Source organism: Parabacteroides bouchesdurhonensis, assembly GCF_900186615.1.
GTDB classification, from domain to species: Bacteria; Bacteroidota; Bacteroidia; order Bacteroidales; family Tannerellaceae; genus Parabacteroides; species Parabacteroides bouchesdurhonensis.
Map to the genome: position 1 here is coordinate 3064471 of NZ_LT896588.1, position 57671 is coordinate 3122141.

At 39.6% G+C, this 57671-nt stretch carries 49 protein-coding genes and 1 riboswitch (1 of these 50 running past the window's edge); of the genes, 36 read left to right on the plus strand and 13 right to left on the minus strand.

Going from position 1 to position 57671, the window contains the following annotated elements:
* Together C1721_RS13245 and rlmD are read right to left on the minus strand one after the other, a co-directional pair.
* Window positions 1-815, minus strand: an 815-nt coding sequence (locus tag C1721_RS13245; RefSeq protein ID WP_159063590.1) for an MltF family protein, incomplete at its 3' end; no start/stop codon positions are given.
* A 26-nt stretch (window positions 816-841) separates the two neighbouring features.
* Window positions 842-2254 (minus strand): 23S rRNA (uracil(1939)-C(5))-methyltransferase RlmD, encoded by a 1413-nt coding sequence (rlmD, locus tag C1721_RS13250; RefSeq protein WP_102408709.1) that lies wholly within the window; start codon window positions 2252-2254, stop codon window positions 842-844.
* Between the two features lie 186 nt (window positions 2255-2440).
* On the opposite strand from rlmD, the gene ppdK reads away from it, so the two are divergent.
* Complete coding sequence (gene ppdK / locus C1721_RS13255) at window positions 2441-5161, plus strand: pyruvate, phosphate dikinase (RefSeq protein WP_102408710.1); 2721 nt, start codon at window positions 2441-2443, stop codon at window positions 5159-5161.
* A 193-nt stretch (window positions 5162-5354) separates the two neighbouring features.
* A complete protein-coding gene (locus C1721_RS13260) occupies window positions 5355-6836 on the plus strand; it encodes a tyrosine-type recombinase/integrase (protein WP_102408711.1) in 1482 nt (493 codons plus the stop codon).
* A gap of 94 nt (window positions 6837-6930) precedes the next feature.
* Here the strand turns inward: C1721_RS13260 and C1721_RS13265 are convergent, their stop codons facing one another.
* Window positions 6931-7212, minus strand: a complete 282-nt coding sequence (locus C1721_RS13265; RefSeq protein WP_102408712.1) for a hypothetical protein — start codon at window positions 7210-7212, stop codon at window positions 6931-6933.
* 99 nt (window positions 7213-7311) lie between these two features.
* On the opposite strand from C1721_RS13265, the gene C1721_RS13270 reads away from it, so the two are divergent.
* From C1721_RS13270 to C1721_RS13325, 11 genes are all read left to right on the plus strand, one after another.
* Window positions 7312-7905, plus strand: a complete 594-nt coding sequence (locus C1721_RS13270) for a virion core protein, T7 gp14 family (RefSeq protein WP_102408713.1) — start codon at window positions 7312-7314, stop codon at window positions 7903-7905.
* A gap of 1 nt (window position 7906) precedes the next feature.
* The gene (locus C1721_RS13275) at window positions 7907-9031 is read left to right on the plus strand and encodes a hypothetical protein (protein WP_102408714.1); all 1125 of its coding nucleotides are present in this window, start codon (window positions 7907-7909) and stop codon (window positions 9029-9031) included.
* Entirely contained in the window at window positions 9031-16311 is a 7281-nt protein-coding gene (locus tag C1721_RS13280) for a MuF-C-terminal domain-containing protein (RefSeq protein ID WP_102408715.1), read from the plus strand. The genes C1721_RS13275 and C1721_RS13280 overlap by 1 nt, the downstream gene beginning before the upstream one ends.
* A 131-nt stretch (window positions 16312-16442) precedes the next feature.
* Entirely contained in the window at window positions 16443-16865 is a 423-nt protein-coding gene (locus C1721_RS13285; protein ID WP_102408716.1) for a hypothetical protein, read from the plus strand.
* Between the two features lie 236 nt (window positions 16866-17101).
* Window positions 17102-17482, plus strand: coding sequence for a helix-turn-helix domain-containing protein (locus C1721_RS13295; RefSeq protein WP_102408718.1), 381 nt, complete (start codon window positions 17102-17104; stop codon window positions 17480-17482).
* A 108-nt stretch (window positions 17483-17590) separates the two neighbouring features.
* Complete coding sequence (locus tag C1721_RS13300; RefSeq protein WP_102408719.1) at window positions 17591-17890, plus strand: hypothetical protein; 300 nt, start codon at window positions 17591-17593, stop codon at window positions 17888-17890.
* A 46-nt stretch (window positions 17891-17936) separates the two neighbouring features.
* Window positions 17937-18224, plus strand: a complete 288-nt coding sequence (locus C1721_RS13305) for a hypothetical protein (protein WP_102408720.1) — start codon at window positions 17937-17939, stop codon at window positions 18222-18224.
* Window positions 18221-19183 (plus strand): hypothetical protein, encoded by a 963-nt coding sequence (locus C1721_RS13310; protein ID WP_102408721.1) that lies wholly within the window; start codon window positions 18221-18223, stop codon window positions 19181-19183. The genes C1721_RS13305 and C1721_RS13310 overlap by 4 nt, the downstream gene beginning before the upstream one ends.
* 7 nt (window positions 19184-19190) lie before the next feature.
* Window positions 19191-19604 carry a hypothetical protein gene (locus C1721_RS13315; protein ID WP_102408722.1) on the plus strand — a complete coding sequence of 138 codons (414 nt, stop codon included), beginning with the start codon at window positions 19191-19193 and terminating at the stop codon, window positions 19602-19604.
* A 38-nt stretch (window positions 19605-19642) separates the two neighbouring features.
* Window positions 19643-20176 (plus strand): DUF6978 family protein, encoded by a 534-nt coding sequence (locus C1721_RS13320; RefSeq protein ID WP_102408723.1) that lies wholly within the window; start codon window positions 19643-19645, stop codon window positions 20174-20176.
* Window positions 20173-20958: a DUF1828 domain-containing protein gene (locus C1721_RS13325; RefSeq protein ID WP_102408724.1), complete on the plus strand. Its 786-nt coding sequence runs from the start codon at window positions 20173-20175 to the stop codon at window positions 20956-20958. The genes C1721_RS13320 and C1721_RS13325 overlap by 4 nt, the downstream gene beginning before the upstream one ends.
* A gap of 188 nt (window positions 20959-21146) precedes the next feature.
* Here the strand turns inward: C1721_RS13325 and C1721_RS13330 are convergent, their stop codons facing one another.
* Window positions 21147-21953 carry an MBL fold metallo-hydrolase gene (locus C1721_RS13330; protein ID WP_102408725.1) on the minus strand — a complete coding sequence of 269 codons (807 nt, stop codon included), beginning with the start codon at window positions 21951-21953 and terminating at the stop codon, window positions 21147-21149.
* 132 nt (window positions 21954-22085) lie between these two features.
* On the opposite strand from C1721_RS13330, the gene C1721_RS13335 reads away from it, so the two are divergent.
* The 11 genes from C1721_RS13335 (at window position 22086) to C1721_RS13385 (ending at window position 32799) form a co-directional block, all read left to right on the plus strand.
* The gene (locus tag C1721_RS13335; RefSeq protein WP_102408726.1) at window positions 22086-23036 is read left to right on the plus strand and encodes a fimbrillin family protein; all 951 of its coding nucleotides are present in this window, start codon (window positions 22086-22088) and stop codon (window positions 23034-23036) included.
* Window positions 23037-23155: 119 nt separating this feature from the next.
* Window positions 23156-23539, plus strand: coding sequence for a LytTR family DNA-binding domain-containing protein (locus C1721_RS13340; RefSeq protein WP_102408727.1), 384 nt, complete (start codon window positions 23156-23158; stop codon window positions 23537-23539).
* A gap of 3 nt (window positions 23540-23542) precedes the next feature.
* Window positions 23543-24196 carry an FHA domain-containing protein gene (locus C1721_RS13345; protein WP_102408728.1) on the plus strand — a complete coding sequence of 218 codons (654 nt, stop codon included), beginning with the start codon at window positions 23543-23545 and terminating at the stop codon, window positions 24194-24196.
* A gap of 130 nt (window positions 24197-24326) precedes the next feature.
* Window positions 24327-24569: a hypothetical protein gene (locus tag C1721_RS13350; protein ID WP_102408729.1), complete on the plus strand. Its 243-nt coding sequence runs from the start codon at window positions 24327-24329 to the stop codon at window positions 24567-24569.
* A complete protein-coding gene (locus C1721_RS13355) occupies window positions 24566-25084 on the plus strand; it encodes an FHA domain-containing protein (protein WP_102408730.1) in 519 nt (172 codons plus the stop codon). The genes C1721_RS13350 and C1721_RS13355 overlap by 4 nt, the downstream gene beginning before the upstream one ends.
* Window positions 25085-25099: 15 nt before the next feature.
* On the plus strand, window positions 25100-25903 hold the full coding sequence (locus C1721_RS13360) for a PP2C family protein-serine/threonine phosphatase (RefSeq protein ID WP_102408731.1): 804 nt from the start codon (window positions 25100-25102) through the stop codon (window positions 25901-25903).
* A gap of 40 nt (window positions 25904-25943) precedes the next feature.
* Window positions 25944-27794, plus strand: a complete 1851-nt coding sequence (locus C1721_RS13365; RefSeq protein ID WP_102408732.1) for a protein kinase domain-containing protein — start codon at window positions 25944-25946, stop codon at window positions 27792-27794.
* 9 nt (window positions 27795-27803) lie between these two features.
* Entirely contained in the window at window positions 27804-28745 is a 942-nt protein-coding gene (locus C1721_RS13370) for a hypothetical protein (RefSeq protein WP_102408733.1), read from the plus strand.
* A 14-nt stretch (window positions 28746-28759) separates the two neighbouring features.
* A complete protein-coding gene (locus tag C1721_RS13375; protein WP_159063591.1) occupies window positions 28760-30907 on the plus strand; it encodes a Kelch repeat-containing protein in 2148 nt (715 codons plus the stop codon).
* A gap of 3 nt (window positions 30908-30910) precedes the next feature.
* Window positions 30911-31798, plus strand: a complete 888-nt coding sequence (locus C1721_RS13380; protein WP_102408735.1) for a serine O-acetyltransferase — start codon at window positions 30911-30913, stop codon at window positions 31796-31798.
* Between the two features lie 14 nt (window positions 31799-31812).
* The gene (locus C1721_RS13385; protein WP_159063592.1) at window positions 31813-32799 is read left to right on the plus strand and encodes a hypothetical protein; all 987 of its coding nucleotides are present in this window, start codon (window positions 31813-31815) and stop codon (window positions 32797-32799) included.
* Window positions 32800-32822: 23 nt separating this feature from the next.
* Here C1721_RS13385 and C1721_RS13390 read toward each other — a convergent pair whose 3' ends face one another.
* From C1721_RS13390 to C1721_RS13405, 4 genes are read right to left on the minus strand one after another with little or no spacing between them, the layout of a single operon-like run.
* The gene (locus tag C1721_RS13390) at window positions 32823-33908 is read right to left on the minus strand and encodes an LptF/LptG family permease (protein WP_102408737.1); all 1086 of its coding nucleotides are present in this window, start codon (window positions 33906-33908) and stop codon (window positions 32823-32825) included.
* Window positions 33909-33911: 3 nt separating this feature from the next.
* A complete protein-coding gene (tgt, locus tag C1721_RS13395) occupies window positions 33912-35042 on the minus strand; it encodes a tRNA guanosine(34) transglycosylase Tgt (protein ID WP_102408738.1) in 1131 nt (376 codons plus the stop codon).
* Window positions 35043-35078: 36 nt separating this feature from the next.
* On the minus strand, window positions 35079-36689 hold the full coding sequence (locus C1721_RS13400) for a 4Fe-4S binding protein (protein ID WP_102408739.1): 1611 nt from the start codon (window positions 36687-36689) through the stop codon (window positions 35079-35081).
* A gap of 3 nt (window positions 36690-36692) precedes the next feature.
* Window positions 36693-37625, minus strand: a complete 933-nt coding sequence (locus C1721_RS13405; RefSeq protein ID WP_102408740.1) for a DUF362 domain-containing protein — start codon at window positions 37623-37625, stop codon at window positions 36693-36695.
* A gap of 86 nt (window positions 37626-37711) precedes the next feature.
* Here C1721_RS13405 and C1721_RS13410 point away from each other — a divergent pair, with 86 nt between their 5' ends.
* The 12 genes from C1721_RS13410 to C1721_RS13465 all read left to right on the plus strand — a co-directional run bounded on the left by C1721_RS13410 (window position 37712) and on the right by C1721_RS13465 (window position 52469).
* A complete protein-coding gene (locus C1721_RS13410) occupies window positions 37712-38506 on the plus strand; it encodes a hypothetical protein (protein WP_102408741.1) in 795 nt (264 codons plus the stop codon).
* A 135-nt stretch (window positions 38507-38641) separates the two neighbouring features.
* The gene (locus C1721_RS13415) at window positions 38642-39514 is read left to right on the plus strand and encodes an aldose 1-epimerase family protein (RefSeq protein WP_102408742.1); all 873 of its coding nucleotides are present in this window, start codon (window positions 38642-38644) and stop codon (window positions 39512-39514) included.
* Between the two features lie 76 nt (window positions 39515-39590).
* Window positions 39591-40883, plus strand: a complete 1293-nt coding sequence (locus C1721_RS13420; protein WP_102408743.1) for an L-cysteine desulfidase family protein — start codon at window positions 39591-39593, stop codon at window positions 40881-40883.
* 142 nt (window positions 40884-41025) lie between these two features.
* Complete coding sequence (locus tag C1721_RS13425) at window positions 41026-42402, plus strand: cytochrome c peroxidase (protein ID WP_102408744.1); 1377 nt, start codon at window positions 41026-41028, stop codon at window positions 42400-42402.
* 15 nt (window positions 42403-42417) lie between these two features.
* Window positions 42418-42879: a septal ring lytic transglycosylase RlpA family protein gene (locus C1721_RS13430; RefSeq protein WP_102408745.1), complete on the plus strand. Its 462-nt coding sequence runs from the start codon at window positions 42418-42420 to the stop codon at window positions 42877-42879.
* A gap of 99 nt (window positions 42880-42978) precedes the next feature.
* Window positions 42979-44244 (plus strand): TolC family protein, encoded by a 1266-nt coding sequence (locus C1721_RS13435; protein WP_102408746.1) that lies wholly within the window; start codon window positions 42979-42981, stop codon window positions 44242-44244.
* 16 nt (window positions 44245-44260) lie between these two features.
* Complete coding sequence (locus C1721_RS13440) at window positions 44261-45346, plus strand: efflux RND transporter periplasmic adaptor subunit (RefSeq protein WP_102408747.1); 1086 nt, start codon at window positions 44261-44263, stop codon at window positions 45344-45346.
* Window positions 45347-45353: 7 nt separating this feature from the next.
* On the plus strand, window positions 45354-48479 hold the full coding sequence (locus C1721_RS13445) for an efflux RND transporter permease subunit (protein ID WP_102408748.1): 3126 nt from the start codon (window positions 45354-45356) through the stop codon (window positions 48477-48479).
* 36 nt (window positions 48480-48515) lie between these two features.
* Window positions 48516-49193, plus strand: a complete 678-nt coding sequence (locus tag C1721_RS13450; protein ID WP_102408749.1) for a response regulator transcription factor — start codon at window positions 48516-48518, stop codon at window positions 49191-49193.
* Window positions 49190-50377, plus strand: coding sequence for a sensor histidine kinase (locus C1721_RS13455; protein WP_102408750.1), 1188 nt, complete (start codon window positions 49190-49192; stop codon window positions 50375-50377). Before C1721_RS13450 ends, C1721_RS13455 begins: the two co-directional genes overlap by 4 nt.
* 134 nt (window positions 50378-50511) lie before the next feature.
* Window positions 50512-51510 (plus strand): 2-hydroxyacid dehydrogenase, encoded by a 999-nt coding sequence (locus C1721_RS13460; protein WP_102409471.1) that lies wholly within the window; start codon window positions 50512-50514, stop codon window positions 51508-51510.
* Window positions 51511-51605: 95 nt separating this feature from the next.
* Entirely contained in the window at window positions 51606-52469 is an 864-nt protein-coding gene (locus tag C1721_RS13465; protein ID WP_102408751.1) for a patatin-like phospholipase family protein, read from the plus strand.
* A 30-nt stretch (window positions 52470-52499) separates the two neighbouring features.
* Here C1721_RS13465 and thiC read toward each other — a convergent pair whose 3' ends face one another.
* From thiC to C1721_RS13490, 5 genes are all read right to left on the minus strand, one after another.
* The gene (gene thiC, locus C1721_RS13470) at window positions 52500-54197 is read right to left on the minus strand and encodes a phosphomethylpyrimidine synthase ThiC (protein WP_102408752.1); all 1698 of its coding nucleotides are present in this window, start codon (window positions 54195-54197) and stop codon (window positions 52500-52502) included.
* An 11-nt stretch (window positions 54198-54208) separates the two neighbouring features.
* A complete protein-coding gene (locus tag C1721_RS13475) occupies window positions 54209-54913 on the minus strand; it encodes a thiamine phosphate synthase (RefSeq protein ID WP_102408753.1) in 705 nt (234 codons plus the stop codon).
* Window positions 54904-55512 (minus strand): thiamine phosphate synthase, encoded by a 609-nt coding sequence (locus C1721_RS13480; protein ID WP_102408754.1) that lies wholly within the window; start codon window positions 55510-55512, stop codon window positions 54904-54906. Before C1721_RS13480 ends, C1721_RS13475 begins: the two co-directional genes overlap by 10 nt.
* Window positions 55509-56354: a bifunctional hydroxymethylpyrimidine kinase/phosphomethylpyrimidine kinase gene (gene thiD, locus C1721_RS13485; RefSeq protein WP_102409473.1), complete on the minus strand. Its 846-nt coding sequence runs from the start codon at window positions 56352-56354 to the stop codon at window positions 55509-55511. The genes C1721_RS13480 and thiD overlap by 4 nt, the downstream gene beginning before the upstream one ends.
* 19 nt (window positions 56355-56373) lie before the next feature.
* Window positions 56374-56468, minus strand: a riboswitch (TPP riboswitch).
* A gap of 66 nt (window positions 56469-56534) precedes the next feature.
* Window positions 56535-57671 carry the 3' portion of a BamA/TamA family outer membrane protein gene (locus tag C1721_RS13490; protein ID WP_234347469.1) on the minus strand. Its footprint extends 150 nt past the window's final position, so the window shows 1137 of its 1287 coding nt (coding positions 151-1287); its start codon lies beyond the right edge, outside the window; its stop codon occupies window positions 56535-56537.

A 57671-nucleotide genomic window follows, 5' to 3' on the forward strand; every position in this document is an offset into this window, starting at 1 on the left:
TTACCTAATTCGAAATAGCGTTTGGTAACTGCTTTAAATGTGTAACTGCCTGATTTGTCGGAAGCCCATTCGTCGATGGCTTTGGCTAGTTCAGGACTGCTTTTCCGTACAGCCCAGGCTGAACGTTGCAAAAAGCTTATTTCCAGACCAACATTGATATTCCAATAATATGTCTTGTTCAAACGGGCTGTTTTATCGTCACTTACTGTGTAAGGTATTTCTCCTTTAGATACCATTTCTATAAGGTCTTCTGTGGTAACGGTATCTTTTTCAATGTCTTTTATATGTAATCCGCCTCCCAATTCCAAGTCCAGGTTTTTAAGACGTTCAGAGTATTTTGTGTTTGGCTTAACGTATATGTCTTTTCCAATCAGCTCCGTAACATCAGTAAGAATCGTATCGCCTTTGTTGGCTCGCTGCACAAGAACTTGGCATGATTGTTCTTCACGTCCGCAAAAAAGGACTTCTTGTTTTAATTTATTAGTTATCTGGATAGGGTAAGCTACCACATCTGCTTCGCCGGCTTCAAGCATTTCTATCAGGCGGGTGGCATTTTTGGCAACTTTTATGTTTAGCCTCAAGCCTTGTGAAGTAGCGAAGTCTTTGATAAGGTCATATTCGTAGCCCATTGGCTGCATCTTATATTGGAAATAAGATGTGGAGCTGTATAAGGTAACGGCAGTGATTTCGCCTTGCTCTTTAATTTGGGGCAGGTCCGCAGAAGTTACCACGTTCTCTTCTTTCTCTCGTTTGTTACTGTAGCAGCTGCACAAGAGAAACATAAAGAGTAAGAAGGGAACGCATTTCTTATACATTATTATATATAGGATTATATATAGGTTTATTTCTTCTCCAGCAAAACCACATTCTCCACATGATGAGTGTGGGGGAACATATCTACGGGCTGAACCTTCTTGACGTTGTATTTTACACTGAGCAGGCTCAAGTCGCGTGCTTGTGTAGCCGGATTACAGCTTACGTAGACGATACGCTCCGGTTCGGCAAATAAGATGGTGTTGATTACATCATCATGCATACCGGCACGAGGCGGGTCTGTAATAATAACATCCGGACGTCCGTGTTGGTTTATAAAGTCTTGCGTAAGGATATTCTTCATATCTCCGGCATAAAACAACGTATTTTCTATCTTGTTCAGAGCCGAGTTTACTTTTGCATCTTCAATAGCTTCCGGTACATATTCTATGCCGATAACCTTTTTAGCCTGGCGGGATACGAAATTGGCAATAGTACCGGTTCCGGTGTAAAGGTCGTATACCATTTCATTACCGGTAAGTCCGGCAAACTCACGAGCTACTTTGTACAGGTTGTAGGCTTGCTCACTGTTGGTCTGATAAAATGATTTGGGGCCTACTTTAAACTGCAGACCTTCCATTTCTTCAATGATGTGGTCTTTACCACGGAATACCAATATTTCCTGGTCGGTAATTGTGTCGTTGCACTTTTCGTTGATTACATACATTAACGAGGTTATCTCCGGGAATTGTTCGGCAATGTGAGACAGTAAAGCTTCACGCCGCTCTACATCTTCGTGGAAAAAGCACAATACAACCATTAAATCTCCGGTAGAAGCTGTGCGGATCATCAGTGTGCGGACAAAACCTTCCTGGTTGCGAAGGTCGAAAAACGGATATCCTTCGTGAGAAAAGCAATAATCTTTAATGCAAAGACGGATACGATTGGAAATATCGTCCTGTAACCAGCATTTATGAATGTCCAGTACTTTGTCGAACATGCCCGGAATGTGGAAGCCTACGCCATTCATATTCTCGAATGTAGCTCCGGATTTTACTTCTTCTTCGGTAAGCCATTTTTTATAGGAAAAGGTAAATTCCAGTTTGTTGCGATAGAAAGTAGTATGCTCTGAACCAAGGATGGGTAGAATTTCTTCCATCTCTATTTTCCCGATGCGGGTTAGGTTGTCTATAACTTGTTTGTGTTTATATTTTAATTGTTCTTCGTAAGGAAGATGTTGCCATTTGCAACCTCCACATACACCGAAGTGTTCACAAAACGGTTCGGTACGATTGGGTGAGTATTCGTGGAAATAGATTGCTTTGCCTTCTGCATAACTGTGTTTTTTGCGGGTAAGCTGAATGTCAACAACGTCTCCCGGAGCAACAAAAGGAACAAATACTACCATTTCATTCACTTTTGCAATAGCCTTTCCTTCTGCGGCTACATCCGTAATTGTTACCTTTTCCAGCAAAGGTAACTGCTTCTTATTTCTTGCCAATCTAGTTGAGTTTAAAATTTTCGCCACGCAAATGTACGTATTTACCTGATACGAATAATAAATAATGGTTATAAAACATGTAAAAATATTTAATTCATAGTATAGCATCTACTTGTAAATAGCATATATTTGCAACATTGCAATGTTGAGATAGCAAAACTAGAATCTAAAATAATACTGTCTGATATGGAAAGAAAAAGAGTTTACACATTCGGAAATGGAAAAGCCGAAGGAAAAGCGGATATGAGAAATCTGCTGGGTGGCAAAGGTGCAAATCTTGCCGAAATGAATTTGATAGGCGTTCCTGTTCCTCCCGGGTTTACTATCACAACAGAAGTTTGTTCCGAGTACTATGAATTAGGAAAGGAAAAAGTTGTAGAGTTACTGAAGGGTGAAGTAGAAAAAGCGATCGCGAATATTGAAACATTGATGAACTCAAAGTTTGGCGATGTGGCAAACCCGTTATTGGTTTCCGTACGTTCCGGAGCTCGTGCTTCAATGCCCGGTATGATGGATACTATTCTAAATTTGGGTTTGAACGACGAAGTGGTGGAAGGATTAGCCCGCAAAACGAATAACCCTCGTTTTGCCTGGGATTCTTATCGTCGTTTTGTTCAGATGTACGGCGATGTTGTTTTAGGAATGAAACCAACGAACAAAGAAGATATTGACCCGTTTGAAGCTATTATAGAAGAGGTGAAGAAAGCGAAAGGGGTAAAGCTGGACAATGAACTGGAAGTAGAGGACTTAAAAACATTGGTGACGAAATTTAAGGCCGCTGTTAAAGCCCAGACAGGACGAGATTTCCCTGCTTCTTCTTATGAACAGCTTTGGGGTGCTATATGTGCCGTATTTGATAGCTGGATGAATGAGCGCGCTATCCTTTATCGTAAAATGGAAGGTATACCGGCAGAGTGGGGTACAGCTGTCAGTGTTCAAGCTATGGTATTTGGAAATATGGGTGAAACATCGGCTACAGGTGTATGCTTCTCTCGCGATGCGGGTAATGGTGAAGATTTATTCAATGGTGAATATCTGATCAACGCGCAAGGTGAAGATGTGGTTGCCGGTATTCGTACTCCGCAGCAGATTACTAAGATAGGTTCACAGCGTTGGGCGGAACGTGCCGGTATTTCTGAACAAGAGCGTGTAGCCAAATATCCTTCTATGGAAGAAGCTATGCCCGTAATCTATAAACAATTGGATGAAATCCAGACGAAACTGGAAGAGCATTATCGTGATATGCAAGATATGGAGTTTACTGTTCAAGAAGGTAAGCTTTGGTTCTTACAGACTCGTAACGGTAAACGTACCGGTGCTGCTATGGTTAAGATTGCTATGGATTTGTTGCATCAAGGTATGATTGATGAAAAGACTGCTCTTTTGCGTATAGAACCGAATAAACTGGATGAATTACTTCACCCTGTATTTGATAAGAAAGCAGAGAAACAGGCAAAAATCTGGGTAAAAGGTCTTCCTGCGTCTCCCGGAGCTGCTACCGGACAAATTGTATTCTTTGCCGATGATGCAGCCAAATGGCATGCTGATGGAAAGAAGATTGTGATGGTTCGTATTGAAACTTCACCGGAGGATTTGGCCGGTATGGCTGTTGCCGAAGGTATTCTTACTGCTCGTGGCGGTATGACTTCACATGCAGCTGTTGTTGCCCGTGGTATGGGTAAGTGCTGTGTGTCAGGTGCAGGTGCTTTAAATATCGATTATAAAAATAAAACGGTGGATGTAGATGGCGTTACTTTAAAAGAAGGTGACTATATTTCTATTAATGGTACTACCGGTGAAGTTTACCTGGGTGAAGTTGAAACAAAAGCCGCCGAATTATCCGGTGACTTTGCTGAATTGATGTCTCTTGCCGATAAATATACCCGTTTACAGGTTCGTACAAATGCGGATACTCCGCATGATGCAAGTATTGCCCGTGGCTTTGGAGCTGTAGGTATCGGTCTTTGCCGTACGGAACATATGTTCTTTGAAGGTGAAAAAATTAAAGCAATGCGTGAAATGATTCTTTCCGAAAATGCGGAAGGACGTAAAAAAGCGTTGGCTAAAATTCTTCCGTATCAGAAGGAGGACTTCAAAGGTATATTTAAAGCCACGGCAGGATGTCCGGTAACTGTCCGTTTACTTGATCCTCCTTTACACGAGTTTGTCCCTCATGATTTGAAAGGCCAGGAAGAGATGGCTCAAACAATGGGTGTATCTATTAAGTATATCCAGCAACGCGTGGAAGCCCTTTGCGAACATAATCCAATGTTGGGACATCGCGGTTGTCGTTTGGGCAATACATATCCTGAAATAACTGAAATGCAGACGCGGGCTATTTTGGGTGCGGCTTTAGAATTGAAGAAAGAAGGTATTGAGGCCAAACCTGAGATTATGGTACCTCTGACCGGTATCGTTTATGAATTCAAGGAACAGGAAAACGTTATTCGCCGGACTGCCGCAGAGCTGTTTAAAGAGATGGGCGACAGTATTGACTTTAAAGTTGGTACTATGATTGAGATTCCTCGGGCAGCATTAACTGCAGATCGTATAGCTTCATCCGCCGAGTTCTTCTCTTTTGGTACGAATGACTTAACGCAGATGACTTTCGGTTATTCTCGTGATGATATCGCTTCTTTCTTGCCGGTGTATCTTGAAAAGAAGATTTTGAAAGTGGACCCGTTCCAGGTTCTGGATCAAAAAGGTGTAGGTCAATTAGTTCGTATGGCCACGGAAAAAGGACGCGCCGTTCGTCCGGATCTGAAATGTGGTATCTGTGGTGAACATGGAGGCGAACCTTCTTCTGTTAAGTTCTGCCACAGAGTAGGATTGAATTATGTATCATGTTCTCCATTCAGAGTGCCAATAGCCCGGGTTGCAGCGGCGCAGGCAGCGTTGGAGGATTGAAAAAATGAAATTGTAGATTTCTAATAGTCAATATATTAGGCTGATAACTGGATTTTGTACTGGTTGTCAGCCTTTTATTTTGTATGTGCTTTGAGCAAAAAATGAGCCGAATAATAATAAATGTTTACACTATGTTGTGTATATTTGTGTCATAGTGTTTATACCATGTTTACACCTTGTAAAATATTGATCTATGGCTACTTTCAAAATTTGTGTAAGGAAACAGAGAAATGATGGATTTTACCCTGTCTATATTCGGATAATACATAGAAGGCAAACAGCATTTATGAAAACGGATAAGATGGTTGATAAAAAAGGATTGAACCGTTCTGGTGATATTAAGGATACTATCATACTATCATATTGTTCTGATCGAATTAATAATTATATAGAACGATTGAACAAAGAAGATATATCCGAATGGACAATTAAAGATGTTGTGAGCTTTCTTGAAAAGGGGGATACAGATGTTTGTTTTTCGGATTATGCAAGAAAGTATAAGTTAGAAATGGCCAAGAGAGGGCAAGAAAGGAATGCGAGAAATTATGAGTTGTCATATCAGCATTTAGAGAGGTTTGCCGGTACGAACAAATTAATGTTTTCCCGGTTTACGACTAAATTTATGAATGATTGGTTTGCATCTTTATCAAATACTGCCAGGGCAAAGGAGATGTATCCGGTATGTATTCGTCAGATATTTAAGGCCGCTATCAATGAATTTAATGACTATGACCGTGGTGTTATCCGAATAAAAACAAATCCTTGGCCTAAAGTAAAGATTCCAATTTCGGACAAACCGGATCACAAAGCTATATCGGCAGAGGAAATAAAGAGATTTTTTGAATTGCCTTTGCCTCCAACAAAGATGATAAGTTCTGTACCTGAAATCGCTCGCGATGTGGCGATGATGGTAATGTGTTTAGCCGGCATTAACACAGTTGATCTTTATCATCTAAAAAAGTCGAATTATAGCAATGGCATACTAAGCTATAATCGACGAAAAACCGCCAAATTTCGTGCAGATAAAGCCTATTTAGAAATTCGAGTTCCAGATATATTAAAGGAACTATTTGAAAAATACAAGGCAGACAACGAAGATGAATATTTGTTTAACTTTCATGAACGTTATTCTTCAGAAGATGCAATTAATTCGAATGTGAATGGAGGTTTGAGAAAAATATGCTCTTTCAATGAGCTGCCAGAATCTTATTGTGTTTATACTTTCCGTCATAGCTGGGGGACAATTGCAAGAAATGACATAAAGGCATCTATGTATGATGTGGCATTCTCCATGAACCATTCGAGTGCTCATAAAGTAACAGAGACCTACGTTAAACCTGATTATTCAATTGTTTCAGATCTTAATCAGAAAGTAATAGATTATATATTCTTTGGGAAACGTACCGAAAACAATAATGTGGATAATGACCAAGAGAATGCATCTCATTTCAAAATATCATTTAAGAATATGGTTATGGGAACTGTTTTCTTTAATGAGAAAAAGGTTTATTCATTCAAGGATCTTGGATACAACAATATTGATGATGTTATAACAGAATTAGCCAAACATCTCCCAGAAGATATGCCAGTAGGTTGTAAGGTTATATTTCGAGTAGATAACTTGGATAAGGGGGATTTTAGAATTTATGAAAGACAGAAAGGAAAAGGATTTTAGTATTGCCCAAAAATAAACATTGGTTATAGCATAAGGCGGTAAATTCAAAACTTACCGCCTTTTTATGTCCGGGCGGTTCTTGTTAAGGCAATTTTTAGCTTTTCCTGTTAAACAGTCTTTCCACCAAAGCAGATATTGCCTCTTTATTTTCTTTATCACTCTCTGTATCTCTGGCAGGAGGTATAACATATTTAAGCAAGGATGTAAAAGCCGAAACCTTATCTTTTGGTTCTAAGTTGTCAAAAGCATCCATAACATCACCTAATTTGTTTTCGACAAATCCCGTGATAATCTCTTTCATCTGTACGGTGGTTTTATTCTTTGTTCCTTTTGGTTTCCCCGATGGATTACCTGTTTTGCCTTTTGGTTGTCCCATGATTGATAATATCAATTAGTTTCAAAAATTATAATTTACAACATTATAAGCAAAAGTATATCTACTTTCTTCATAATCATAACTGTAAATTATAAAAGCATGATTGGAGCAGCAATAACAGGCGGTCTTGGTCTTCTGGGTGGATTATTTGGAGGAATAAAGGCTGCAAAACAAAGAAAAAAGGCTCAAAAAGCACTTAATGAGGAAAGAGAGTATAATGATAGTCTTTTTAATAAAGAGTATTATAGTGATCCACTTCAAAGATCGGATAATGCCGCTCTATTAAGGAATCTTAGAGAAGGGTTAAAAGATAGAACTAAAAGTTCTGCTTCTACTGCAGCTATTACTGGCGCAACCCCAGAAGCTATGGTTGCAGAAAAGGAGGTAGCAAATAAATCCATCACCGATACTGTGAGTAATATTTCAGCCATGAATACACAGTATAAGGATAATGTTATGAACCGTTATCTTAACCAACGTCAGAATTTGTATAATCAGCAACAACAGATAAATGGTCAAAATACCGAGAGTTGGACGAATTATATGCAAAATGGGCTTAGTACCGCATTAAACAGTGCGGGATCTATAGGACAATCGATGCTAAATACCCCTGGTTCTACGCCACTTCAAGCACCTGTTAATACCGGTGTAACTGTCCCAAAGATTAATTATCCTACAAAATTCGGTGAGTAATATGATGTTAACGGACTATCTAAAAGACGAGCTTCCGTCATCGTCAACTGTGCTTGACGAGGTAGACAAAAAGCAGGATACTATCAATAGCAACAAGGATGCTGTTGTTAAAGATGAAGCGCAATCCGCATCAACTGTCACCAATTCTTCTCCGGTTTCGGCTTCTACTCCTGTACAAACATATGCTTCGTCAAGGCCGGATTGGATGAGCGAAGATGATTGGAGGGCGGCAACTCAATACTATTCCCCAGAAAGGATCAATCAATTGTATAAAAATTTTGACCCAAATTCAGTAGAACCATTTTATCAGACATTGTACAAGTCAACTCGTCGCTTTCCGCAGTTACCGGAAGAAAAACGTGTTAGGGCTGCTAACAATATCGCATCCGCGGCTGATGGTTTAAAGCTGATTATTCAAGGTATAGCCGGGGCTAAAGGGGCATACATACCAAAAGACGATTCATCAGCACAGAAGGATAATGATGCTTATATTCAGCGTCTTCGTGATATTTATAAAGTAGACCGGGATAGATATGATACAGGCCTTTACAATAGTGTGTTGGCAGATATAGAGGCAGCAAGACAAGGGTATACTCGTGATCGTTCGGGATTGCTTGGTGTGATTGAAAATGCGAAAAGGATTAAAAATGCAAAAGACATATCCGCCGATCGCTTGAAATATCTGACAGAAAAAGATGATAAGGATCGTATAATGAAAGAGAAGGAGATGGCGGCTGATGATGCATACAAGGCAGAAAGACTGAATATAGACCGTCAAAATGCTGATGCTAATGTTCAGCGTGCAACTAAATCTTCTGTAGGAAAGGATAATCAAACAGAACCATACTATGACCCGAATACAGGGACAACATATCAGCTAAAAAAGAACGTGTTTAAAACGATTTACCCTCGCATTTTTAAAGAGATGGAAAATGATGTCTTTAAAGGTGATCCGAGTGAGAAGAGAAAGTATAAAGACCTTAGTCCTTCGGAAAGGATGAACTACGTCCTGGCGCATTGGCCGGATAGCCCTTCTGCCGTTCGCCTGATGAAAGAATTGGCTATTTCTGTGGATGAAGGAGATAAAAAGAATGAAAATCAGGTGTCTAAAAAAATAGGTTGGTAATGGAAGATAATGCTAAAAAATTATATGAAACTCTATCTTTAAACGGCTATGAAGATATTGGAAATTATAAAGATTTTGAAGGTAAGCTGAAAGATTCTGGTAAACGAGAAATTCTGTATGGTAAGCTAAAAGAAGATGGGTTTGAAGATATAGGATCTCTGTCTGATTTCAATGCCAAGCTTGGATATCCTGATATTGACATGGCCGATCAAGGAAGTGGAAAGGGATTCTGGGACACTTATCTTGGGGATGCAATTGAAAAACTGAATGCAGGTGGTGCTCAATTAGGGGCAGGATTATTTGGAGCATTGGATAAGGCAACAATCGGTCTTGAAAAGCTAGGGTTAGGTACGAGAGGTGGAGTTTTTAAAGAAGCTTCCGATTATTTTAAGGATGTAGGAGAAACATCAAGAATTAATTCTGTTAGGAATGATGGAAAGTCTTATTCTGAACTATGGAAAGAAGGAGATTATACCGGTGCGATTGGTGACATTGCTTTACAGGGTATAGAATCATTACCTGTGTCTATTTCTGCCGCAGCCGCTACAATTGCAGGGGCTCCTGTTGCAGGACTGGCTGGGATTGGTGCTATAACTGCGAGTGATAAATATGATCAGTTAGATGCAGAGAATCCTAATATGGGCGAGTTCGCAAAAGCTTCTAACGCCATTATTACTGGAACTGCAGAAGGTTTGTCTGAAATGTTAGGTGCAGGTGTCTCGAAGGCATGGATGAAAACACTCTATAAATCTTTAGGTAGAGATAAAGCTGAACAGGCTGTAAAGAAGGGGCTCATGGGCCAATTGCAAAGGCATTATAAAGAGTTTGGCATGTTCTATGAACCCGTCGAAGAAGGTATTGAAGAAGTTGCTTCACAGTTGGCCGAGAACATTACAGATAAGGTTACAGGTGCCGATCCGAATAGAGACATTACGGATGGATTGAAAGACTCATTCGTGTACGGAATGGGGGGAGGTGCGTATTTCTCTGCTGCAGGTGCTCCTGGTTTTGCTAAAAGACAGTATGATAAGATAAAGACACGTAGAGACTACAATAACGCCAAAGAAGTGTTTTATTCAGAGTTTAAAGGTGACAATAAGATGCTTGGTATTGGAAATGAACTTGAAGCGGCTACACCGGAAGAGAAGTCGGCATTTTTGGAAGCCTTAGAGTCGAGCAATCAATTCTCTCAAGAGCAAAAAGACGCATTGTTCAATCTCGTTCAGTCTGATATTGCATATAAATCCCTTCGTACGCCTGAGGCGATCAATGAAGAAAAGAATGAACGTCGAGAGCTTTCCATCCAAACAGAGATGATGAATTATGATAATGCGAATGCTCCTTATATTGCCGAGAATGGCATGATCCAGCAAGTTTTCATAAATGGAGACATGGAGCATCCTGTTTGCATAGTAAAAGGAGATGTGGTTACCGATTCAAATTCTGATGGAGAAATGATCATGGACTCCGGCAAAAGTTCGGAGTCCATGTATTATTTAGACCCTAATGGAGAAATGCAGATTATTTCCCCTAAGCAGATATCAGGTGTGGCGAATATCGTCAGTGCTGTTGACCAAAGAGCGCAGTATGAAGCAAATCTTCGCGCCCAGCTTGATTTGCAGGATCAAATCAGAGAACAGCAAAGGAAACAAGAAGAGGAACAGGAGATTGTTAACGGTGATGATGTAACTTATATGGATCCTGATACCGGTAAACAAGCCAAAGGGAAGGTTGTTGATATAATGCCGGAATCTGAATACATGTCTATAGATACAGGAGATGGCACTCTTTCAACGGTCCCAAAAAATGCCGTGGTTAAATCAGCTATCCAAACTATCCCTGTTGATAGGATTGAGAATGGTGAAAATATTGATAAAACGTCAGAAAATATAGGGCGAAATGAGGGTTTCTCAGCGGGCGGAGACAACAATATGTCACAATCCGCCCAAAACACAGATATCCAGCAACCGGTATTCCCGATGAAAGGGAATGAAATAGACTACAAGTCTATATCCGACCCTAATATGTATGCGGATGCCCTCGTTTCTGAGTTCGGTAAAGAAGCTGGTGCAACGATCGATGATATAATTACGTCCAAACAAAAAGAGCTGGCGAAGGCCTCCAAGAACGGCGATGCCATCAAGCGCAGGCGGCTTGAAAAGAGATTGAATGCGGAACTATCCATGCTTGTAGGAGTAAAAGATATAATAAGCCCTAAGCAGCAAATAGAACAAATCGAACCGAAGATGCAGCCTGACCTTTCAGAAACTCAACCTGCATCCGAACCAACTGCAATAGATCCAGCCGAACAAGGTTTAGTTATCCCTGTAAACGAAAACGGGGATCCGTTATACCATAAAGCAGATATCAATGACACTTTAGATGAACTGCTGGACGGCTCTATGACAATTGACGAGGTAGACCAGTTTGTCGATGCTAATTTGTCCGATGTTGAGAAACGGCTTGCAGCAACAGATAAGCATGCGCCAAAGGTTGGCAAGGATAGACGCAAGTTTATCGCCGACAAGCAAGCATGGGAGGTCAAACGCGTTGAACTACAGCAAGAATTTGGCTATTGGAGTGAAGTTAAAGAAAAGCTACAGGACGCAAGGATTAAGCCGGGAGAAGAAGCCGCCATCAATTTAATGCGCAATACCGCTCCCCAGAACGGAGAAGAGCTGGCAGCACAAATGCTGGCTAACGGTTCTCTTAAATTGTCGCAGGAGAGTTATAAGAAAGAACTTGGTGTTGGCATGGGTGAGGCTCGATCCATGTTCGGCTTGTTTGCCGGAAAAGACAAAGGCGGTGTGTCGATTGAGCGTGCCGGGGAGATGCTTATGTTGGCGGATCTTGAAAACGGGACGAATTTCTTTGACCAGAATGACCCTAATGCAGGACGCAATGCGATCATAGAAGTGCTTTCTTCCTCCCGTACGCGAGGAGACTTGATCGATTATATCAAAAACAACCGCAAGGCGAAAGCGGAACAGGAACAACAGACTGAATACAATGAGTATGCGGCATGGTGCGAAGAAAACTATCATCTGTCCCCAGAAGATTATGAAGCATATGAAGAAAGTATTGTCCGTGATTTTGCAGAAAAACAACTCACAGTAGAGGAAAGACAAGAGTTGGATTCGCAAATTGCCGACGAAATTCAGGCAATAAGAGAAGAACAAGATGAAATAGATGCTATCTTAGCACAAAATAAATCGAACAATAATGAAGACATTGAAGGAAATGACGAAAGCGGAGGCGATGGCTTACGCGAAGGAGGCAGCGAGATACTGCAAGGAGAACAACTTGATCCGTCCGGGCGAAGTGGAGAAATTGAAGCAGGAGAACCGGCTGGCTCCGGTATTGATCGCGCGGATGGAGTTGCACAAGAAAGCGCAGTTGAAAAATCCAAGTTAATAGAAGGAGAAGAATTTTCTGATGATGCTAATACTAGTTCTATTCAAGAGGCTATATTAGAGGCGGAGCAACAAGTTGATACTAACCCAACAAATGCTCAGAAAGAGGCTGGGAACTATAAAAAGGGGCATGTAAAGATTGATGGTTTTGATATAACCATAGAACAACCGGTCGGCTCTGTTCGTTCTGGTAAGGATGCAGATGGTAAGGAATGGAGTGTGATCATGAATAATACCTATGGCTATATTCGTGGCACCGAAGGTGTTGATGGTGATCATATTGATATATTTCTTTCTGATTCTCCTGCTTCTGGTAACATATATGTAGTAGATCAAGTAAATGCAGATGGGTCTTTTGATGAACACAAAGTCATGTATGGCTTTAACTCAACAGAAGACGCAAAAGCCGCTTATCTTTCAAATTATTCTCCTGGATGGAAAGGGCTTGGAATTATTAGCGAGGTTAGCAAAGAAGAGTTCAAGAAGTGGGTGGATTCATCGCGCAGAAAGACGAAGCCGTTCTCAGAGTATAAGAGCGTAGAGGTTGAGGGGGCACAGAATGAAGCAGTCACAGAGGAAAACGCACATTTGCTTCCCGGCAAATTGAAAGATGCTTATGCCTCCGGGAACGTCGAATCCATAGCGAATGCGGAGAAGGTATTGCGGGACTATGTCGCCAAGCAAGGCGACCTGAAACTGGTAGTCAGAACTTATTTCAGAAGCATGGACAATGCGCGTAGATTGTCCGACAAAGATTCGCCGGAAGACAAAATGAACCGTTTCGTTACCCAATGCTGTAAGGAATCTTTGAAGGACAAGGGCATTCCTGCCGCCGTGTTGTACAACCAAGGGGCAAGGAGAAAGTTGGCCGGAGAGACGACTGACCCGCATGTGCTGGATATCATGTCGGTAGACCCGTCGGTGGAAGTGCTCAGTGCTGTCATCCGAAATCCGAACACGGGAGAATCCACCTTAAGATACTTCACGAAGGCTTTCTCGAACAACGGGCTGGAGTATGAGGCGCAACAGGAACTTGACAGACGTCAATCTGATAATAAAGATAATTTGCGTTTCCGTGAGAAAAAGGACGAAACATCATCTTTTTCTGAAAAGCATGATCTTAATGAAAATGATGTTCGTTCATATGCTGACGCAATGCGTCGTGGTAATTTAGGTCATGCATCATACGCGTTTAAAAATATACAAAGAACTGTTAGGCTTGCCAATGATAATCTATCCTTGGGGCAGTTTGTAAAATTGTTTTCCCCTATAAAATCGGAGCTGTATGAACGGTTCGGAGATGTAGATGTTTTGCGTAAGGAACATATTCAACAAAGCCTTGATGCCCATAACGCAATGGAAGCTGCCCGCAAACGAGCAGAGGAAGAAATCGAAACAGAAAGAAAACGTCTGGAGGAATTCGAACTGATGTCCGATGAATTGTTAGATGCGGCCTATTTTGAAGCGGTTGATGCAAATAACGAAAGTCGTATGCAAGACATCGTTAATGAAGCTGCCAGAAGAAAGGGCTATTTATCAACCGATGAGTTTAGAATGGCTCATCGTGCGCCTTCTTATGATGAAGAAGGAATCGATAAAAGCATGGTGGATGTCGCAAATAACAAAGATTTGATACGTGACAGTCTCAATGAACAATTCCGGATGAACCGTGATACAAATAGGGATGAAAGCGCGGAAGCTATTAGTAATGCGTTGAATGCCATCAATAAGGGTGAAAAACCGATAGTCACAATTTATCGAGCAGTTCCGAAGTCATTAAAAGAAGGGAAAGTAAGAAATGGAGATTGGGTTTCCTTATCCGAGTCGTATGCTAAACAGCACGGCCATTATGCACTTGATGGAAATTACAAGATCATGAAAGAAGAAGTTCCTGCGGAGAATCTTTATTGGGACGGTAACGACATCAACGAATGGGGATATGATGATAAGAGCGATTACAGGTATAAGAATACGAAGAACAACCGAAAACTGAACGATCTGATAACCCGTGATGATAAAGGTGGTATTATCCCGCCTTCCAAGCGTTTTAATTCTAGAAGGACTGATCCTCGTTTTCATTTCATAGGAGAGAAAGGAGCGGCAGGTATAGATGAAGTAAACCAGAAGTTTAACGAGGAGTTACAACGTTATCAACATGGTGAGATGGGCAATAACGAAATGTTTCATTTGGGTACACCCCAAGGAGCTATGCTTTCGTTTATTCCTAAACTGCCTATTGTTATGAGACAAAAAGCAGTAAGAAAAGGCATTGAAAAAAAACATAACGTTGATATTAATACGTTGTTGGATATGCCTTCAAAGATATCATCTCCAATATTTGTTTTTCAGCGCAGTGACAATACGATAGGGGTATTAACAGAAATGAAAGACCGTGACGGTAAAAATGTATGTGTCGCTATTGAAATGAGCAAGTCTATTCAAGACGGGGGAAAAGTATTGGAAGTTAATGATGTACGCTCGTTCCATGGTCGTGAAATACAAAATATCATATCTCCTATTATAAATAACGGAACATTGCGATGGGTGGATAAAGAAAAAGCTCTTGATTGGTTCTCCTCAGCGTCACAACCGGTTCAGCAGGAAATAACCAATGAAGAGCTTTCATCTGCCACAAAGATAGTAGAATCTTTCGTAAATCCAACGGTTGAAGAGGGGAAAATTACTTCGGCCGTAGATGAATTGACAGACAACTTGAATACTCCTGTGCAAATCATTCGAAATGTAGATGAGATTACAGATAATGACTCTGTACAACAAAATAAAAAACGAGGCTCCAGGGGTTGGTATGATCCTGTAACTGGTAAAGTGTATTTAGTGTTGCCAAATGCAGAAAGTGTCGCGGATGCACAGGCTACAGTTTTGCATGAAGTTGTAGCGCATAAGGGGCTTCGTGGTTTACTTGGTGATTCCTTTAGCTCGACAATGGAGACGGTATTTGATTCTTTGCCACAGGAAACGCAAGAATCTTTAATGGATGAATACGGCGACAGGCAGATAGCTGCCGAAGAGTACTGTGCTCACATGGCTGAAACGATGTCTGATCCAGGTATTATACAAAAAATCTGTTCCATAATCAAAGATGCATTCCGTAGTATGGGCGTAGATCTTAAAATGTCCGATGGCGATATAATGTATATGCTTTGGAAAAGCAAGAATCGCCTGAAAGAAAGCGATACGGCGTTTGATGTGATGAAAAAAACAAAAACAGACAATGCCGTGCGTGATAACATCAAAGAATATGATACGTTATTTAGGAGCAAGAAGCCTTTTGATGAGTTGCGTATGTCTCCAGAAAAAAAAGCCGAGCTAAAGGGAAATATCCAATCTCGAATCGAACTGCTCCATGAGGCTTATGTTGACCGGATGATAGCTGTAAAAAAGCTACAAGATATATTTGAGAAAAAAACAGGGAAGCCGATTCCTGACTATATGAATGTGTATCTGTATGAAAACACATTGTCTCCCCGTAACACGTACGAACAGGAACAGTTCAAAGCAAAGTTGGCGGATCCAATGGTTGAAGCTGTTGAGCGATTAACTAAAAAAGGAATAACGCAACGGGATATTGAGAATTACGTTATGGCTAAACATGGGTTAGAACGTAATGAAAAGATGCGGTATGATGAATTAGCAGATGCTTCGGACTGTTTAAAAGAGTATCCTTTCGTGGCTAACTTGCGTATAGCACTCCGAATAGAGCAAGCTTTTATCTGCTTGTTCTTTATCGCGGTGGGAACGCCAATCTTTAAAGCAAGGAGCGTTCCCTGCACATCGGTCTTTGTTTTTAGTGCAACCGAACTAATTTTCTTTGTTGTTGTTGTTTCCATTTTTTTTAACTACTTTTGAAAATCTGTTCAATATGTGCCCCATGATTGGGGTTTGTGATTGATTACGGAGGCAAATGTACAGTGCGCAACTGTATATTCAAAATATATATACAGTAAAATACTGTAATATAACTTTAATTAACGATTCATATGATTGACGGTATACACAAGAAAGCAGAAGAAATTATCTTGAATGCCTATGAGACAGGAGGGATTGTGATTCTTAGAGATGAAGCAATGAATAATAATGCATTGCAAAATATATTACAGTTGTACATGATTAAAAATGACAACTTTAGCGAATTTAAACTTAATGCAAAAGGTTGGGGATTCGCGGCGTCAGGCTGTTGGACAGGAGAGGAGGAACGACAAAGACAAAAAGAAGTAGAGCTCAATCAACTCGCTTATTTAACTGAGCTCCAGAAGACGAATTTGGAGCTTCAAAAAACGAATTTTGAATTATCGAATAAAGATTATGCTTGGAAGCTACGAACAAACAGGATCTCATTTAGTATGTCACTTGTAGCCATTATAATCTCGTTTATAACCCTTTTATTATCAATATTACGCTGATTCCTGCAATTATCGTAAGATTAAATACAATGAATGAGAAGATTGAATATTTGAAGATTTTCTTTTTGTCGTTAGACGTGCAGCACTTCGATAACAGTTTTGCGATGAGGATTGCTGGAAGAATAACCAATAAGACAATGCCCCAAGCTAAAATGAGAGCTAATAGAATATTTACAGCCATGATGTTTTTGAATTTAATAAATTTAGATTACAAATATACAGTAAATAACTGAATCATGAATAGCGATATTGTTTTAAAAACGATTTACGAAGAGAATAACACTAATGCTCCGGAGTTGGCAAAAGCTATGGGAATTGGTCGGGCCCAACCTTTATATGACATAGAAAAAGGAAAGGTTAAACATCTTTCGTTTGATTATGCAGAAAAGATTGAAGCTGTCTATCCTCAGTACTTTTTGCCTTGGCTTGTTACGGGGATGGGAACTAAGTATAAACAATCCTCTGAAATAGTTTCAGAGGATAACTTAAATCTAAATATAAGTATGAATGAAAAAGACAAAATGATCAGTATCCTATTGGAGAAGATTGAAAAGCTAGAGAGTGAGAACGCGGAACTATGTCGCAAGTTAGGTGTCGAGGAAAGCGCGGGCGCGTAGCCTTTCTTTTCCCGGAATGTAAAGATAAAAAGAAAGAGCAATCCTGAATATGCTTTAGGGCATAGGGAGGGTGGGAATTTGATAATAAAAAATAAACATTAATATAATATGATTGGACTATATTTTGTAATTGCGGTAGTAGTTTTGTTCTTTATCTATAATTTTATAAAAAGTCTGTCAGATCCAGATGTTAAGGAAGCTTCTGATTTAAGGATGAGCATAAATCATTACCGAATATATAAAAAAATATTTGATGAACAGATGGAATGCCATAAAAATGGAATAACACCTCCTAATAGAACAAATGAGATACCCAATATGAATGAATGGAGAAGGTATGGAGAACACCAGCTACAAAAACAAAGAAAAGAAATGTATGATTCTATGAATAAATTGCAAGACAGATAAGAGAATTACTGAGATTGGGAATGAAATATAACTTAAATTTGATATTATGAATTTCATAACTGTTGACGCCAAAACTCGAAATGTTTGGCTATTGGTCTTATTTGTTTTTGTATTGCGGTTTGTATTTATTATAAATAGAGACAATTCTTCATTAGCTATAGGAGCATACGGGTTATATTTGGTTGAATCTTTGGGATATTTATTAGGAAGTTTGATTATTTCATTTATTGCCTCTTTGATTTTTAGACTTGTTACAGGGAAGTTTTTTAAGAGTAGAACTATAGCATACGCTGCATTGGCTATTTTTGTATTAGCATTTATCGGGGAATTATGATTAGATTTAATACGATAATTTTACTATTAGCGATTTCTTGCAATTATTGTTTCACTCAAAACGTATCACGCGAGATTGTAACAAACAAGCAAGTGGAACTCGCCTTTAATGCCTACTCGTTTCTTATAGGGCAACAGTATATAATCGATAAAGCCATAAAGCAATCTCCATCTTTAAAGAGCAGGATTAGTGTAGCTGAAAATAGGGTTAATTCGAAATTTGGAAATTGTAAAAAAAATATATACGATTTTGTTACAAATAGTGCGCCAAATTATAAGGATCTAATCAATTCATTACCGAATAAGGTATATGGCATTAACGTTGATCATGTCGATGTTTCGGCTCTAATAGATGATCTTGATAATAGGTCTAACTTCCAAATAAAAGAGCCTATTTTGTCAACGTTGTCTTATTTTCAGTTTAATGGTAACTATATGAGGGAATTTCGCAACGGCTATACATATAAATACAGCACTAAGGGAAATGAAAAAGCGAAACGCCTTGATTTTGTTCTTGATATTCCGTTTAGCTGGAAACAGAGAGAAAGTGATAGACATAATGTTGTTCAGAAATTTGTCCCTGAATTTGATGAGCATAGTTTGGTGGCGGTTTTGATGGTTCAAGAGGCTGGAGTTATAATGGATCTATCTGCATCGCTAATAAACGAGAGCTATATGAATAAGGTATTCGGTATGAACGGTGTGATATTGGATAAATATGATATAACTATTGATGGATGCAAAGGCTGTTGTTTAAAGATTAATACAGAGAACAAAAGGCTTCAATACAATATCAGAACGTCCTCTGTGATTTACATGTTTCAGTATGGTGGTAAAATTGGCTACTTTCAAGTGGGAGTATCAACGCTAAAAGATCAACATGTTAATATTGATAAGTATATTCCTATCTGTGATTTGATTGCAAATTCAATTGTTGTTAATAGAAAATGGGAGAATTAGTCTTAATATGAAATACATATATACAATATTATTTATCTTAATGTCATTAGTCGCTTCATCTCAAACCTTACTCTTATTTGGTGGAATGGATCATGATATTTTTCTTGGGTGTATTAATTGTAACGGATATTCAGATAATTCTGTTTGGAATGAATATTCAACGTATGGGAATAGTAATAACTCGGAATCTATCTGGAATGAATATGGAGATTATGGAAGTGAGTATAGCGATTATAGCCCCTGGAATCCATACGCAAATTATCCTCCAGTTGTTGTAGATAGAGGTGGTAATTTCTATGGATATTTGACTGTAAATAAATATAACCCTAAACGTGCAACAATCAAACTTGCATTGATAATGTGCAAATATCATGAAGATATTAAAGATAATGTTAGTGAGTGGGCAGATGAGTTATTTTAATCATTATAAACAAGAAACAAACAAAATAATTTAATATCATGGATTTATCGCAGATAGACGCAGACTTGTTATTAAATAAGGTCAAATATATCTATGAAGATAATGAATTTTTACAAACATACACGATTGACATCGAAAAGGATTTTGATATCAGGCTAAATTTGTCTTCAGAAGACAGGGAAAATACTTTTCTACTGAGGATTCAAAGAAGTCGAAAGAACTCACTGAAAATAACCTTGCATCATCAGGACGATGAAACTAGGTTTTGTTTGTTGCGCGTAGATTATAACGGAGCCAGTCACTCCAACCCGATAACGATAAAAGATACGGTACCGGTGAAATTTCGACCTTTCGCCGGCATGGTATTAAATTGCAATCATGTACACTATCATGTAGAAGGGTATCCTACGGCAGCTTGGGCAATCCCTCTAGAAAAGGATGATTTTGAGGCAAAAATAATTTCATCAAAAGATTTTAATATTACTTTTGCAGAAGTAGTAGCATGTTTTTCTAAAACAATAAATTTGCAATCAAAGATAAAACTGTCAGGCCACTACAAAATGATGTTATGAATTGGATAGACGAAAGAATAAAAGAATACTATGCTTGGATGAAGGACAATACATTCATCAAACAAGATTCAGATACTGGGTGGTATGCTATTTCTACTCCATTCGCCAGTCTATTCAATGATAATATTGAGATTTTTGCTAAAAAGGAAAAAGACTCTATAATCCTGTCTGATGATGGTGCGACCATATCTAATTTGAAAATGTTAGGTGTGGATATAGCAAGATCGCCTAAAAGAAAAGAAATTATTGATGCTATTCTTAGAAATTATGGTATCTCAATAAAAGATGAAGAATTATACGCAGAAACATCAGAAATCAAGTTTCCACAAACAAAACATGGATTAATTTCTGCAATATCAGAAATTTCTGATTTGGAATACATGGCAAAGCATACTATAGCTTCTGTATTCAAAGAAGATGTTGGGGCGTTTCTGGATGAACAGGATATAATCTATACTCCCCAATTTATTATTAAAGGAAGCACTGGACTTGATTTTTGTTTCGACTACCTCATTGCAGGGAAAAAGACCGAATTAGTTATAAAGCCTTTTAATTCCTTGACTCAAGGAATGGTTGAAAGATTCTTGTTTAGTTGGACAGACATAAAAGACGCAAGGCAGATTGCTTCAAAAAAGGAATTATTAGGATTGGCCGTAATCAATGATAGCATTAACGAGCCTAAACAGGAATTAATAGAGGCCTTAAAATCAAAAAATGCTAAAGTAATGCTTTGGAGTAAGAGAGGATTGCCTGAGTACAGGGATATGCTAAAAGCTTCATGATAAGAAAAATCTAATTCTTTAAGATGATGGATAATTGTTGTATGAAATTTTGTAATAAATTGAAGTATAGTATGTAATTGCAGCGGCGCAGGCAGCGTTGGAAGATTGATCATTAAACATATAGAAGTTTAATAGAATATATTGAGCTGGTAACCGGGCTGAGCGCTGGTTACTAGCTCTTTCTTTTTTTATATATTGATTGCAAAGCCTGTATAGTTATAAAAAACGCGGTCTTGAAACCGTTGGCAAAAGAGAGCATATTTGTTTATTCCCGTACAATGACAAATACCTATATGACTAGGGGGATTTTGTTCTAAAAAAGAAGCTATTCTGTGAAATTTAGAGTCTGGTGCATTATGTATATGGAATCCTCCGATAAGAATGTTAAAAGTATAAGAAGGAAAGCTTTTTTGCACAGTACGAATGATATTGGTTATACCCCTATGGGAACAAGCGCTAATGATGGAATATGTATGATTGTCGATTAATGCGAGAGCCAATTCATCATCAAAAGCGTCAGGTACTATTGCCCCATTGATTTTCGTATAGAAATGTTCAAAATGGGTGTCTTCGGTATCTTCTATTTCAATATTTGGAAATAAAAACAGATTGGGGATAAGCTCTGTTTGCCTGTCAATAAACAGGAAGCGTGATGTATCAAAGCATTCATTCTGTATAATGCCATTTTCTCTTTTCTCTTTAAACTTCGGATTTAGGATTTCCTTTTTACAGACAACAGATGCTTTTCTATTTATTTTCAGGAAATCAGATAATCCTCCTGTATGGTCGCTATGACCGTGAGATAATATCAAATAGTCTATTTCTTCCAGATTTATGCCTAGTTCTACTGCATTACGAATAAATAAACCGGAAGCTCCTGTATCAAATAGTAATTTATATTTGTCCGATTCTATATATAATGATAAGCCGTGTTCACCTTGCAGCCTGCAACCATAAACACTATTTTCCAGTAAGGTGATAACTTTATATTTCATATTTGAAATCTTATTGTGATGTTTAGTAAGCAAAAATATAAAATTATTTAGATACTATAATCAGATTGTTAACACTATTGTATTGAACCAATTATATGTTTCAAGTGTATTATGTAATAAAAAAGTTTCGATATGAATAGTGAAAAATTAATGAAAGTATTCTATATACTTATGTTTCCGGCAGTGTTATTTATTACAGGATGTTCTAAGAATACAATTATTTTTGAAGAAGGAGGAAATAATTCAGAAGGAAGCAATTCTAGCAATAAGACATTAGTCACATTTGACGCATCTATAGAAGATCGTAATCTTCTGACAAGAGCCATGGCTCCCATGAAAAAAGGGATACAGAACCGGTTATATGCTTTTACGTCTGCAAAAGGAAATAGTTTGGATGGAGTGCCTGCGGCCGAAGGATTGTATATTACATCTGCTCCCGGTACATTGATAGGGAGTGAAGGATATAAAATGTATTTGGAAAGTGGAACTTATGATTTTTATGCCGTATCAGACAATTTCTCAACAATACCGCCTATGTTCACATCTGGTCAATCAGAGCCTTTGTTTAATGGAATAGATTACCTGTGGTGGCATAGTCCGCAACAAGATGTTATAAGTACTCAGATTCGTATTCCCATTGTTTATTTACATGCAGCAACCCAGATTGTAATTGAAGTATCGGCAGGAGATAGCATAATATTAAACAAACTGGTATCCGCAACAATTACTTCTTCTAAATCGGGAGCCAGTTTAAATTTAGCAACAGGAGTTATTCCTCCATCATTAACTTATGGTGAAACTGATAAAATGGGTATAAATGGTAATCTTGCACAATATATTATGCTTCCTTTAAAAACGACTTCTCCTATGACTGTAACATTAGAAGTTATAGTGAATAATGAGAATTCTTCCCGTACATATACGGTACAAGCTCCAATTCCGGATGGAGAGTTGAAGGCTGGAAATTCTTATCTGTATAGTGCTATAATAGAAGGAAACTCTGTTACTTTTCCTCAAGTCTATATTAAAAATTGGACAGAAGTGGATGAAACAGGTAAACCTCTTTATCCATCATTAGAATAACAATATTTGCTTCTGAAAAGGAAAGGAAATAAATATTATTTCTTTTAAAATACATGGGCATGCAAAGAAAATGATGTATATTTGTTTCTTAATGAAAAACGAAAAACAACATCTACGTTATGGAGCGGTACTTAATTATTAAGACTAGAGATGAACTGTTACGCATAAAAATTGGGCAAATACTCTATTTTGAGGCAGATAGAAATTATACAAAACTACTATTGTCAAATGGAATACAATTCACATTTGCTATAAATATAGGAAAGATTGAAGAGATATTGGGAAAACAGGTTGCCGGCTGTAACCAGATATTAATGCGCGTCGGTAAGAGCCATATTATCAATAAGAATCATATATTACAAATCAATATACCAAAGCAAAAGTTATTATTATTGACAGACGAAGGCAAACCTCGTGAACTTGTCATCTCCAAAGATCCGTTGAAAGTTTTGAAAGAATCATTTGAAAGAGAGATGGGAAAAGATGATGAAACAAAGGAATAAGCAATGGTGATAAAGATAGGGAAATCGGACGATAATGATTTTATAATAGATGATCCTCACGTTAGCAGACATCATGCGCGTCTGCTACATGAAACTGATGGATATTGGTTTCTGGAAGATGCCGGATCAACAAATGGTACTTTTGTCAATGGCAGTCAGATCATAAAAAAACGAGTTACGCCTACTGATATCGTTAAACTGGGAAGTGATTATAGTATCGCTGTTTCCGATATACTGAAATATAATAATGATTACAGTGAGGAGTTTGCTGCTTTGAAGAAAGTTTATGATGATTATATTCAAGCAAAAGTAAAGATTCAGTCATCTAATCAGTTTAAAACAAGGCTTTTCCAGTCTTTGCCATTTGCTTTAACTGGAATTGTAGGCGTGATAATCGGTTTTTTAGGAAAAGGAAGTTCGGAATTATTGATTATTAGTTTGTTTATAACAATATGTGCTCCCACGATAGGCATATATCTAGGTGCAAAACAATCAGCTAAAATACCGCAGCAATTACAAGATATTGCGAATCAATTTAAAATAGATTATGTTTGTCCTAAATGCGGTACTTTTTTAGGAGAGATCCCTTGGGAATCTCTACGGAACAGAAAACAATGTCCTGTTTCTTCATGTAAAGCCAAGTGGGTGAATGATTAACTGTTTGTGATTGAAATCAAGTATTTTGTACAGTAAACCCAATCGTTTGATTATAAGAGAGAATTGATTATTTATTAATCCATTACTTTTTCTACTTTTGTTTCTGTAAAATGTTATAAAAAATAAAGTTATGCAAGAGGAGGAATATACGTTCGTTACTTTAGATAATGATGATGCCTTGTTGGCGGATGCAGTAGTAGTGGATGTGGACGGTAGTAACGTTGATATGTTGGATGCTGTAGTAATTGATGACAACATTGATAGTTCTGATTTCATTACATTGTCAGACGATACAATAATGTTGTCCGATGCCGATATGTTGGATATAAGTACAACAGATATTGATAGCGCAGATATTTCATTCATGATATGATTTCTGTTAAATGTCCGCATTGTCACGTTGGATTAAAAGTGGACGAGGGGAAGATTCCTCCCGGAATTACTTCTTTTAAATGCCCTAAGTGCAAAAGACCTATTCCTGTTTCTTATTTATCTCAAGAGAATAGTCGGAATGATTTAAATGATTCCGAAACGGTTTTGGTACAACCCGTTAAAAACAGCACGGGAAAACTTACGGTTATTGCTGATGAAGATACCCCGGAACAAGTATTTCTTCTTTATGAAGGAGTGATTATAGTTGGGAGAAAATCGAATGCTTCTAAGGCAACGATTGGAATAATGACTGCAGATCGGTCAATGAGTCGTGAACATATCCGGATTGAGATAAAAAAAGACCCTAAAGGTGGTTATAAACATTATCTTTCTGACAATAATAGTAAAAATCATACGTTATATAATAGCAATTATTTAGAAAATGGGGAAGTTGTCGTCTTGAATAATAATGATGAAATCATTATAGGCAGGACAGTTCTCCGATTTAATGAATAAAACTCGTTTAGTGCTATGAATATAACAATCGGTAAACCATGTGCTGTCTGCGAAAAAGGAGGACGAATTAATAACGAAGACTCCATTTATCCATTACCGGAGACCGTGAATTCCGGCCAGAAATTATTTTTAGTATGTGATGGTGTTGGTGGTGCCGATAAAGGAGAGATAGCCAGTTCTCTGGCTTGTGAATCTTTTCAATCTTACTTTTCTACTTTTCAAGACGGAGAACCTTCTGAAGAATTTATAAACAAAGCAATACAATATACAGAATCCCGGTTTGATGATTATTTTAGTTTTCATCCTGAAGCAAAAGGGATGGCAACGACTATAACGATGTTTTATACGGGAACAAAGGGAGCAATTCTTGCTCATGTTGGTGATAGCCGTATTTATCAATTTAGGAATGGTGAAATAATTTATCAAACGGAAGATCATTCGCTGGTTAACTCTTTATTGAAACTGGGAAAAATCACATTGGAAGAAGTAAAGACTCATCCTCAAAGAAATGTAATCTTACGGGCTATACAAGGATCAGACCATCCGACTGAGGCCGATGTAGTTGTATTGGAAGATGTGCAACCAGGTGATTATTTCTTTATGTGTACCGATGGGGTGTTGGAACGCTTTACAAATGAATCTCTTTCTTCTGTTTTTTTGAATCATAAAACTTCTGAAGATATAAAAGACGCCATAATGGAAACCTGTTATGGAAGAACACGAGACAACTTTTCATTTTATATTTTACCTGTTAATAATGTGCAAGAATCTCAAGGTGTAAAGCAAAATATTCTAAGTTTCCTTTATTCTTTTATATAAATGATGTACTTTTGGCAGATTAAAAAGAGTTTTTGTAGTTATGAATTTGCCAAATGGATACCTTCTTCAAGATGGAAAATACAGACTTTCTCATGTAGTGGGTCAAGGGGGCTTTGGTATAACTTACAAAGGAGTATGGTTTACTGAGCTTAAAGGTGCATTAGGAACCATAAAGACAGAAGTGCCTATATGTGTCAAGGAATATTTCTTTAAAGATTATTGTTATAGGGATAATGATTCCCAACAGGTAAAAGTCCATTCGGAAACAGGTAAAACTTTGTTTAATAAGTTCAAAGAGAAACTTATCAAAGAAGCCAAGATATTATCAGAAGTACATCATCCATATATTGTAAATGTGCTGGAAGTTTTCGAAGAAAATAATACGGCATACATAGTTATGGAATATATCTCTGGTAATTCTTTGAAATCGATGATGGATAAGAACGGAGTATTACCGGAACATGTAGTTCTTAAATATGTACATCAAATTGGAGAGGCTTTACAGTTTGTCCACGAAAAGAATATACTGCACTTAGATATAAAGCCCAGTAATATTTTAATAGATAAAGATGATAATGCCCGTCTGATAGATTTTGGGGTAAGCAAACGCTATGATATAGAGGAGCAAGAAACCAGTACTACGATGCTTACATTATCAAAAGGGTTTGCATCTATAGAACAATATGATAACGAGGGTACTCAGGTTTTTTCTCCCTGTCCGGACGTTTATTCGTTAGGAGCTACAATGTACAATTTGCTTACCGGAAGAATTCCTACGGAATCAATTCTTCGGGCAACGCGTCCATTACAGAATCCGTCTGAAATCAATCCTAATATCACTTCTAAAACGGAGTCTGCTATTATAAAAGCAATGCAGATCATTCCGGCTGATCGTTTTCAATCTATTGGAGAAATGCTTGGCGCATTAGATATGCCTCCGGAAGAAAAGTATGATGTTAGAAAAGAGGAAACTCACACTGATATAGTGTCGGATACCGGTGATACTACTTTACTATATTCTGAAACATCTCATGGGGAAGATGATGATCAAACAATAATAAATAATAAGGAAGAAATATCTAAAACTAATCATAAAAAGAAAAGGAAGACTTTATTAATTCCTCTTCTTTTTATTATTTTTGTGGTGGTTGGCTGTGCTGCTGTTGGATATGTATATAGTGATCGGTTTTTTAAAAAGATACCACTATATTCGGATGCATCATCGGGAGAGCAGAATGATATATCTGAAACGGTTACACCTCCTGATGCGAAAATAAATGATGAACAAGCTGCACCGATACAAATAGAAACAGAAAATCTATCAGATGAGAATCAAGAGGTTGAACCTGTAGAGAAGCCGAATGTGCCTAAACCTGATGTAAATGCAACGACAGAAGAAAAAACAAATCAGATACAACAGCACATTACGCAAAAGCCCACAACCGATGTTGGGAATAATTTATCTGTAATACCTTCTGCAGCAGAACTGGATACAAAATATTCGGCTTTAATCATTTCTGGTAAAGCGAAAATGAATGCGACGGATTATACAGGAGCAAAGAAGGACTTTACAGAAGCTAAGGAAATAAAATTAACGGAGGATGTTGTTCGTCTTCTTATTGCATGTGACAGCAAACAGGAAGAAAAAGAACTGGCAGACCGTAAAGCATTATATGAAGAACTAATGACATTTGGTAAATACAAGATAGTACGAAAAAAGTCTACTGGTAAATATGGAGCTATCGACTCTAATGCCATGGAACGTATTCCTTGTAAATATTTGAGTGTAGGTAAATCCGATAATGGCCGTGCCTTTGAACGTACAGACAATTTGTATGACATTTACAGTCCGGAAGGGGTATTGCAAAGTGAGGGTTTGACTTATTATTAGAATGAAATTATGAAAAGACTTTGGATACTAATTTTGTCAGCTGTGCTGCCTGCATATATAATGGCTCAGCAACAGTATATGGAATATAATAAAAAGGGAGATGACGCCATGGTGCGTCAGGACTACAGCAACGCAAAGATATGGTATGAAGAGGGTGTGTCACAATGCGATCCTTATAGTATCAGTCAGTTGACGAAAATATGGTTGAAGAATGAGCGTATGCGTCCTTCTATGAGAAGCCTTATGAATAAGTGCCTGAATTGCCTGAATGTAATGGCAACGGAAGATGATACTACAGCCGTTTCCAAATTAATAGTATATTACACAAACGGGATAGGTACTCCTAAAAGCGATGAACTTGCTACATATTGGCAAGAGCGGTTAGATAAATTACAAACTCCCGTTGTTACCAATAATACACAACCTCAAGATATGCAAGCCACGCATCGTGAGCGGATGAAATTCTTTCTCGGTTATTCATATTCTATAGAATCCCCTTATGGTTTGACTGTAGGAGGTGTGGGACGTCGCGTAGGATGGTATGCCCGTTTTAAAACGAATATGTCATTTGAAAGTCACGAGGCAGAATGTAACAATCAGGAATTGACCGGCTCGGCAGGAAAGGATTATTACAATTTTACAAATAAGAAAAAGATAAACAGCTATACAGCCACAGCCGGTTTGGTAATAAAATGCACTTCATGGCTATATACTTCTGTCGGCGTTGGATACGGGGATCGGACGGTCTTGTATGAATACCAGACAAAGAACGCTGTTACCGGAGCTGACGAGCAGGTTGCATGGGCTAAAAACATAGATGCAACCAATAACGGTATTGCCGCTGATTTGGACTTTATGGTTAAATTTGGCGCTATGTTTGTTAGTGCAGGTTGTAATACAATTAATTTTAAATATGTAGACCTTAATGCGGGTCTTGGATTTTTCTTCTAATAATAAAAGAGAACATGAAGCATTTATATTTAATATTATCACTATCCTTTATATCCTGTTTTCTATTCGGATGTGTAGACGATCCGGAAATGGGGACAGATGTAAAGAATGCCCAAATACCTACCGTCAGCACATTAACGGATGAGCAACACAAACCAGAGAACTTGGCCACAACTATTGCTGTCTATGCAGAAGTTACCAGTGGAAATGGTTTGCCTGTCGAAAGGTATGGTATATGTTGGGGAACGGAATCGAACCCTACCGTTGAAAAGAATGATACAACGATTGCCGGTAAAGGATTAGGCATGTATAAAAGCATAGCAAAGGATCTTGACCCCAATACGGATTATTATATCCGGCCATACGCAACCAATGCAAAAGGTACTAATTATGGAGAAGAAATTCTTGCAACAACAACAGAAGGTTTGGGCACTGTTCGTACAATTGTAGTTCAAGACAGTATAAAAGCCGAAAGCGCTATATGCGGAGGGAAAATTCTGGATTCAGGAGAGGGCAACATTGTAGAGAGAGGCGTTTTGCTTACGACGCCAACAAAGAAAGACTCTGTAATCCCTATTACAATGGAAGCAGATTCATTTGTATATAAAATAACAAAACTGGATACATCCACCGTATATACTGTTCAGGCATACGTAAAGAATGAGTTTGGAACCTTTAAAGGTAGTCCTCTGAAATTTACAACAACGAATGGTTTACCCAAAGTCACGTCCTTGAAAAATATATCTGCAGGATATACCGATGCCGACTTTGAGGCCGAAGTTCAAGAAGAGGGAGACTCCGCAGTTACCGTTAGAGGACTCTGTTGGGGTACTGTGAGCGGATTAACTGTTTCTACCGGAGATACCACTATCAATGGTGCTGGGAAAGGAAAGTTCCAAGGTCAAATAACAGACTTAGAGTCTGCAAACTTGTATTATGTCCGGGCTTATGCGACGAATGCGTATGGAACAGCATACAGCAACGAAGTTTCTGTCAGGACAAAAAGCGAACTTCCTCAATTGTCGGAAGTTGAAGTAACTGATGCCGGTGTAGGCGGTACGATAAAGATTTCTGCCAGCGTATTGGATGAAGGTGAGAACGAAGTGACGGAATCCGGCATTTCTTATTCACAAATCAGAGGCGACGAATCCGGAACCAAAGTGGCATTCTCATCCGGCAAGGAATCATTTGAAGGGTATATCTCCGGCTTGAAGGGTGGCGTTACTTATTACCTGAAAGTTTATGCAATCAATAAGAACGGTGTCATCACTTATGGTGAAGAAGCTATCTATAAAGCTCCGGACATATTTGTCACTAAATTAATCTTTAATGGAAAGAACCAGATTGGAGGAGCTGTAGCAACAGTTGCTATGGGAGATAACGCACTGATTCTTGGTGGCGATATGGGAGCTGAAAAGACCGATGAATTTTGGGCATATAGAGCTGATAAAACAGAATGGTTACAATTAAGTCCATTCCCGATAAAGAGAAAATGGCAGACAGCTGTTAATCTTGGCTTTGCTGTGATTGCTTTTGGAGGTGTGGGAAATGATAACCAAAATACTAACGACTTATATATGTACTCTTCGTTTACAAACTATTGGGAGGAGATTACGTATGATGCAGCAACAAATGTACCTGATGCCAGGAACTTATCGGCCGGCTTTGCATACAAAGACAGCATCTTTATTTTAGGAGGAATACGTTCAGGTTTAGTAACAGACGAAGTTTGGTCAATTAAACCGTCAAATGCGGAGAAGTGGGTGAGAAGAGGTACATTCCCGGAGAAACAGTGCCGTGGAATAGCTGTGGTTATTGGAGACAAAATTTATGCCGGCTTAGGATATAAAGACTTGTCTATTCCTTCATATAGCAGAAAATTGTTTGTTTCGGAAGATGGAGCTAACACATGGAGAGAATTAAGTTCGATAACCGCCAACGTTCGTTGTGGTGTAGCTTTCGGCAATGATATTTATGTGGTAGACGATTCCGGTTATATCTGGAAATACGATACGGCAGCCGATAAATGGACGCGGAAATCCCAAATGCCGTCAGGAGAAAGAGATATTTACTGCATGTACGCATTAGATGGGCTTATATATCTGGGACAAGGTACTTCCGGTTCGCCAATCATAAGTTATGATCCTTCATGGGATAATTAATATATGAAAAGAGCAGAAGCATTAGAACATATTCAAAAGAATGTAGAACAATTGTCTGCATTTGATTCTCCGGAATACAAATACATTCCGCTGCATCAGAAACCGTCACCATCTACAGCTTCCGTCAGGGAGATAATGAGACTGCTGCGAACAGTTATTTTTCCGGGTTTCTTTGGTACGGACCAAGAGGCGCAGGCCGGTTCTATCCAATATTACATAGGCATAAATCTGGAGAAAATATATGACTTGTTGCACGAGCAGATTTATAACGGACTATGTTTTGAAGTAGAACGCTGTTGCGATTCTAAAAAACAGGCGTCCGATATAGCTGTTGCATTTATCGACAAAATACCCCACATAAAATATTTACTGTCTACCGATGTTAAAGCCATACTCGATGGTGACCCGGCAGCCAAAAGCGTTAGCGAGATTATCTTCTGCTATCCGGCCATACATGCCATACTCCATCAACGGGTAGCCCATGAACTGTTAACACTCGGCGTTCCTGTTCTGCCACGTATCATAACTGAGCTGGCTCATTCGGATACAGGTATCGACATCCATCCGGGTGCACAGATTGGTGAATATTTCAGTATAGATCATGGAACAGGAGTTGTTGTGGGACAAACTGCCATAATAGGCAATCATGTGCGGCTGTATCAGGGAGTAACGTTGGGGGCAAAGAATTTCACGCTCGACGACGATGGCCTACCTCTTGATGTGCCTCGTCATCCTATCATTGAAGATCACGTAACTATCTATTCCAATGCCTCCATATTGGGGCGGATAACGATAGGACGCGGATCTGTTATAGGTGGTAACATCTGGCTTACGCATAGTGTACCGCCCAATTCAAAAATATTGCAGACTAGAGCTGTAGAAGGCGAATAAAAACACGGAGAGTTATGAAAAAAGTTTTATTGTATTCAGTTACCTTATTGTGTTTGTTAAGTTTTATTACCGCCTGTAGCGACGACGATAAAACGACGTCATGGCAAGATATTTCCAAGACGTATTCCGGAAACCAGTTGGATCTGGGAACGGCATTGATCGGTTCTGTAGGTTCGGTTACGGTAGACGCTGTCTCGGAAGAGAAAGCAAACCTTACTTTAACAGACATCATTCCGGGAGAAAACGAAGTCTCCCTTTCTGCTACATTACAGCGTGGAGGGATGGAATCATCCATGCTAGGCGATTTTAGACTTCAAGGCACTGCCACCACATCTTCATGCGGAATAACCGTTCGGGGATATATCCTGAATGGCGTATTGAAACTGGACATCGTTCGTACAATGACTTCTCCAATAGTGGGAAACTGGAATCTGACAATTGCGAATGGCTTAGCTGACGTATTCATTACGGTGAAAGGTACAGCTGCCGACGAGTTACTCAACAGCCTGGGGCCGTTGCTCGGACAGTTGTTGGCACAAAAGGTGGAGAAGGTTTCAGCCTCTTTCGGAGAAAACGGACAACTGGTGATCGGCTATAAGATGCCGGGAGCTAATACGGTGGAACTTCCGCCGGCAGAAGTCTCCGACGCATTGGTAAACCTGCTTACGTGGTACGAGAAGGACGGTACGTTGTATCTTGCCTTACGTAAAGATGTAGTAGGTCTTCTTTCCGAACTGTTGCCTCTGCTTGCAGGAATAGATATCACTCCTTATTTATCGTTACTGGAATTATCCGGCAGCTATTATGTTGTGCCACTTCAGGCAACTGTGGAAGGTAATAGCGCGCGGTTGTACGTAACGAAAGATTTTGTACAGAAGGTATGGCCTGTGGTGAAGACCTTGATTCCGGAGGATAATACCTTTGCTACGTTTATTCCCATTATCGACGGAGTAATTACATCCGCACAGTCTGTCGAGGTAGGGCTAGGCTTCACGAGATAGGAACTATTTAAGTAATGCCCTTTCTATCTCGGGGCTTTCATATAAAGATAGACGGCAATGAAGGAGTAAAGAATATTCGGTATCCATGCCGCTACCATCGGACTTACATATCCGTTAATAGCAAAGGTCGAGGTAATGGTCATGAACAGGATATATGAAAAACTAAGAGCCAGTCCGATACCGATATTCAATCCCATGCCTCCTTTCACCTTCCGTGACGAGAGCGCAGCTCCAATCGTGGTAAGAATAAATGCCGCCATGATAGTGGCAAAGCGTTTATGATATTCTATCTGGAAAGTTTGAATATTCCCGATGCCGCGCTTTTTTTGGCGATCTATGTACGTGCGAAGTTCGGGGGAGGTCATTGTTTCGCAATCGTTCACCGATATCAGGAAGTCGGACGGAACAATTGTCAGCGTAGTATCTTTACGCGAACCCTGTGTGATATGCTCACGCATGCCGTCGAAATCACGGATCATATAATCTACCACCGTCCATTGGTACAGCGAATCATACTTGATGGAATTCGCTTCGAGACGCGACACCAGCTTCTTGTCTTCAAATTTCTCCAACGAGAAACGGTATCCCATATTAGACTTACCGTCGTATCGGTTGAAATACGCTATTACGCCCGGCTCAACTTCCAGCTGCATGTGGGTTACATATTCTTGCTTTTTATTTTTAATGTACTTATTTTGAAAATCTATTCGTGTCGTATTGGCTGGCGGGATGATGAACGCGTTCAGTACAAACGTTACCAATGCGATGATAGTAGCTGAAATAGCATAGGGCAACATCAGCCTGCTAAAACTCATCCCACTGGCAAGCATGGCTATGATTTCAGACTTATCAGCCAGCCGCGAGGTAAAAAAGATTACTGCAATAAAGGTGAAAAGCGGACTGAACAGATTGGCGAAATAAGGGATAAAGTTCAGATAATAGTCGAAAACAATAGCTTTCAACGGCACATCCGGATTCAGGAACTTGTCTATCTTCTCGTTTATATCGAACACTACCGAGATGGATATAATCAGGATAATGGCGAAGACGTATGTTCCCAAAAATTGCTTGATGATATACCAGTCTATCCGCTTTAATTTAAATTTCATGTCTTATAACCTATTATTAAGTTGCTGAACCATGACACTTTTCCATGTGGTGAAATCGCCGGCTACAATATGCCTGCGTGCTTCCTTCACCAGCCATAAGTAGAAAGCCAGGTTGTGTATGGAAGCAATCTGCAGTCCCAACAGCTCGTTTACTTTGATGAGATGATGCAGATACGCTTTGGAGTATAACGTATCTACGTATGAATTGGCGTCCGGATCAATGGGAGAGAAGTCGTCTTCCCATTTCTTGTTGCGCATATTCATGGTTCCGAAACGAGTGAAGAGTTGCCCGTTTCTCCCGTTACGAGTAGGCATGATGCAATCAAACATATCCACACCGCGCTCAATAGCTTCCAGCAGGTTTGCAGGAGTTCCCACCCCCATCAGGTAACGGGGTTTGTCTTTGGGTAGAATCTCGTTTACTACTTCAATCATTTCGTACATCTTTTCGGTAGGTTCACCAACGGCCAGTCCTCCGATGGCATTCCCGTCAGCACCTTTTTCAGCCACGTTCTCTGCGGCACGTTGGCGCAGATCAGTGTACACACATCCCTGAACAATTGGAAACAGGCTTTGGCTATAACCGTATTTAGGCTCTGTATTGTTGAAGCGGTCAAAACAACGATTCAGCCAGCGTTCGGTAAGTCCCAGTGATTTCTTGGCATACTCATAATCGGCGTCACCGGGACAACATTCATCGAATGCCATAATAATGTCAGCTCCGATAGTGCGCTGGATGTCCATTACCTTTTCCGGTGTGAACAAATGCTTCGAGCCGTCGATATGCGAACGGAACATAGCCCCCTCTTCATGCAGCTTACGGTTTTCCGACAAAGAAAATACCTGAAAGCCTCCGCTGTCCGTCAGTATCGGACGATCCCACGTGTTAAACTTGTGCAATCCGCCTGCTTTCTCCAGAATATCCAGTCCGGGACGGAGATAGAGGTGATAGGTATTGCCAAGAATGATCTGAGCGTTGATGTCGTCTTTCAACTCGGTCATATGTACGCCTTTCACAGATCCTTGTGTGCCTACAGGCATGAAAATGGGCGTCTCAATTACTCCATGATCGGTAGTTATCAAGCCCGCCCTTGCGTTCGATTTCGTATCGTTATATTGTAGTTCGAAGTTCATGCAGTGAAATTTGCTGGCAAAGGTAGCATTTTTCTATTAGAATCCGAAGTCATCCACTTCTACCTTTTTCACCTCTTCCTCTTTAGGTTTCTCAACAAACTTATGTTCCGTGTTTGCTTTTATGATGATAGCGCGCATCGGACGTACCGGGCAGATCGATTCACAACCACCGCAACCGATACATAAATCCGGGTCTATACTGGGGATAGTGAGTGTACCTTCGTATGGAACCATGTGCACTGCTTGCGTAGGACAATGTTCGGAGCATGCTCCGCAATCTGTACCTTCTGTTTTCACAATACAGCGGTTGATAAAGAAAGTGGCGATGCCTACCTGTGTGGTTGCCTTTTCTTCTTTAGTCAGCGGCATTATAGCCCGTGTAGGACAAACATCGGCACATACCGTACATTCGTAATTACAGTAACTGCTCACGTAAGCCAGACGGGGTTTCAGCATGTAATCGAATCCATATTCAAGTCCGGCCGGACGCAGTACCTGACTGGGGCAGCGAACTACACAGATATGGCAGGCTGTACATTTATCCTTAAACCGTTCCAGGCTGATTGATCCCGGCGGTGTGATAGGTGGCCATTGTTCCCGGTTGCAGTTACGGTTACGTTTACGTTCTCTATGGCCCTTTCCCTGACTAACTTCATCAGCCAGTACCGATACAATGGGCATGCTCACTGCAACGGTTGCCGTAGTTGCCAGAAATGTCCGGCGGCTGTTTGCGGAGTAGCTTATGTTGTCTTTTCCGGTTGCCTGAATGGTATCTACGGCTGTTTCTTCCTTTTTACTGAAAGGTTTGAAGCGGTATTGCAAGCCGCCTTTTGCACAGGATGAAATACAGTTAAAGCAATCTACACAGCGTGAAGTATCTACAGTGAGGTCTTTGCTGTTGATGGCTTCGGCTTTGCAAGTATGTTCACAGTTGCCACAATGCGTACAAGCATCCTTGTCGAAGGATATGCGGAAGAATGAATAGCGGGATACAAGGCTCAGTAAAGCGCCTACCGGACATAATGTGTTACAGAATAGACGTCCGCGGAATATAACGAGTACGATGAAGACGAGCAGTGCGGCAATAGCGGCTATAAGGCCGGAAGCGGTAACTGTACTTACGGTTACATGATATAATGAATAGTTGTCCATTTTCATCAATAAGTCTGCCAGAATATTGTTTCCCCACATAACAACCGGACGGAATAAATTGGTTGCTATACGTCCGAAGTTGCTGTATGGATCGAGCAACATGGCCAATCCCATAAAGCCGAATATGCCCAAAACGACCGTAATCAGCAATAACGAGTAACGTAAAACATTTGCAGCTTTATGATATTTGAATCTGCGTATGCCTTTCTTTTTCTTCTTTCCTATGCAAAACAGACGGTTAATAACATCCTGCAATACACCTGCCGGACAAATTACCGAACAGTATATCCGTCCGAATAATAAAGCCAGTACAATTTGGAATACAATAATGCCTGCCGCGCCACATAGCAGAGCCGGCATAAGTTGGATATGCAGCAGGGTATGTACATCGTTCGGTAAAACACCGGCAAAATCTACGAAGAATAGGAGTATAGGTACGAAAAAGAGGATTGCGAGGAATACCCGCAACCCTTTTAAATAGTTATATCGTTTCATGCTTTATATCTTGATACGTTTGATGGTTATCTTATCCAGATCGGTACTTCCCAGCTTAAGATTTTCTCCTTTCTCAAGATGGCTTACCGCTTCCATATCCAATTTTTTAACCTGATTGAATAGCTTTAATGCGGCTGTGTCTATAGCAACAATATTAGGTGAAACTATCAATGACTTTAACACAGCAACATCGGCTGCGCTTTTTCCCTGAGGACCGTTCTGGTGCATGATGCGATAAGCGTCTACAATATTCAATACCGGTTTTTTCTGCCAGGTACAAATATCCGCAATACATTGTTGCAAGTCATTCTGATGGAAGAAGCGGCGATCCCAAACGATTCCCATATAGTTCTTCATGGCACATGTCATCTTTGCACCGCCATGATTCTTTAATACAGGAACATTAATCCATACGTCTGCTTCAACGAGCGCTTCGTGAATCTTTGCGCTCTTTAGATTTACACCGTTAGGGATGGAAACCTCCTTGTAGTATTTTTCGTCGTTACCCGGCATAATGATGCCTCCGGCCTCTTTTACGGCTGCGGCAATGCCACTGGTTTCATAGCATTTCTGCCAGTTGTCGCATGTATGGTCAAATACGGTCACTTTTTCGGCTCCGGCAGCCAGACATTTTTGTACTAATGCTTTTACTAGTTTAGGATTGGTATTTCCCGCCATTTCGGGAGAACGATCCCAGCCAATATTGGGCTTGATAACTACCTTTTGTCCTTTTTTTACATATTTACCGATTCCGCCCAGGGTTTCTATTGCTTTGTCGAGCATTACTTCCGGTTCGCCGCCCATTACGGCAACCATGTCGGGGATTTGTTCTACAGCAACAGTATTAGTGATTAAAGCCGCTTGTAGGCCTTCAAAATTTAATGAAAGAGCAGCACCTGCTACTACACTGGTCTTTAAGAAATCGCGACGCTTCATCTTATTTACTAATTTAGAATATTTCGAAACAAATGTAATAATTATCTGATAATAGATTATCTTTGATAGCAAAAAAATGGCAAAATATGATCTTAAACACTTATCTATCACTAACATCGTTTGTGAAAGGGTGGAAGAGTAATACCGAAAGTCCCACCTTTGTTTTACCGGCGATAAACCTCATACATGCCTTACCTTTCAATGAATATGAATACGGTTTATCCCTTCTCCGTAAATCGATTGGCTTACATGAACAAAGAATGAATATTCCTTTGGAGAAAAGTAAGCAAATGATACCTTTTTTCCGTGATAACAGGCGGATGTTGGTAGGTCCTGAAATGGAAATCTATATAATTTCGCTGTATGAAAGTGATAAGCAACCGTTGCGTATGCCTGTAACAGAAGCTCCATTGATAAAACTATCATTTGATTATGAGCAGTTAGCAGAACATTGCCTTCTGGAAAATTTATATTTGATCCGTTGTAAATACGATGAAAAGCAAATGCTGGATATATTTGTACAACAAATGGAGCGTGAATATGATAAGTTTTTCTACGACGACGAACATACAGGCTTTACTGCCGATTCCCGCTTTTATTCTATGCTTTGCAACGCATGTATGGAGGTAAAGAACTCGTCGGAAAAAGATGAAAAAGAATGGAATCTGGCATTATTCCGTCATCCTGCGGAAGCGGAATACGGCTTTATAGACGGGAAACTCACGCCATTTTCGTCTGTTTCCATTCCGCCAACCTGTATAAAAAAGGTTGCCATGATGGATAGGGAGAAGGATATTTTATCTTTTAGTGCATTGGCTGGTTTTCTGCAAAAGAACGGATTGGCACCGGAAATATATCTGGAGGGATTAATTGAAGATTGAACTGCTTAAAAGAATCCATCCGAAAGCAATTTTGTTCCATGCCGGTGGAACAAACGTTTCATCCCGATGGAACAAGTGTTTCATGCTGGTGGAACTTTTGTGAAACAAAATGCTGCTTTTTAAAAACACAATAATATGAAAACTCTATCTAACGAACATCTGATTATTAAGGTTGCCGGGCACGGAGCGGAACTTTCAAGCATTGTTTCCAAAGCAACCGGCAAAGAATATTTATGGCAGGCCGATCCTGCCTTTTGGAAACGTCATTCGCCCGTGTTATTCCCGATTGTAGGCGGCGTATGGAATAATGAATACCGGCATCAGGGAACGGCCTATACGCTTACGCAACATGGCTTTGCAAGGGATAACGACTTTACGTTGGTTTCGGAATCGGATACGAAAATATGGTTTCGGTTGGAATCTAATGATGCAACGCTAAAAGTATATCCGTTTCCGTTTGTGCTGAAAATAGGTTACAAGTTACATGGAAAGAATATCGATGTAATGTGGTCGGTAAAAAACACAGGAAAAGACGACATGTATTTCCAGATAGGCGCTCATCCGGCCTTTTACTATCCTGGCTATAATCCGGATGAAAAGGAAAGAGGTTATTTTGCATTCGATAAGAAAGACGGACTGGAGTATATATTGATTTCGGAAAAAGGATGTGTTTCGTTGGATACCTTTTCGTTGGATTTGGAAGACGGTTTACTGCCTGTTGATGTCCATACTTTCGACAAAGATGCCCTCATCTTTCAGAACAGCCAGTTAAAGAAAGTGGCATTGCTTGACAAGAATAAGAATCCATACATTACGTTGCATTTTACAGCTCCGGTAGTAGGACTGTGGTCTCCGCCTGCCAAGAACGCGCCTTTCGTTTGTATCGAACCCTGGTACGGGCGTTGTGACAGAGCACACTATGACGGAGAGTTTAAAGATAAAGACTGGATGCAGCATTTGGCATCCGGCAAAACGTTTGATGCTTTTTATACGATAGAAATAGAATAATGGCTGGTGGGTAAAAGTTGTTTTTGGAATAAATGACTACCTTTGCCGCAACTAATTTTATCAAACGTTCATTACCATGGATCAAAATACTGCATCGCAAATTCTTACATTGATTCACCGAGAGGTTATACCTGCTATTGGTTGTACAGAACCTGTTGCTGTTGCCCTGGCGGCGGCTAAAGCTGCCGAGACTTTGGGAAAGAAACCTGAAAAAATAGAAGTGTATCTGAGCGCTAATATTTTGAAGAATGCAATGGGAGTGGGGATTCCCGGAACCGGTATGGTTGGGCTGCCTATTGCCATAGCATTAGGTGCTCTGATTGGTAAATCGGCCTATGGACTGGAGGTTTTGCGAGACCTTACACCGGAAGGCCTGGAAGCCGGAAAGGGTATGGTGGATAGTAAATGTATCCACATCGCATTGAAAGAAAATGTAGATAAACTATATATCGAGATTCATTGTTTTGTCGGAAATGATTCGGCAAAGGTGATTATTTGCCATGAACATACACATATAATATATGTAGAAAAGAACGGAGACGTTTTATTGGATGATCGTATTTCCGGTGCTTCTTCAGAAGAATCTTGTCCGGATAATGACCTTCGTCTGTCATTCTCTACCGTTTACGAATTTGCGACAGAGATGCCTTTGGATGATATCCGGTTTATTCTTCAAACAGCAGAGTTCAATAAAAAGGCGGCAAAGGCTTCCATGGAAGGAAACTACGGGCATACCGTATGCAAAACCGTGTCGGGCGCTCTCGGAAAGAAATATTTAGGAGAATCTACCTATACGCATATGCTGGCAATGACAGCTGCTGCCTGTGATGCCCGCATGGACGGGGCTATGATTCCGGTTATGAGTAATTCCGGTAGTGGAAATCAGGGAATAGCGGCAACGTTGCCCGTGCTATCGTTTGCGGAAGATATTAACTGTACGGAAGAGCAATTAATACGTTCGCTGATGTTAAGCCATCTGATGGTAATCTATATTAAACAGAGTTTGGGGCGTTTATCCGCTCTTTGCGGATGTGTCGTTGCTGCAACCGGAGCGAGTTGCGGCATCACGTGGCTGATGGGAGGGAACAAAACACAAATATCATACGCCATCAAAAACATGATAGGTAATATAACCGGGATGATTTGCGACGGCGCTAAGCCTAGTTGTGCCATGAAAGTTTCGAGCGGAGTTTCTACCGCCATGCTGTCTGCTTTGATGGCTATGGAAAATAAAGTAGTAACCTCCGTAGAAGGTATTATTGATGAAGATGTAGATAAATCTATCTCTAATCTGACGGCCATCGGGTCACGCGGCATGGAAACGACGGATAAACTGGTTTTGGATATAATGACCGGAAAGTCTCATTGAGAAAGAACCGATGCCCGTCATACGTTTATAAACAGAAACTATGACCTCATAGACAATGTCTATTAACATTTACAATGTATTATAAAAGATTTGCTAAAACAATGTTATAAATTTGTACACTAAATCTAAAACAATCAATATTATGCGTAACACTATTCTTTGTAAAATGGCGGCATTGCCTGTCGGATTGTTTGTTCTGGCGTTTTTAACGCAGAGCTGTACGTCCGAGTATAAGAAATATGCCGGCGATGAAGCCAAACAAGTCGCATCCATTATCCGTGAAAACGGTTGCTTGCAATGCCATGCGGCAAATGCAGCCCTTCCTTTTTATGGTAAGCTTCCGCTGATAGGTCCGGTGGTTAAAGCTGATATGCTGGAAGGTACACGTTATTTGGACCTTACTGCTATGGTGAATGCTTTGGAAAACGGACAACCCGTTTCTGAGGTAGATATGGCAAAGGTGGAAAATACGGCCCTTAGCGGAACAATGCCTCCGGTAAAATACTATACAATGCCGATGCACTGGGGTACAAATCTGGATAGTGAAGAAAGGGCGGTTATTATTTCGTGGGCGAAGAGTGTTCGTAAAAATAACTATACGTCTCCAACGGTTTCGGAAGAATTTATGAATGAACCTGTGCAGCCGCTGATGACTTCTATTCCTACTAATCCGGATAAAGTGGCATTAGGTTTTGCTTTATATCATGACACCCGTTTATCGGGAGATAACACCATTTCATGTTCAACTTGTCACGGGTTGAATACGGGAGGTGTAGATCGTAAGCAATATTCGGAAGGTATAAAAGGACAGTTTGGCGGTGTTAATGCGCCAACCGTATATAATGCCGCTTTGAATTGTTTGCAGTTCTGGGATGGACGTGCCGCCGATTTGAAAGAACAAGCTGCCGGTCCTCCGCTTAATCCGGTAGAGATGGGTAGCGCCTCTTTTGATGAAATCAGTGCAAAGCTGGCTGCTGATAAAGATTTTAGCACTAAGTTCCTGGCTGTATATCCGGAAGGTTTTAACCAATCAACTATAACGGATGCCATTGCAGAATTTGAGAAGACATTACTCACGCCAAGTCGTTTTGATAAATATCTGATGGGAGATAAAAGCGCACTGACAGCCGAAGAACTGGAAGGATACCAATTATTTAAAGACAATAAATGCGCAACATGCCACGTTGGTATGAACATAGGCGGACAGTCATTTGAATATATGGGAATTAAGAATAATTACTTTGATTATCGCGGTACAGGCTTGACGGATGGCGACAACGGAAGATTTGCTGTTACTAAAGATGAAATGGATCGTCATAAATTCAAGACTCCTACATTGCGTAATGTCATGATTACGGCACCATATATGCACGACGGAACAGTCGCTTCGGTAGAAGATGCTATTCGTATTATGCACCAGTTCCAGATTGGTAAGAATATTACAGACCCGGAAATTAAAAAGATTGTAGCTTATCTTAACACGTTGACCGGCGAATATAACGGAGCTTTATTGCAATAACATAAATTAGGAAGTATGCCCTTTCGTCTGACCTATATCCTCTTTTTATTAATTGCCTGTACTGGCATAGAAAAGATGTGGGGACAGGAGGAAGGGCTTGCTTCGTATTATCATGATCGTTTTCATGGCCGTAGAGCGGCCAGCGGTAGAAAACATGATTCTAACGAACTGGTAGCGGCTCACCGGACGTATCCTTTTGGTACTTTTTTGAGGGTTACGAACTTGGCAAATATGAAAAGCGTGATTGTTTGCGTGACAGATCGAGGTCCTTATAGAAAAGGGCGTATTATTGATGTCTCTCCAGAGGCTGCCGAGTTGTTAGAATTCAAAAAGAAAGGTATTACCCGGGTAAGAATAGAGGTCGTTCCCGGTCCGTTGGATTTACGATATTTGGATTTGATTTATCCCAAAGTCCCTTATTTAGAAACAGATTATTTACGCCCGATACCTCCATATAAAATAAAGTTAGGAAAATAGGCTCTAATCAATTTCTAATTTCAATTGAGAATATTCTAACGGAATATACAAGGTTAACCAAACTGTGACTAATACATTTGCTTCCAAAATAGAAAGCAAATGAAAAAACGAATTATCTTTTTACTCTTTTTATTATTTCCTGTTTTTACTGTTGTCTCCCAAAACACACCTATAAACCTTTCATTACAAGACGCGGAAAAACAATTTACAGAACATAACCTGGAGTTGATTGCCGAACGTTATAATATAGATATAGCAGAAGCCCAGGTATTACAAGCAAAGCTATTTGAGAATCCGGTTATTTCGTTGGAGCAAAATGTTTATAACCGTTTAAACGGCAAATACTTTGATGTAGGTAAAGAAGGTGAAGCCGCTGTAGAAATAGAACAACTTATTTACATTGCCGGACAGCGCAATAAACGTATACGTTTGGAAAAACTCAATAAACAAATGACTGTTTATCAGTTTGAAGAAATCCTGCTCACCTTGCGGAGCGAACTAAGAAATAAGTTTATAGAATTATATTATACGCAAAAATCCAAACGTATTTACGATAGAGAAATAGAGTCTTTATCTCAGATTCTGGCTATTTATAAAGAACAGAATGAGAAAGGTAATATTTCTATGATGGAGAAAACGAGAATACAAGCTTTGCTTTTTTCCATACAACAGGAACGTAATGACGTAGACAATCAAATCATAAGCCTGCAAGGTGATTTAAAGCTTTTGATGGGGTTGAAGGGAGTAGAAACATTCCAGCCTGTATTTGATGAATCGATCTTGTCACAGATTAATCTGGCATTTATTCCTTTCGCAGATTTAAACGCGAGACTGTATGAACGTCCCGATGTTAAGCTGGCTCAAACGAACATACAAATTTCGGAAGCTGACGTGAAGTTACAGAAATCATTGGCATTTCCGGAAGTGAGTATTAAAGGTATGTATGACCGGGCAGGGAATTTTATTAATAATTACTTTGCTGTTGGCTTGAATGTTTCTCTGCCGATATTTAACAGAAACCAAGGTAATATTAAAGCTGCGAAAATATCTGCTTTACAGAAAAACCAACGTGAAATATATATTAAGCAACAAGCCGAGAAAGAGCTTTTCACAAGTTATTCCCGACTGGAAAAAGCATTGAAATTATATCAATCGTCTAATTCTGATTTAGAACATGACTTTGAAATAATCATGGAAGGTGTTAACGTGAATTTCCGCAAACGAAATATTAGCCTTTTAGAGTTTGTGGACTATTATGAGACTTATAAAGAATCCTGCTTACAGCTTTACCAAACGAAGAAAGAAGTTTTTCTGGCTATGGAAGACGTAAATACTGTAACCGGAAGTACCATATTTAATTATTAAAAAAGTATTTGTCGATATGTCTAAGAATTTTATAGCATTAACCTTGTTGCTTCTATGGCTTGTTTCGTGCAGAAATACAACGGTAGAACAGACAGAGGAATCAAAACATCTGTTTTTAAATGACAGTCTGAGAACAATCGTATCATTGGATACGGCGATTATGACTAAGGTAAGCAATGAATTAATTCTGAATGGTCGTGTAACCTTTAATCCGGAAAAGGTTGCTCATGTATATCCTATTTTTGGTGGAACAATTACGGATATTAATATAGAATTGGGCGATTATGTACGGAAGGGAGATGTCTTGGCAGTTATTCGTAGTAGTGAAGTTGCAGACTATGATAAACAAAAGAAAGAAGTAGCCCAACAGCTTGTCATTGCCCGTCGTAACCTGGAAGCGACAGAAGATATGTTCCGTAGTGGAATGTCTTCGGAACGGGACTTGTTGCAAGCCAGGCAGTCGTTACTTGAAATAGAAGCAGAACAAAAGCGTCTGGATGAAATCTATTCTATTTATAGTCTGACAAACAATTCGACCTATCAGGTGAAGTCTCCTGTATCCGGATTTGTTGTGAGTAAAAATGTAAATTCCAATATGCAAATACGTTCTGACCAGAGTGATGAAATATTTACAATTTCCGGTTTGGATGATGTATGGGTAATGGCTGATGTGTATGAAGGAGATATTAGTAAAGTAAAAGAGGGAGCTTCTGTCCGGATTACGACATTAGCTTATGATGACAAGGAGTTCTTTGGAGAAATTGATAAAGTTTATAATATGTTGAATGATGCCAGTAAGACAATGAATGTACGTGTCAAACTGAAAAACGATAATTATATGCTAAAACCGGGAATGTTTACCAACGTATATGTGCAATGTAAAGTAGAAGGACAGACAATGCTTCGTATCAATTCTCATGCTGTTATCTTTGAAGATGGGAAGAATTATATAGTACGGGTGTCAAAGGACGGATTACTTGAGATGAAGGAAATTTCCGTATTTAAACAGACTGAAAAATATTGTTATATCGACTCCGGACTTGAAGAGGGTAATATAATAATAGATAATAACGCTTTGCTGATATATAATGCTTTGAAATAAATTTACGATGCATACTTTTATAGATAACATAATAACGTTCTCATTGAAGAATAAATTCTTCATTTTTTTCCTTACAATAATAGCTGTCATAGCCGGTGTCATTAGTTTTATTCATACACCGATTGACGCTTTCCCTGATGTGACGAATACGAAAGTAACAGTCATTACTCAATGGCCCGGAAGAAGTGCGGAAGAAATAGAGAAGTTCATAACTATTCCTATTGAAATAGCAATGAACTCCGTCCAAAAGAAAACGGATATTCGTAGTACGACCTTGTTTGGCCTGTCGGTTATTAACGTCATGTTTGATGATAATGTTGATGATTTTTTTGCCCGTCAACAAGTATATAATTTATTGAACGATGCCGATTTGCCGGAAGGTGTAACTCCGGAAGTTCAGCCTTTGTATGGTCCTACCGGTGAAATATTCCGTTATACGTTACGGAGTGACAAGCGTTCGGTAAGAGAATTGAAGACGTTTCAGGATTGGGTAATTGAACGTAAGCTGAGAGCTGTTCCCGGAGTTGCCGACATCGTTAGTTTCGGCGGTGAAGTAAAAACCTTCGAGGTACGAGTAAATCCGAATCAATTGATTAATTATGGCGTTACGACTTTAGAACTTTACGATGCTATTGCAAAAAGTAATATTAATGTCGGCGGTGATGTTATTACTAAAAGTTCACAAGCCTATGTCGTGCGTGGTATCGGGCTGATTAACGACATTAAAGAAATAGAAAATATAGTAGTAAAGAATATTGAAGGAATTCCTGTTTTAGTAAAGAACCTTGCTACTGTACAAGAATCTTGTTTACCACGCTTGGGACAAGTAGGACGTATGGAGGAAGATGATGTAGTACAAGGCATCGTTGTTATGAGAAAGGGTGAAAATCCCAGTGAAGTAATAGCAGCCCTTAAAGATAAAATAGTAGATATTCAGCAGAATTCTTTGCCGGAAGATGTCAAGATCGTGCCTTTTTATGACAGGGAGAATCTGGTAGATTTAGCAGTTCGCACAGTGACTCATAATTTGGCAGAAGGTATTTTGTTTGTAACATTCATAGTCCTGGTCTTTATGGCAGACTGGCGTACAACGCTAATTGTGTCTATTATTATCCCTTTAGCGTTACTTTTTGCATTCATCTGTCTAAGAACAATGGGAATGAGTGCAAACTTATTGTCAATGGGAGCTATAGATTTTGGTATTATTATAGATGGAGCTGTAGTGATGGTTGAAGGGTTATTCGTCGCATTAGACCGGAAAGCCCGGGAAGTAGGCATGCCTGCGTTTAATGTGATGAGTAAAATGGGAATCATACGCCATACGGCAAAAGACCGTGCTAAAGCGGTGTTTTTTTCCAAGCTGATTATAATCACTGCCCTTGTTCCGATTTTCTCATTCCAGAAGGTCGAGGGTAAGATGTTTAGTCCGTTAGCTTATACATTGGGATTTGCGCTATTGGGAGCATTAGTTTTTACTTTGACGTTAGTTCCGGTTCTGTCTTCCATGCTTTTAAAAAAGAATGTCCGTGAAAAGCATAATCCGTTCTTAGCCTGGATAAATAAAGTATCTATCTCTGTGTTTGATAAATGCCATGTCCATAAGCGGTTAACGATAGGCGTTTCCACATTGGTTGCTGCTGTTGGTTTGTGGTGCTTTACATTGTTGGGAACTGAGTTTTTGCCACAACTGAATGAAGGTTCTATCTATATTCGTGCAACTCTTCCACAAAGTATATCTTTAGATGAATCTGTAAAGCTTGCCAATCAGATGCGCAGGAAATTAACGTCTTATGACGAGGTGAAGCAAGTCTTGTCACAGACCGGACGACCGAATGACGGAACGGATGCCACTGGCTTTTATAATATTGAATTCCATGTTGATATATATCCGGAAAAAAGCTGGAAAAGTAAATTGACGAAAGCTGAACTTATAGAGGAAATGCAAAGCGATCTGGATGTTTATCCCGGTGTGGACTTTAATTTCTCACAACCAATTTCTGACAATGTAGAAGAAGCTGCCAGTGGTGTAAAAGGTTCAATCGCCGTAAAAGTATTTGGTAAAAACTTATATGAATCTGAGAAAAAAGCAGAAGAAATATACGATATTTTAAAAACCGTACAAGGTATAGAAGACATAGGAGTTATCCGGAATATAGGTCAACCGGAACTTCGTATCGAATTGAATGAATCCCGTTTGGCTCGTTACGGGGTCGCCAAAGAAGATGTCCAATCTGTTATTGAAATGGCTATCGGAGGAAAGAGCGCTTCACTTTTATATGAAGACGAACGTAAATTTAATATCATGGTTCGTTATGAATCTTCTTTTCGCAGAAGTGAAAATGAAATAGGAAAAATACTTGTTCCTGCTCGTGATGGTACAATGATACCTATTAAAGAATTGGCAGATATCAGAACTATTACAGGTCCTCTGATTATTTATCGTGACAATCATGCTCGCTTTTGCGCCGTAAAGTTCTCCGTTCGTGGACGCGATATGGGAACGGCTGTTGCCGAAGCTCAGGAAAAAGTAAACAAACAAGTCAGATTGCCGGATGGCTATACATTAAAATGGACAGGTGATTTTGAAAACCAACAACGAGCCAGCAAACGATTGGCTCAGGTTGTACCGGTTAGTATTGCTATTATATTTGTCATTCTATTTGTTTTATTTGGTAATGCCCGCGATGCCGGATTGGTATTGCTCAATGTCCCGTATGCAGCTGTAGGAGGTATTATGGCATTATTGATTACGCATTTCAATTTCTCTATTTCAGCAGGAATCGGTTTTATCGCTCTTTTTGGTATTTGTATTCAAAACGGAGTAATTATGATATCTGATATAAAGAATAATATAAAAGCCAGGTATCCGCTGGAAAACTCTATTAAAATGAGTGTGAAGTCCCGTGTACGTTCTGTTCTGATGACTGCCAGTATGGCGGCTATCGGCTTGATGCCTGCGGCTTTAAGCCATGGAATCGGCTCAGAAAGCCAGCGCCCTCTTGCGATTGTTATTATCGGAGGACTGATAGGTGCCACATTCTTTACTTTATTTGTTTTTCCTTTAATGGTTGAATCTTTTTATCGTCGCATGTTGTATGATAAAAATGGAAAATTGCTGCAACGTAGGCTGTAATAATGTATATTTGCATAAATGGGAAACTAAGTAAATATGGCAAAGATATTATTGGTAGAAGATGAAGTGAATATAGCCTCATTTATAGAACGGGGGTTACAAGAATTTGGTCATGAAGTTTCTGTTGCATATGATGGGATCTCCGGATGGGAGTTAGCTCAAAAAGAAAGCTTCCAACTCTTGATCCTGGATATTATTATGCCAAAACTGAATGGTTTGCAACTTTGTCGCCAATACCGGCAATTGCATGGATATCAGTCTCCGGTAATTATGCTGACGGCTTTGGGCACTACCGATGATATTGTTGGCGGACTGGATGCCGGAGCTGATGATTATCTGGTAAAGCCCTTTAGCTTTCAAGAACTGGAAGCCCGGATTAAGGCTCTTTTACGTCGTTCCGGCAGTGATACGTCCACTCTTGTGCTTCAATGTGCGGATCTTACTTTGGATCCGGCAGGCCATCGTGTAATACGGGGAGACGCCATAATTGATTTAACGGTAAAAGAATTTCGCTTACTCGAATATTTTATGCAAAACCAAGGAGTGGCTCTTAGCCGTATGAATCTTTTGAAACATGTATGGGATAAAGATTTTGATACGAACACAAATGTAGTAGATGTTTATGTAAACTATCTTCGTGCTAAAATAGATAAGGATTTTGAGCACAAACTCATCCGTACGGTTGTAGGAATAGGTTATATGATGGAAGGATGAAAACAGGTAATAAAATAACTTTATTTTATACGCTAATTACAATAAGCGTAATAGCATTGGTTTCGGTTACATTCTATTTTGTATCTACCAATTATATTACACGCCTTTACTATTCTTACTTAACTGAAAAAGCCTATGCGACTGCCGAAAAACATTGGGAGAAAGATGAAGTAGACCCGGAAAGTTATGCCCGCATCCAACAGCGTTATGAAGAGACGCTTCCGGTGGCTACAGAAATATTGCTGAATGCGGACAGTGTGGTTGAGACGCGCGCTGCTTTAACACCATATCTCACGGAAAATCAAATTACAAAGCTTTATGAAGGGAATGTAATAACTTTTAGCCAGGGATTACAAGTCGGAGCTGCGGTTTACTATCCTGACAATGAAGGTAATTTTATTGTCCTTGTTATATCCAGCAACCAGTATGGAGGAGATATACAAAAGCGTATCGGTTGGTTATTGTTTGTATTAATCGTTATTAGCATCATACTTGTTTATTTTGTAGGCAAGCTCTATGCCATTCGCATGGTAGATAGAATAGATGCTGCTTATCAGAGTGAAAAATCGTTTATCAGTAATGCTTCACATGAATTAAACAATCCTTTGACAGCCATACAGGGTGAGTGTGAAATAAGCCTTTTGAAAGAACGTACGCCGGATGAATACCAAGCCGCCCTAAAACGTATAGCCTCTGAAACTAAACGGATTATTCAGCTAATGAAACATTTGCTTTTCCTTTCTCACGGAGATAAGGAGATACTGAAAAATGCAACCGAAAGAGTTTATCTGGCGGATTTCCTCTCCCAGTTCGCATCCAATCGTGTGTGCTTCTCAGCAGATGATTATAGCCTGGCCATTGATGCTAATCCTTATTTATTAAAAATAGCGATCAGTAATATTATTAGTAATGCTTGTAAATACTCCGGTAATGAAATTGTTGACATGCGTCTTCATGATAATATCTTAGAAATAGAAGATCAGGGAATAGGTATTCCAGCGGAAGAACTGAACCGTATATATCAGCCGTTTTTCCGAGCCAGCAATACACGTGAATATGCGGGACATGGAATTGGATTGGCTCTTTCATTACGTATATTAAATACATATGGGGCAAAAGTTCGTATAACCTCCATCCAAGATAAGGGAACTAAAGTGAGCATAGAATTTTGTCGTATATTCTGATATATAAATATAGGCGTTTTTAATTCCTTTCGGAAGAAATTAAAATTTCTCTCGGAAGGAATTTCTTTTTCTTCCGAATGTACTTCTTTTAAACATTTGCTATCTTTACTTAGTTATTATAAAAAATGAAATATATGGCATGTAAGATTGCATTTTTCGGAGCTAAACCGTATGATATAGCATCGTTCGATAAAATTAATGAACGATATAACTACGATATTCGTTACTTCAAAGGACATTTGAACAGTAACAATGTTGTACTTACTCAAGGCATGGACGTAGTCTGTATCTTTGTGAATGACACGGCAGATGCCGCTATTATAGACGCGCTGATCGCTAATGGCGTAAAGTTATTGGCTTTACGTTGCGCAGGTTTTAATAATGTGGATCTGACAGCCGCTAAAGGTAAATTGCCGGTTGTTCGCGTACCTGCTTATTCTCCGTATGCTGTAGCAGAATATACATTGGCGATGATGCTTTCGTTAAATAGGAAAATTCATCGTGCTTATTGGCGTACGCGAGATGGAAACTTCTCACTGAATGGCTTGATGGGATTTGATATGCACGGTAAAACTGCCGGTATTATCGGTACAGGAAAGATTGCGAAGATATTAATCCATATATTGAAAGGGCTAGGTATGCACATCCTTGCCAACGATTTATATCCTGATGAAAAGTTTGCAGCAGAGGAAGGAATTAAATACGTATCGTTAGATGAATTGTACAAACATTCCGATATTATATCCCTTCACTGTCCGTTGACGGAGCAGACCCGTTATATTATTAATGACGATTCTATCTCTAAAATGAAAGAGGGTGTGATGATCATCAATACCGGACGTGGTCAGCTGATTCATACGAATGCTTTAATCGAAGGTTTGAAAGAAAAGAAGATTTCCGCTGCCGGATTGGATGTATATGAGGAAGAAGGTGATTATTTCTACGAAGATAAATCCGATAAGATTATTGACGATGACGTATTAGCCCGCTTACTTTCATTCAACAATGTTATTGTTACATCTCATCAAGCGTTTTTTACAAAAGAAGCTATGCATAACATTGCGGAAACTACTTTAAAAAACATTGAAGATTTTAGAGAAGGACGTACTCTTGTCAATGAAGTAACGAAGTAATTCGTAAAACAGACTACTATTTATCGCTGATTTACTATATTTTTGTAGCCATTGTCCGGTGTGAGCCAGGCAATGGCTTTCTAATAATACGAATTATGAAAATAGACAATAAGACCGGGTTAGTATTGGAGGGTGGCGGTATGCGTGGCATATTTACGGTAGGAGTATTGGATTGTTTTATGGATAATGACATTCGTTTTCCTTATACAATTGGAGTATCTGCCGGAGCAAGTAACGGTATATCGTATGCTTCGTGGCAACGTGGACGTTCACGGTTCAGTAACATTGATTTGTTGGGTATTTATGACTATATCGGTCTTCACCGTTTCTTGCAGGGACACGGATATATCGATCTTGATTTCCTTTTTTATACTTATCCTGATAAATATTTTTCTTTCGATTATAAAACCTATTTTGAGTCTCCGGATCGTTTTGTTGTTGTTACAAGCAATTGTTTGACAGGTAAAGCCGAGTATTATGAGGAAAAAAAAGATTCCAAACGCTTGCTTGATATTGTAAGAGCGTCATGCTCACTTCCTGTTTTGTGTCCAATCGCTTATGTGGACGGAATACCGATGGTTGATGGCGGCGTTTGCGATGCTATTCCTGTTCGCAGGGCAATAGAAGACGGATATGAGAAAAATGTTATCATACTTACACGGAATAAAGGATATAGAAAGAAGAATAAGGACTTTTATCTTCCGGGATTTATCTATAGGAAATATCCGACTATCCGAAAGCAACTAAAATTACGTTATCGCTATTATAACGAAATACTGGATTATATTGATAATTTGGAAGAAGCCGGTAAGGCCATTGTAATCCGTCCTCAGAATCCTATCCAGGTAGGACGTACGGAGCGTGATACAAAGAAGTTGTCAGCCTTGTATGATGAAGGCTACGAATGCGGTAAGAAGTTTGTAAAATTGCATGAAAAAGAAAAGCCACTATATAAATAGCAGCTTTTCAACGATACGTTTAGTATCTTTTTATTTCTTGCATTGTATATCTTTACTCAAACGCATAGCGCAAAAGTTTGGACCGCACATCGTACAATATTCTCCGTCGGTTACAGCGCTTTCTTTATAATATTGTAATGCGCGTTCCGGATCAAGTGAAAGGTTGAACTGGTCTTTCCAACGAAAATCAAAACGGGCTTTGCTTAAAGCATTATCACGTACTTGCGCTCCGGGATGTCCTTTGGCTAAATCTGCCGCATGAGCCGCTATTTTATAAGCTATCACACCATTACGTACATCTTCCTTATTGGGAAGTCCCAGATGTTCCTTAGGAGTGACATAACAGATCATAGCAGTTCCGTGCCATGCGATTTGCGCACCGCCAATGGCGGACGTAATATGATCGTAGCCGGGTGCGATATCAGTTGTCAACGGGCCTAAAGTATAAAAAGGTGCGTTGCTGCAAGCGTATTGCTGTTCTTTCATGTTCTCGTGTATTTTATTCATAGGAACATGTCCCGGACCTTCAATGATAACTTGTACGAATTGCTCCCAGGCAATCTTCGTTAATTCTCCCATTGTATGCAATTCTGCGAATTGAGCGGCATCGTTGGCATCATAGATAGAACCCGGACGTAGCCCGTCTCCAATGGAAACTGCTACATCATACGTCTTTAATATTTCACAAATCTCGGCGAAATGTGTATATAAGAAATTCTCTTCATTATGAATCTGCATCCATTTAGCCATAATAGAACCACCGCGTGAAACGATTCCCGTAAGGCGCGTTAACGTAAGGTCCACATGTTTTCTCAGCAGGCCGGCATGAATGGTAAAGTAATCAACTCCTTGTTCTGCCTGCTCAATCAACGTATCCCGGTAAATATCCCAGCTTAAGTCTTCTACGCGACCGTTTACCTTTTCCAATGCTTGATAAATAGGTACAGTTCCCATAGGTACGGGGCAATTACGGATAATCCACTCACGGGTTTCATGTATATTATCACCCGTAGAAAGGTCCATTAATGTATCGCCGCCCCATTTACAGCTCCATACCGCTTTTTCTATCTCTTCATCAATGCCGGACGAAAGAGCGGAGTTACCGATATTCGTATTGATCTTTACAAGGAATTTTCTCCCGATGATCATTGGTTCAGCTTCCGGATGATTGATATTTGCCGGGATAATAGCATGTCCCGCCGCAATCTCTTTACGTACAAAATCCGGAGTTATGTATGATTTCAATCCTAATGCTTCTATCTGTTGGTTCTCACGGATAGCGACATACTCCATTTCGGGCGTAATGATACGTTTTTTGGCATAGTACATTTGCGTAATGTTTTTGCCTTCTTTTGCACGATAAGGCAGATAACGTTTCGGAAAGCGGATAGAATCCAAATCCTTATTCACCAAACGTTCACGTCCGTATTCAGACGACAATTCGGTTAACTGAACCAAGTCACGACGGCGGTCATACCATTCTTCGCGGATTCGTGGAATGCCTGCTTTTATATCTATAGATACTTTGGGGTCTGAGTAAGGGCCACTGGTATCATATACAATAACCGGATTATTCTTTTTGAATATCTTTTCTCCTTTTTCATCAATAGTAACGGTATCCAATAGTTTTATCTTTCGCATACCAACCTTTATCTTATTAATTTCTCCCGGAACATATATCTTTTCCGATGAAGGATATGTAATCCGCATGCCCTTTTTACTTGCCATATACTTTCTATTTAATATTCTTCGTTAAATTCATTTCCATACACTTTCTTTATTTCCGCAAGAAACTTACGTGTTTCTTCCATCGGGTCGGAGGCATTGACTATAGCTCCGGATACGGCTATTCCTGTAACTCCTGTTTCCAATAAAGGTACGACGTCTTCCAGGCAAATACCACCAATAGCTACAACCGGTATTTGATAGCTTGCTTCTTTACATTGAGCCATAACCCTGCGATACCCTTCCAGTCCCAATATCGGACTTAAATTTTTCTTCGTATCCGTATAACGATAAGGACCAAGACCGATATAAGACGCATGTTCGGATATGGCATGTTCAATATCTTCGAAAGTATTGGCTGTTGCGCCAACCCAATAACTATCCGCCTGATATTCCTTAATCTTACTCCATGCTTCTCTAACAGGCATGTCGTTCTTCCCTAAATGGACCGATTTCGCTCCTGATTTAAGAGCAATATCCACATTATCATCAATACACAAAACACAATGCGGGTCAGGCAACCGGAGTCCGGCAATTTTTGTTGCCGTTTCCAAGTTCAGATTGTCTTTCATGCGGAGCTGAACCCACGTTCCACCGGCTTCATAAAACATCTTTGCCTGATCGTATTCGGTATATCTTGGGGTGCGATTGGTAATAAGCATCAAACGATTGCTGCCTTTCAAGATACATCGGTGAATATGTTTTTCTGTTATACACATGATCGTAGTAGTTTAAATTGCCTTATAATATCGTTCTGTTCATTTATAGAAGGCGTCTTGCCCCACAAAGCACCCAATACGGCTATTCCGCCGAATTTAATGTCTTTTAGTTGCGGAATTGTAGTGGTGCTAATGCCTCCTAAAGCAATCACTTTATCATTAATCAGTCCGGCGTTTGAGGCTTTACGTAATTCATCTGCCGAAAAGCCTTTTCCATATCCTTCTTTAGAGATACTTTCAAAAACGGGACTTAGGAATTGATAGTCTAATCGGTTTCCTTCCGCTATCTCCTGCATACTATGGCATGAACGGCTGATACTGCCTTTGAATCCGTCGGGTACAATATTGTTTCGTCTGTTTAAATGAACTCCTCCTATATTTAACGGATTTCCGTTATTAACTATATCAAAACAATCATGCAATACAATACGGGAATAAAATACAGCCGGAATATCTTTCAACAGCATTTCCATATCTTCCTGCCTGCAATTAGGTTTACGAAGGTGCAACCGGCTCATTCCTTTAACAAACAGGTTGGTGAGTATTTCTCCTTCGCCGGGGAAAAAGTCCGGAGTGGTAATAACGATCAGTTTCTTCATTGCCGTATCTTTATTTTAGTTAAAGGAATAGGAGAGAAGAAGTGATTCATTGCACCGTGTCCGTGCCCCATAAGCATATCAGTTCCTGCCGATAATGCTTTTGTTATGTATTCTTTTGCCAAACAAACCGCCTTCTGCAAATCATTACCAAGTGCCATATAGGCCGCAATGGCCGATGATAATGTACAACCTGTGCCATGTGTGTTACGTGTATGGATAACCGGAGCTTCCAGTCGTAGGGGCGGTCTGTCAGGAATAAATAAAATATCGGTGCTTGCTTGCCCGGTCAGATGTCCGCCCTTTATCAGAACAGAACAGCCGACGGTTTTCTGTAGTTGTCTGGCGGCCCGTTCCATATCCTTTTCATTGCAGATGGTTATTCCGGATAAACAAGTTGCTTCGTCTATATTAGGAGTGATAAGAGTAACCTTCGGAAATAAGTCTTTCATTAATATATCAATGGCTTCATCTTCCATTAATTTTTTCCCGCTACTCGAAATCATAACAGGGTCTGATATAATACACGATGGAGAATAGGCTGCTATCGCTTCAACCACAGCTTGCACGGCTTCTTTATTAGGAAGCATGCCTGTTTTCACCGCATCTATCGTGAAATCATTAAACACCGCGTTTATCTGTTCTTTTACCAGGGAGGAAGAGATGGCTTGTATACCATAGACATTCTGCGTGTTTTGAGCCGTCACTGCAGTTATGACAGACATTCCAAAAACGCCTAAAGCCGAAAATGTTTTCAAGTCTGCTTGTATTCCCGCTCCGCCACCACTATCAGAACCGGCGATAGTCAGTGCTATCGGGTAACGAAAAGTATTATTTTCATCCATCTTCTTTTTGAAAGGAGGGAAAAAGCCTCTGTTCTTTTCCTACGGCGGCATTATCCGCATCAGGTTCGAGGGTATAATCTCAGCCCATACAGTTTGGCACCCCTTTGTGTAGTACAAAGGTAGGAAGATTAGAGAAGAATACAAAAAACAAGTGTTAAATTAAGAAAGAAAATATCCTTCTCAGAATGCTTCTGTCATATTCATGTAAACAGCCATGCCGCTTTGATTCGGATCTTTCCCCAAGTCCAGACGGAAATTCTTTCCCGGTTGCATTTGGATGCGGAGACCTACGCCATAGTTTAATTTCCATTTATTCCAGTCTACAACAGGAGAATTACCAATCGTTCCTGTTCCGATCCATCCTACAAAACCGCATTTAGCCCAGAAGTTACCGCTCTTATATTTCTCCTGGCTTCCGAACATGTGCCGATATTCAAGAATAGCATAAGCCATTGTCTTATCACGATATTTCCCCCAATAATAACCGCGTAAATCGAAAGGAGAACCAAAAGACGGGAGTTCCGTAAATGGAACATCGCCTACGCCAATCTGCGTGCGGGCTATCCAGGCCAATGTACTGCGCGGACGGAAAACCTGTTGGAATTGCCTGTATTCCAAATCGAACATACCATAGTTATAAGCACCGCCGAAATATTTCCCGTAAGCTCGGGCTATACCGCTAAGAAGCATTCCTGATGTAGGCGTAGCCACATCGTTACGCGTGTCATATTGTATTAATCCGCCAAGCCCAACATTTACATACTTGTGCTTAAATTGTTGGAAGTAGGGATCTTCCTGCATAACCGGATTAATATCCGTAGATTCACTATAGTTAATATCAAACAATGATCCTAGGTAAAAATGAGGTTTTACTTCCCATACAAAACGAGGATAAAGTTGGAAATAATTCTTGTGGAACTTGGTGGTAGAATCACTCTTTTCCGTATGTTCTACGGTTTCATAACCTTTGCCAAAATAATGAGACGGCTCGTTTCTATACCCGTAGTTGATATATATACGGAACTTGTTTTCATTAAAAAACAAAGTTCCCGCACCGGCAAAGACAAAAGTTCCGTTCAATGTAATATTAAATCCGGCAGGGATAAAAGAACGTTGGGAAACAGTGTCGTGTTTATTCAACCGGAAACTGGCCAATACCGCACCGCCTACGCCAAACGAGGCTTCCGGCGTATAAGAAGGTCCTCCTAAGATAGACCACCATATATTCTTCTTTGCCCGGATAGAATCACGTCGTTGTTGTTTGTAATAACGCGCACGCTGCTTTTCCGTCATCGGTTTGCCATCTATCATGAAAGG

Coding starts and splice junctions, on each gene's coding strand:
- ppdK (WP_102408710.1), top strand. CDS start 2,441: ATGGAAAGAAAAAGAGTTTACACATTCGGAAATGGAAAAGCCGAAGGA.
- C1721_RS13260 (WP_102408711.1), top strand. CDS start 5,355: ATGGCTACTTTCAAAATTTGTGTAAGGAAACAGAGAAATGATGGATTT.
- C1721_RS13265 (WP_102408712.1), bottom strand. CDS start 7,212: ATGGGACAACCAAAAGGCAAAACAGGTAATCCATCGGGGAAACCAAAA.
- C1721_RS13270 (WP_102408713.1), top strand. CDS start 7,312: ATGATTGGAGCAGCAATAACAGGCGGTCTTGGTCTTCTGGGTGGATTA.
- C1721_RS13275 (WP_102408714.1), top strand. CDS start 7,907: ATGATGTTAACGGACTATCTAAAAGACGAGCTTCCGTCATCGTCAACT.
- C1721_RS13280 (WP_102408715.1), top strand. CDS start 9,031: ATGGAAGATAATGCTAAAAAATTATATGAAACTCTATCTTTAAACGGC.
- C1721_RS13285 (WP_102408716.1), top strand. CDS start 16,443: ATGATTGACGGTATACACAAGAAAGCAGAAGAAATTATCTTGAATGCC.
- C1721_RS13295 (WP_102408718.1), top strand. CDS start 17,102: ATGAATAGCGATATTGTTTTAAAAACGATTTACGAAGAGAATAACACT.
- C1721_RS13300 (WP_102408719.1), top strand. CDS start 17,591: ATGATTGGACTATATTTTGTAATTGCGGTAGTAGTTTTGTTCTTTATC.
- C1721_RS13305 (WP_102408720.1), top strand. CDS start 17,937: ATGAATTTCATAACTGTTGACGCCAAAACTCGAAATGTTTGGCTATTG.
- C1721_RS13310 (WP_102408721.1), top strand. CDS start 18,221: ATGATTAGATTTAATACGATAATTTTACTATTAGCGATTTCTTGCAAT.
- C1721_RS13315 (WP_102408722.1), top strand. CDS start 19,191: ATGAAATACATATATACAATATTATTTATCTTAATGTCATTAGTCGCT.
- C1721_RS13320 (WP_102408723.1), top strand. CDS start 19,643: ATGGATTTATCGCAGATAGACGCAGACTTGTTATTAAATAAGGTCAAA.
- C1721_RS13325 (WP_102408724.1), top strand. CDS start 20,173: ATGAATTGGATAGACGAAAGAATAAAAGAATACTATGCTTGGATGAAG.
- C1721_RS13330 (WP_102408725.1), bottom strand. CDS start 21,953: ATGAAATATAAAGTTATCACCTTACTGGAAAATAGTGTTTATGGTTGC.
- C1721_RS13335 (WP_102408726.1), top strand. CDS start 22,086: ATGAATAGTGAAAAATTAATGAAAGTATTCTATATACTTATGTTTCCG.
- C1721_RS13340 (WP_102408727.1), top strand. CDS start 23,156: ATGGAGCGGTACTTAATTATTAAGACTAGAGATGAACTGTTACGCATA.
- C1721_RS13345 (WP_102408728.1), top strand. CDS start 23,543: ATGGTGATAAAGATAGGGAAATCGGACGATAATGATTTTATAATAGAT.
- C1721_RS13350 (WP_102408729.1), top strand. CDS start 24,327: ATGCAAGAGGAGGAATATACGTTCGTTACTTTAGATAATGATGATGCC.
- C1721_RS13355 (WP_102408730.1), top strand. CDS start 24,566: ATGATTTCTGTTAAATGTCCGCATTGTCACGTTGGATTAAAAGTGGAC.
- C1721_RS13360 (WP_102408731.1), top strand. CDS start 25,100: ATGAATATAACAATCGGTAAACCATGTGCTGTCTGCGAAAAAGGAGGA.
- C1721_RS13365 (WP_102408732.1), top strand. CDS start 25,944: ATGAATTTGCCAAATGGATACCTTCTTCAAGATGGAAAATACAGACTT.
- C1721_RS13370 (WP_102408733.1), top strand. CDS start 27,804: ATGAAAAGACTTTGGATACTAATTTTGTCAGCTGTGCTGCCTGCATAT.
- C1721_RS13375 (WP_159063591.1), top strand. CDS start 28,760: ATGAAGCATTTATATTTAATATTATCACTATCCTTTATATCCTGTTTT.
- C1721_RS13380 (WP_102408735.1), top strand. CDS start 30,911: ATGAAAAGAGCAGAAGCATTAGAACATATTCAAAAGAATGTAGAACAA.
- C1721_RS13385 (WP_159063592.1), top strand. CDS start 31,813: ATGAAAAAAGTTTTATTGTATTCAGTTACCTTATTGTGTTTGTTAAGT.
- C1721_RS13390 (WP_102408737.1), bottom strand. CDS start 33,908: ATGAAATTTAAATTAAAGCGGATAGACTGGTATATCATCAAGCAATTT.
- tgt (WP_102408738.1), bottom strand. CDS start 35,042: ATGAACTTCGAACTACAATATAACGATACGAAATCGAACGCAAGGGCG.
- C1721_RS13400 (WP_102408739.1), bottom strand. CDS start 36,689: ATGAAACGATATAACTATTTAAAAGGGTTGCGGGTATTCCTCGCAATC.
- C1721_RS13405 (WP_102408740.1), bottom strand. CDS start 37,625: ATGAAGCGTCGCGATTTCTTAAAGACCAGTGTAGTAGCAGGTGCTGCT.
- C1721_RS13410 (WP_102408741.1), top strand. CDS start 37,712: ATGATCTTAAACACTTATCTATCACTAACATCGTTTGTGAAAGGGTGG.
- C1721_RS13415 (WP_102408742.1), top strand. CDS start 38,642: ATGAAAACTCTATCTAACGAACATCTGATTATTAAGGTTGCCGGGCAC.
- C1721_RS13420 (WP_102408743.1), top strand. CDS start 39,591: ATGGATCAAAATACTGCATCGCAAATTCTTACATTGATTCACCGAGAG.
- C1721_RS13425 (WP_102408744.1), top strand. CDS start 41,026: ATGCGTAACACTATTCTTTGTAAAATGGCGGCATTGCCTGTCGGATTG.
- C1721_RS13430 (WP_102408745.1), top strand. CDS start 42,418: ATGCCCTTTCGTCTGACCTATATCCTCTTTTTATTAATTGCCTGTACT.
- C1721_RS13435 (WP_102408746.1), top strand. CDS start 42,979: ATGAAAAAACGAATTATCTTTTTACTCTTTTTATTATTTCCTGTTTTT.
- C1721_RS13440 (WP_102408747.1), top strand. CDS start 44,261: ATGTCTAAGAATTTTATAGCATTAACCTTGTTGCTTCTATGGCTTGTT.
- C1721_RS13445 (WP_102408748.1), top strand. CDS start 45,354: ATGCATACTTTTATAGATAACATAATAACGTTCTCATTGAAGAATAAA.
- C1721_RS13450 (WP_102408749.1), top strand. CDS start 48,516: ATGGCAAAGATATTATTGGTAGAAGATGAAGTGAATATAGCCTCATTT.
- C1721_RS13455 (WP_102408750.1), top strand. CDS start 49,190: ATGAAAACAGGTAATAAAATAACTTTATTTTATACGCTAATTACAATA.
- C1721_RS13460 (WP_102409471.1), top strand. CDS start 50,512: ATGGCATGTAAGATTGCATTTTTCGGAGCTAAACCGTATGATATAGCA.
- C1721_RS13465 (WP_102408751.1), top strand. CDS start 51,606: ATGAAAATAGACAATAAGACCGGGTTAGTATTGGAGGGTGGCGGTATG.
- thiC (WP_102408752.1), bottom strand. CDS start 54,197: ATGGCAAGTAAAAAGGGCATGCGGATTACATATCCTTCATCGGAAAAG.
- C1721_RS13475 (WP_102408753.1), bottom strand. CDS start 54,913: ATGTGTATAACAGAAAAACATATTCACCGATGTATCTTGAAAGGCAGC.
- C1721_RS13480 (WP_102408754.1), bottom strand. CDS start 55,512: ATGAAGAAACTGATCGTTATTACCACTCCGGACTTTTTCCCCGGCGAA.
- thiD (WP_102409473.1), bottom strand. CDS start 56,354: ATGGATGAAAATAATACTTTTCGTTACCCGATAGCACTGACTATCGCC.